Consider the following 57,671-nt stretch of genomic DNA (forward strand, 5'->3'; position numbering starts at 1 on the left):
GTTCATATTTCCATTTGATCGCGCCGTCGTTGTTTAAATCCAACGCAAATACGATATTTGGAAACGGTGTATGAACATACATCGTGCCGTCGATAACCAGAGCGTTACCTTCGTGACCACGTAAAACACCAGTTGAGAAAGACCATGCCATGTTTAAATCTTTAACATTGTCTTTGTTGATTTGAGTTAATTCAGAGTAACGAGTATTTGAATAGTTACCTGCTGGCATAACCCAGTTGTTTTCGTCTTTTTGCATTTCCAATAATTCATCAGCTACAGCCAGACCTGGTACAGCTAATGACATCATTGCGATTGATAAAGTTTTCAGCTTCATAAAGTTTTCCTCTTTATTGCTTTCTAGTTATATACGACACGAAAAATGTTCAGTGTTGAACCTCATGCGTAGGGCAACAATAATCTTGAAGAAAACGTTAGTCAAGCATATTTCCCATATTTTTTATGATATTTTACTTATAACTTTCGGGAATTTTTTCCCGAAAGCATAAGTAAATGAAATTTATATCTTTTTTAGTTAGTTTAGAATTTTAATCCCGTTTTAGTCCTGGTTAAGGATCCAATCAATAGCCAGTTCAATTGCTTCTAATGTGCGCTCACGCCCCATTAATTCCAGTGTCACATCCAGGGAAGGAGATACTGTATTACCTGTGATAGCTACCCTTATTGGCTGGGCTACTTTCCCCATGCCTACTTCATGTACTTCTGCACAGGCTTTTATTTCCGTATGGATAGGTTCGGCAAGCCAATCTATGATTTGTGATAAGCGAGTTTTCATATCTTGCAACAGAGGTAAGCTGGTTTGGTTCAGATTTTTCTTTGCTGCTTTCTCATCATAGCTGCTGACTTTTGTATAAAAGAACATACTGCTATCTGCCATTTCGACAAGTGTTTTAGCACGTTCCTGATAGAGAACAGCAATTTGCTCAAGAGTAGGTCCTGCAGATAGATCAACTGCCCTTTGCTCCATATGCCAGGCAAGATGTTTTGCAATATGTGATGCAGAGCTATTCTTAATATATTGCTGGTTTAACCACAGTAACTTCTCAGTATTAAAACTGGAAGCTGCTCTGTTTACATCTTCAATATCAAAAAACTCGATCATTTCTTGTATCGAAAACACTTCCTGATCGCCATGCGACCAACCTAGTCTTACTAAGTAGTTTAATAATGCTTCTGGAAGATACCCTTGATCGCGATAGCTCATCACGCCTACAGCACCATGGCGTTTTGATAACCTGGCACCATCATCCCCAAGAATCATTGGTACATGAGCAAACTTCGGCGGTTCAGCACCAAGAGCGTTAAAAATATTAATTTGTCTGGGTGAATTATTTAGATGATCATCACCACGAATAACGTGAGTCATCTGCATATCCATATCATCGACAACAACTGTTAAGTTATATGTGGGTGTGCCATCAGGACGAGCAATAATCAAGTCATCCAGCTCAGCATTTTTAAACTCGACATTACCCCGGATCATATCTTTCACTACAACACTACCCGAAGTAGGATTTTTGAATCGTATAACAGGCTCAATACCAGGCTTTGGCTCAGTTAAATGTCTGCAACGACCATCATAACGAGGCTTTTCTTTATTAGCTCGCTGCTTTTCACGCATTTCTTCCAGTTCATCTTTAGAGCAATAGCAATAATAGGCATCACCCTGCTCCATCAATTGCTGGATAATTTCTTTATAACGATCGAAACGTTGGGTTTGATAAAAAGGCCCTTCATCATAATCAAGCCCTAACCATGACATGCCATCAAGAATGGCTTGCACAGATTCAGCCGTTGAACGCTCAAGATCAGTATCTTCTATGCGAAGTACAAATCGACCACCATGTTTACGGGCGTAAAGCCAGGAAAACAAAGCTGTTCTCGCTCCACCAACATGTAGATAACCTGTTGGACTTGGTGCAAAACGGGTACGTATAGTCATGTTAGAAACTCTCAACTGGATAGGTTCAATAAAGGCCGATATTGTACCAGTTGAATGTTTATATATCGCGGTTCAAATCAATGGACGACTATTTTCAGAAGCCGTGACGCATCGTGCGTTATAAATGCTGAAGCATTCTTCAGTTATAGAATTAAAGAAATAAGCTCATACTCATTGCTAATAAAATCCACTATATTAGTAATCACGAATAAACAAAGGAACTTTTCCCACGTATAACTTCTCAAAAATCTTACAATAACAACAACGCTTTATTGGGAGAAAAAAAATGTTCAGTCGATTATCAGCAATAACACTAGTAGGTTTAGCCCTACTTCTGGGTAGTTACTCAATTATGGCCGCAACACCGGAAGAACCTGTATGGCCTGTACTTAAACAGACATATTTCGGAGATAAAACAATACATGATAATGCAAATGATGTATTAGATTTAGAAGCACCAAAACGTGCTGAAGATGCAGCCATTGTTCCAATCACCATTAAATCATTAAAGCCGCAAACAAAAGATAACTACATAGAAAATATATATGTATTTATAGATAACAACCCAATGCCTTACTCAGCAAAGTTTCATCTTTCTCCAAACTTAGGCACTGTAGACTTATCAACCCGAATGCGCGTTGATCAATACACCTATGTACGAGCTATTGCCGAAATGAATGATGGCAGTTTGTATATGGTGTCACGATTCGTGAAAGCATCCGGTGGCTGTAGTGCTCCTGCAGGTAAGGATGCCGCCGCTGCACTAGCGCGCTTAGGTAAAATGCAGCTAAGAATGCGTCAGCCAACCATTGGTGAGCCGGTTCAGGCGCAAATGATCGTCAGCCATCCTAATTATAATGGGCTGCAATTTGATCAAAAGGCACGTAAATATATTCCGGCGCATTATGTCGATAAAATTGATATCACCTATAACGGACAACCATTAATCAGTGTTGATGCAGGTATATCTATCAGCGAAGACCCAAGTCTTCGTTTCACATTCACACCTGAAGAACATGGAAAATTAGAAGCGAAAGTACATGACACTCAGTCAGAAGAATTTGAAATAGAAAAAGACATATAAGCTCTAACCCACAAATAAAAAAGGCCGCATTAGCGGCCTTTTTTATGCTTGAATATTTTATTTATTATGAATACGACATTCTTTATAAGCAGTTTCATTTACTTGTTTGAAAAGTTTTAAACCTTTCTTGATGCTTTTGTCATCTCTGAACTCCGCCCCTTTATCAGCAGGAAGGTTCTTGTACATAAAGCCCGCACTGATATCTTCAAATTCTTTTTCGGAAAAGGCTTCTGCCATTTTATCCGCCACACAAGAACATTTATGAACACCTTCATAAACATTCATTTTAGGATTAGCTTCCATACAATCCATTACATAATGTACACGGGTTACCGTAGAAAAATCATTGGACATTGCCATTGTTGGCAATAATGCCAAACCTGTAGCAAACAACGTAGCAGCTCCAGCAATTTTCATTCATTCTCTCCTATAAAATTATTATTCATCTGTTTGGATGAGTTGTGACTCGACATTATAATATTAAGTTCCACTTATCCTGATTTTGATACAGAATTAGATAGATATACTACAGGAATTCTTCATAATCTTCTGCTATGACAGATAGATGAAAAACGCTTTATTTTCACACAAGACCAACATCAGGTAGAATTTCTCGTTCAATCCAGACACTATTCAATACAGGCGGGAGATAGCCAAATGAAAAAATTGTTATTGCACTTGGATACAGATCCAGTTGCCAGCACCTTCGACCAAGCAGTCGCTTATGATGCCGGCGTCGATAACATTATTGCTCATGGCGGCGCGACACGTGACAATGTCACACCACATGTTCACGGCATGATTTTTACTCGTGGAGGTAAAAACTTAAAAAATAGCGCCATTTTCATTGGTGGCTCAAATGTTCCTGCCAGTGAGCTGGTCGGCAAAGCTGTTAAAAAAGCATTTTTTGGTCCCGTCAGTGTATCGGTAATGCTTGATCCTAATGGATCCAATACCACAGCTGCAGCGATCGCCCGAAAAGTTCTGACAGATTATGATGTCAAAGGGAAAAACGTTGTTATTTTAGGTTCGGGCCCTGTTGGCCAGAGAACCGCGCTTTACATGCTGAAAGAAGGTGCGAAACAAGTCACCTTAACTTGCCGTAGCATGGAAAGAAGTAAAGCGACCGTCAAAGAAATGAAAGAACACTACGGCGTTGATGTTTTACCGGGTGAAACACGCAGTGATGAAGCCGTTAAACGTATATTGGCCGAAGCCAATGTCGTTATTGCTGCCGGACCGGCCGGTGTGTGTGTTGTGCCGGAAATGGCTTTGGAAAATAATACTTCGATTGAAGTCGTTGCTGACGTGAACGCAGTACCTCCTCTAGGTGTAGCAGGCATGGAAGTGATGGACAATGGCGCAGAGAAAAATGGCATGCGTTACTACGGTGCTATAGCCATTGGTAACTTCAAAATGAAAGTCCACCGCGGTGCTATCTCTTCACTTTTCGAAAGTAATGACGCCTTCCTGGATGAAACCACTATTTACGACATTGCCTGCAAGATCGATAACGAACAGTGAAACAACAAACTGCTGAAGCTGAAAGCCTGATGGTAATGTCATCTGTCACCGTTCAGGCTCCAGCAAGGCTTCACCTTGGATTTCTTGATTTAAATGCTGAGATTGGGCGCAAGTTCGGTAGTATCGGACTTGCGATCAATAGTCATCACACTACGATACAAATATCATCTGCTGAAAGTTTCAGTATTGAAGGTGACTGCCTGACAGATGATTTGCAACTGAAAATCAGCCAAATTTGCCAGCGATTTTATGATAGTTTCGGTCACCAAATTCCTTCTGCAAATCGTCGTATCAGTATTCGTTTAAAAACGGTTATCCCAGCACACTCTGGTCTGGGTTCAGGCACACAACTAGCCCTCACGCTAGGTACAGCCCTTGCCAAATTTCATAGTTTATCCATTAACACACCGTCATTAGCTAAAGAGTTAGGCAGAGGTAAACGTTCAGGTATCGGTATTGCTACATTTGATCGTGGTGGCTTTGTGATTGATGGTGGTCTTAAACCAAATCAGACCGTTCCCCCCATACTTACACACATCGATTTCCCCACTGACTGGAAAATCGTATTGGTAATGGATCCTCATCATCAGGGCATTCATGGCGCAGCCGAGTTACAAGCGTTCAAAGAACTTCCCATTTTTCCTCAAGCTAATGCGCGTTTGATCAGCCACATTACCTTAATGCAGTTATTACCTTCTTTAATCGAACAGTCTGCTGACGAATTCGGCAAAGCGATTACTGATATTCAGGGATTGATTGGTGATCATTTTGCTCAAGCACAAGGAGGTCGCTATACCAGCAAACGTGTCGAGGCCTGTTTATTACATGCTCAAAAACTGGGGCATACCGGTATCGCACAAAGCTCTTGGGGACCAACCGGATGTATCTTTGTTGAAAATGGCATACAAGCAAAACAATTAATTCAAGAACTGGAACAGTTTGTCGACAATACTTTTTCTGATGACAACACACCTACTTTTATCCAAACATCTGCAGATAATCGTGGTGCAGTTATTGAATCCACTATGTAAGTGTGGCTATTATCATAACTTCAGCCGTAATTTGATTTTATTATAAGGATTTATTATGTCCAAACGTTCGATTATTCACATGCTCAACCCGATGAAGCACAACAGTCCATTTGACATCAATATGGCGTTAGATGCTGGTTATGATGTACTTATTCCATACTCTCATGTTGAGTTAAGTGAAGTCGCGGGATTAACCCAAGATGCTATATTTTCTCGCGGCCCTTCTGGCGTGAAAAAAACAGGTATGTTCATTGGTGGCCGTGATATCGGATTAGCTATGGACATGCTGGAATCAGCCAAAAAATCAATGGTGCCACCTTTTGAAATTTCAGTATTTGCTGATCCAAGTGGTGCATTTACCACCGCAGCGGCTTTGGTCGCTTGTGTCGAACGTGAGTTAAAAAACAAATTTCAGCAAGAATTAAAAGGGGCTAAAGCCGTTGTATTTGGCGGGACAGGTCCAGTAGGTATTGCAACTGCAGTCATTGCTGCACTTCAAGGTGCTGAAACAGCGATTGTTGATCACTTTTCTATTGATACAGCACTGGAATTTGCTGCAGAAGCTAAAAAACGTTATGACGTTGACTTACGTGGAACAACCGCTGCATCAGATGCTGACAAAGCTCGCCTTTTATCCGATGCCGATATAGTTTTCTGTGCAGCAAAAGCCGGGGTTCAGGTATTGAATGCGTCTGTTTTGCATGATGCGACGAAACTGAAAGTTGCCGGCGATGTAAATGCTGTTTCCCCTCTTGGCATTGAGGGCGTCGAATTAATGGACTTCGGTGCTCCTTTAATTCATGCAACTAATTCACCTGATGCAGTAGGGATTGGAGCCTTAGCTATTGGTGATATCAAATACAAATTACAGCAAGCCTTACTGAGAGAAACCTTAGAATCAGAAAAGCCTGTGTATCTTGATTTCCGTAATGCATTTGAAGGTGCTCGTAAACTGGTATAACTTCATCAAGCTATGCCGCAAGAGCAGTTACCTTTACTCATATTTGCCCAAACTGCTCGATTTATTGCACAGTCCGCGGCTCAACTCGGATATCAGACCTGGGTTGCGGACTGTTTTGCAGATACAGACACACAGCGTGTTTCAGATCGACTGGTTCATTTACCTTCCTTAGACCAACTAACAACAGACTCTTTGCTTTCATCCTTACATTCGCTAAGCCAGCAACAGCCTTGTTGGTTGATTTTTGGAGCGGGCATCGAACGTTTTTATCCCGTTCTGAAACAGTTACCCCCTCATATTCAACCATTAGGTAATAACTTCCAGACATTTGAACTGTTGCGATCAGCCGATCAATTTTTTCCATTACTCGACGAGCTCGGCATTGCTTATCCTGAGACTCACTTCATCAGCCCTGCTGACAAAAATAAAATCTGGCTAAACAAGAACCTGAAAAGTTGTGGTGGCAGCCATATTAAATACGCAAATCATCACCCTGATAACCAGGTCATATTTCAAGAATATATCGAAGGTACATCTGCTTCAGTAAGCTTTATTGCTGATGGATATGCTGCATCAATCCTTGGATTTAATAAACAGATTCACGACAAACAAAGCTTCGTGTTACAACAGCTTATTAATCAGATTGATCTCACACCATCTTCTATACAAAAAGTAGCAACAGCATTGCAGCGACTTATTACCGCAACGGGCTTTAAAGGCTTTGGTAGTCTCGATTTTCTTGTTGATGACGCTGACAATATCTACATTCTTGAATTGAATCCAAGAATATCTGCCTCGGCAGAACTCTATTCCAACTCAGGTGATATTTTACATAGCCATATTCAAGCTTCTATGGGCATCTTGCCAGATGAGCTGGGATATACATACAAACACTCAACAAACACTCGAGCACTGTCTTACCTATTTGCAGATAAACACTATCGTGCTCGTGAAAATACAAACTGGCCAAGCCAGGCTCACGATATCCCCTCTAGCAGTCAGATGATTTATCCAGGTCAACCTATCTGTACATTGATCATCGATGCTAAATCCGAACAAGCTTGCCAGAACATTCGTCATCAACTGGAAACTGAGATAGTGAAAAATTGTCTCTATTCTGCTTGAAAATAGCAGAGACTCTACCCATATTAACCGTGATTCATTAAGACAGGATTGAATGCATGAAACGCATATTACTTTTTCTTGGCACCAATATAGCTGTACTAGCCGTATTAAGCATTACAATGAGACTGCTAGGTATAGATAGCCTATTGGATGAGCAAGGTGTTGGCCTTGATATGAATGCCTTGATTATCTATGCAGCTGTTATTGGCTTTAGTGGCTCGATTATCTCACTACTTATTTCAAAATGGACAGCGAAACATCTGACAGGAGCTCAGGTCATTGAGCAACCTAAAAATGATAGCGAACGTTGGTTGGTCAATACGGTTAAACGTTTAGCTCAACAAGCAAATATTGGTATGCCAGAAGTCGCTGTCTACAACTCTCCGCAACCGAATGCATTTGCTACCGGAGCAAATAAAAATAATGCTCTTGTCGCCGTAAGCACAGGTCTTATGCAATCGATGACCCAAGAGGAAGTGGAAGCTGTGCTGGCGCATGAGGTAAGCCATATTGCTAACGGTGATATGGTGACAATGGCATTAATTCAGGGGGTAGTGAATACCTTCGTTATCGTTTTATCTCGCGTTATTGGTCATATCGTCGATAGAACAGTATTTAAGGTAGAACGTGGCCATGGTCCGGCATTCTGGATTACCTCAATTATTGCAGAACTGGTTCTGGGTATTCTGGCCAGTATCATTGTGATGTGGTTCAGCCGTCAACGAGAATTCCGGGCTGATGCCGGTGCGGCAAGTCTGGTGGGTGCGCCTAAGATGGTGGCAGCACTCCAACGCTTAGCAGGAACATCAACCGAACCTTTACCTGATCAACTTCATGCTATGGGTATCTCTGGAGGCAAAGGTGGCGGTCTGTCAGCGTTATTTATGACACATCCACCATTAGAAGAGCGTATCAACGCCTTACGTGGGAACCGATAATCATTAATAAAAAGCCGGGCTAAGCCCGGCTTTTTTTATATTAAAGCTCATCATCCTCAAAGTTATAGTTCATCTCGGCAGATGGCTCATGAATATAATAACCTTGGGCATAATCCACACCTAAACGCCACAGTAGCGCTAAACTATTAGCATCAGACACAAATTCAGCAATAGAGCGTTTACCCGCCTCTTTGGTCATCTCAATAATCGCTTTAACGGCGGCCTGATTTTCAGCATCATGTGCCATATTTTCAACAAACGTACCGTTGATCTTCAGATAATCCACATTAAAGGCTTTCAGACTATTGGAGAAATCAATACCTGAACCGAAATGCTCTAAGCCAAATTCACAGCCTAAACTCTGTAAGCGTTCAATCACATGACTGACTTGATCAACATTATCGATCGCCATTGTCTCACTGACTTCAAAGATAAGTGCTTGTGCATTCAGTTGCTGAGCTGATAAGGATGCAGACAACCAGTCAACGAAGGCTTCTTCATGCAGACTTTGTTCTGATAACTTGATAAAGAAACGCGTTTTAGGAAAACGTTGACGATGAATGGTTAATGCTTTTAATGCACTTCGAATCACCCACTTATCAACTTCCGTCATCATCTTTAACTGAACGGCATGATGAATAAATTTATCTGCAGCGATAAATTCATCATTAATTTGCAGTCGAAGCAAGACCTCATAAAATTCCTGCTCTTCACCGTGTAAGCTTACGATGGGTTGATAGAACAGGATAAATTTATCTTGCTGCAGTGCAGTTTGCAGTTGCTTATGCCAGGCTTCGCTCGACTGTTGTTCAATTTCACTGGTTTGAGCATGAAAGCGCATCACCCGATTGCCACCGGCATGCTGTGCTTTCATCGCTGCCCTGTCTGCATTTTCTAACACAGCCTCAGCTGTTAGCTGACTTTCATTAATTCGGGCGATACCAATACTACAATGTAAATCAATCTTTTTACCTGCCACATGCGATACATACTCATCAATGGTTCTGCGGAAAGATTCAGCTCGCTCATCAATATAGGTATCATCATGATTAGGGACGATAATCGCAAACACCTGATCACCGTAATGACCAATGATTTCATCTTCAGCAAGCTTATTCTGTAATAAGTCAGACACACTTTTTAGAATGACTTCACTGGTACCCAATCCCACTTTTTCTTTAATTGATAAAAAGTCATCCAGCGTGAGATATAGAAGCTGAGCATCGCCTTCACCTTCAGCTGCTCGACGTACTGTTTTTTCTAACTCATCAATAAAACGGCTTCGGTTGTATAACCCGGTAAGCTGATCATGCTCATCAACAATGGTGACAACGGGAGGAGTCTGCTCATTGAGTACTGTGTCATCACGAATAACAACTTGTGTGCAGTCCTCGCCTTCTACACGGGCATGACTAAACTGAATTTCTGCTTTAAATGTCACACCATTTGCCGTAAGCCCATGTCCCATCAAAGTCACTGGCGGCGCATCTGGCTGTTCCGTAAATTGTCTGAATACGGCTTTAAACTTAGGATGATCATCTGCACTGAATAAATCCAGAATAGGTAATCCGGCAACATCTTCTGATTCCTGATAACCAAACAGATCTAAATAAGCTTGATTCACATAGATATGCATTCCTTCATGCATATAAGCAACGGCATCTCTTGAGCTATCTAAAAGCGTTCTGGAGCGCTTCTCACTTTCTCTCAGAGCCCGTTCATTACGCCTTGCCAGACGTCGTATGAAAAGATTATCAATCTCACGATTAATCACAAATTGCAGGCGCGGTTTATCCTCAAATAACACAATGTCTTTCGCGTTTGTTGTGAAATAGTCCGCTTCATGGGTTTTATCATCGGTAATGATGATACAAGGCAAGTCTTTATCTAAATGTTGAATCAGATTGAGAATATCCATAGGCTGGACATCAGCTACATGTTCACGGCATAAGATCAATTCCCAATTCTGGGCTGATAACAGCTTTTCAATCGCGGCAGGCTTATCTTCCCTTGTCGCCCGGACAGCATGACCTGCACTTCGCAGCACATTGACAATCACGTCTGCATCCGTCAAAGAGCTATCAATAATCAGTACACGTAAAATGCCTTCTGCTCTCGCCACAGTCGCCACCTATTGTTCTTTCTTTTTATCCAGAAGCATCGGTTTCTTCCCTTCCAGTTTGGTCTGTTGTAGTTCCATCCAATCAAACAACTGTTGATTTAACTCGGCTGCAGAAACAGTATCGGTTGCGATTTTTTTACCTATAGTCATTTTTATCACACCGGGATATTTCAAAAAACCATGTTTAGGCCATGATTTTCCCGCATCATGACACACTGGAATAACGGGATAGCCAGTTTCTTTTGCCAGTCTGGCGCCACCAATACCAAAGCGACCAATATAACCTTTTGCTATTCTTGTACCTTCGGGAAAAATAACAACCCAGGCACCAGATGTTAAACGATCTAAGCCTTGCTCTATCACTTGATTCAGCGCTTTTCGTCCTGCTTTACGGTCTATTGCAATAGGGTTTAGAGATGCTAATCCCCAACCAAAAAACGGAATCCAGAATAATTCACGTTTCAACACCCAGACCTGAGGCGGAAAAACAGCCTGTAATGCCAGGGTTTCCCACGAGGATTGATGTTTACATATAATCACTGCGGGCTCATCACCGATATGCTGACGACCTTCAACTTCAAGTTTTACCTGACAAATTTTGTCCAGTAACCAGATATTGGATTTCGCCCACTGACTGACCACGGCATAACGCCATTTAAAGGGTAAAGGCCATAATAGAACGCCTAAACAGGAAAATAATACCGCGGTGACCGAATGTAAAATAAAGAAAATAGTGGAGCGAATATAGATCATTGTAGTTTGTGTTCTAATAGGGCTGTGGCGACACTCGCCAGATCATCATAGACCTCAACACCGTCCGGAATACCTGCAGCCAGAGTTCGCTCACCTTTGCCGGTTTTGACCAATATCGGTCTGGCCTGTGACAACATTGCCGCCTGAATATCACGCAGAGAATCCCCCACTGCAGGCACATTTTCCAGACTCACCCGTAAACGATGCGCCAGGTCCACGAATGAACCATTCTGGGGTTTACGACATTGACAGTCATCTTCCGGACCATGAGGACAAAACATGATCGCCTCAATTTTGCCACCGACCTGGGCCAGCATCCTACGCATCTTGCTATGAATACGATTCAAGGTTTCTACATCAAACAAACCACGCGCGATACCAGATTGATTGGTAACCACCACCACCCGGTATCCCGCATAATTTAATCGAGCAATCGCTTCGAGGCTGCCTTCAATAGGCTCCCACTCTGCCGGATTTTTAATAAAATCATCCGAATCATGATTAATGACGCCATCTCGGTCCAGAATAATCAGCGACATAATTGCTCCTGTTACTCCTGCAAGCAGGAAATATCGGCAACGCCCAGGAATAATGCCCGGGTTTGATTGAGTAAGGCTAAGCGGTTGTTTCTTACGGCCTCGTCATCAGACATTACCATGACTTGCTCAAAAAAAGCATCGATGGTTTCACGCATACCAGCGAGATAATTTAAAATGCCCGCATAATCCGAAGCAGTATAGAGTGGCTTCAAGGCTTGTTGTGCAGCCACAACCTGATCGGCCAGTGCTTTTTCAGCATTCTCAGCTAATAAGCTTTTATCAACAGTTAATCCTTCCTGTTCAGCCTCATTTTTACGCAAAATATTACCAATACGTTTATTACCCGCTGCCAGCGACTCAGCTTGCTCCAGTTTTCTAAACTCAGCAACAGCGTTCAGTCTTTGCATAAAATCAAGCGGTTGCGTTGGCAATACGGCCAGCACTGACTCGTATTCATCAGCTTTAGCCCCTTGGTCGATAACATAACCACGCAGACGATCATAAAAATACTGCACCACCTGAGTTGTCACATCATCTTCAGTCAGAATATCGACAAAGTTATTTGCCGCTTCAGAGATTAAACGAGACAGATCAAGCGATAATTTATTCTCAATAATAATACGCAGTACACCTAAAGCCGCACGTCGTAAGGCAAACGGATCTTTGACACCTGATGGTGGTTGACCAATACCAAACAGTCCCACGATAGTATCCAGCTTTTCAGCCAGACTGACGGCAATACCGGTAGCTGTTTGTGGCAAGTCATCACCAGCAAAACGTGGGCGATATTGCTCATCGAGCGCTTCTGCGACATCGGCATGCTCACCATCCAACTGGGCATAATAACGGCCCATAATGCCTTGCAACTCGGGGAACTCACCGACCATTTCAGTGACAAGATCACATTTTGCTAATAATGCTGCACGTTCAGCTAATTGAGCATCACTCCCCATCTGCTGTGCAATACTGGCAGCTAATGCAGCAACACGTTGAGATTTATCATAAACCGTTCCCAGCTTATTCTGGAATACGATAGTTTTTAACTGCTGCTGGCGATCAGCCAAAGGTGACTTGCGATCGGTGTCCCAGAAAAAGGCGGCATCGCTGAGTCGTGGCAGAATCACACGTTCATTACCGGCAATCACTTGTGCCGGATCCTGACTGGCGATATTACAGATGGTGATGAAATGCGGTAATAAATCACCATTTTTTGCCCGCACCGCGAAATATTTCTGATGACCTTCCATCGATGAAATCAACGCTTCCGCTGGTAGTTCTAGAAAACGCTGATCAAAATTACCTGCTAAAGCTACCGGCCATTCGACTAAACCAGTTACTTCATCAAGCAGCTCAGGATTAATCACAGCATCGCCACCGAGACTGGCGGCCAGTTCATTCACTTGCCCATGAATCGCCTGTTTTCTGGCTTCATAGTCCACCATCACATGACCTTCGGTTTCCAGCTGTGGAGCATAAGTCATCGGTGTGCTGATACGAATAGGCTGAGGATGGTGGAAACGATGGCCGACAGTAAAGCGATCCGCATTTACCCCTAATAAATTGACAGGAACAACTTCATCACCCAGCAACACGACTAACCAATGAACAGGTCTGACAAACTCGCCCGGTAAGTCACCCCAGCGCATACGCTTAGGGATCGGTAAAGCATTTAACGACTGTTGAATGATTTCTGGCAGCAAAGTGGCAGTTTCAGCACCTTTTTGTTCTTGTCTGAAAATCAACCATGCGCCTTTATCGGTCTGCATCGTTTCCAGGTCATCAACTTCAATACCACAGGAACGAGCGAAACCTTGTAATGCTTTGGTTGGATTACCATCTTCATCAAATGCCGCTGTGACAGCAGGTCCACGTCGCTCTACAGTAAGATCATCTTGCTGTGTTTGTAACTTCGAAATCACTAGGGCCAAACGTCTTGGTGTCGCGTAGGCACGAATCGCATCAAAGCTTAATTCGGCACTTTTTAACCCTTGTTCAACACCTTGCTGGAAGGCCTGACTCAGTTTCAGCAATGCTTTTGGCGGTAATTCTTCTGTGCCTAATTCGATAAGCAGATCCTGATACGCCTGACTCATGACTGTACCTCCTTATCTGCAGACTGAACCATTGGAAATCCTAATGATTCACGTCTGTCGTAATAGGCCTGAGCAACGGCTCTGGCTAAGGTACGTACACGGAGGATAAATCGCTGTCTTTCAGTCACGGAAATCGCTTTTCTTGCATCTAATAGATTAAATGTATGTGACGCTTTCAGTACTAACTCATAGGCAGGTAGCGGTAAACCTGCTTCTATCATGCGCTGACTTTCACGTTCACAGGTATCAAATGTGGTGAATAAACTTTCCACATCGGCATGTTCGAAGTTATATGTCGACATTTCGACTTCGTTTTGGTGGAACACATCACCGTAAGTGACTTTCCCCATCGGGCCATCAGCCCAAATCAGGTCATATACGCTGCTAACGCCCTGCAGATACATAGCAATACGTTCCAGACCGTAGGTAATTTCACCGGTGACTGGACGACATTCAAGCCCACCCACCTGTTGGAAATAGGTGAACTGCGTGACTTCCATACCGTTCAACCACACTTCCCAGCCAAGTCCCCATGCGCCTAAAGTAGGTGATTCCCAATTATCTTCGACAAAACGCACATCATGGATAGCGGTATCCAGCCCCAGCATTTCCAGAGAACCTAAATACAGTTCCTGAATATTGATAGGTGACGGTTTTAAAACGACCTGAAACTGATAATAGTGCTGTAAACGATTGGGGTTTTCGCCATAACGGCCATCAGTGGGACGACGTGAAGGCTGAACATAGGCAGCACTCCATGGTTCCGGGCCAATTGCGCGCAAAAATGTCGCTGGATGGAATGTCCCCGCACCAACTTCCATATCATAAGGTTGGAGAAGCACACAGCCCTGCTCAGCCCAGTACTGTTGCAGCCTGAGGATCAGTTCCTGAAAGGTTCTTGGCGTTTCCGCCTTCATCACCGCTGTCTTAGTCATTAGCTCGATTTCACAATCCAAAGTCAAAACATACGGGATTATAGCGAATACAGAGCTGACTGTAGAGGTCGACAACAGATAAATCTGATACTAGAAAGCCTAAGCACACATTTTCCTCGTCACTCCATTGCCACCATTCAGGTACAATTCACCACCTGAGTCAGGCAATCATGAGAGTGACTATGCAACGAACCATTGGCATCGTTATGGATCCGATCAATCGGATTAATACTAAAAAAGACAGCAGTCTTGCGATGATGCTGGCTGCGCAGCAGCGTGACTGGCAGATTTTATATATGGAACAGCAAGACCTTTTTCTATCTGAAGGGAAAGTTTTTGCTGAAATGCGCAGTCTTCGCGTATTTGATGATCCGCAGCACTGGTTTGAACTGGGTGAAAAAGTCACGCGTCCCATCACTGATGTAGACGCGATTCTGATGCGAAAAGATCCGCCATTTGATATGGAATATATCTACAGCACTTATTTGCTGGAACAAGCTCAGGCTAATGGCGTGCTTATCATCAATGATCCGCAAAGCCTGCGTGATGCTAATGAAAAACTGTTCACCGCCTGGTTTCCACAATGCTGTCCTCCTACCTTGGTGACACGCCAGAAACATCTGATAAAAGATTTCCAGCAAACACATGGCGATATTATTCTTAAGCCGCTTGATGGCATGGGTGGCGCGTCGATATTCCGCATCAATCAGGGCGATCCCAATTTCTCAGTCATTGTCGAAACGCTGACAGAACATGGGCGCCGCTCGGTCATGGCGCAAAAGTATTTACCCGCTATCAAAGACGGTGACAAACGTATTCTGCTGATAAATGGTGAGCCTGTATCTTATGCGCTGGCCCGCATTCCCGCGGAAGGTGAAACTCGCGGCAACCTCGCCGCTGGAGGTCGTGCCGAAGGTCGACCGTTGACTGACAGGGATCGTTGGATCTGCGAGCAGGTTGGTCCCAAACTACGCGAAAAAGGCTTAGTTTTTGTCGGACTGGACGTCATTGGTGATTACCTGACCGAGATAAATGTCACCAGCCCGACCTGTATCCGTGAACTTGATCAACAATTTGGCATCAATATTGGTGCCGATCTTATGACAGAAATAGACAAACTTTTATCATGAAACTTATACCCCTTTTATTAATTTTAACGACGTTACTGACAGCCTGTGGCGAACCAGAAGAAGCTGCCCGTCAGGCAAAATTTTATGCTTTCGGTACTGAAATTGATGTCAGCCTTTATGGTGTTGATGCCGAAACCGCCGAGAAAACGGTGAGCGATCTGGAAGATTCCTTCGATACCATTAATGAAACATGGCATGCATGGAAACCCAGCACCTTAACCCGCATCAATAAAGCTATCGCGAATGGCGAACCTGTTGAAATCAAACCACAAGTCGCCGCTGTTATCGAAGAAGCAGCAACCTATGCTAAGGAAAGTCATAATTTATTTAACCCGGCCGCCGGCAAATTATTTGAACTTTGGGGTTACCATCGTGATGACTGGTTTGAGTCACGCCCGCCACCAGCTCAGGATAAAATCGATGCCTGGTTGAAAGCGGATCCCACCATGGAAGATATTCATATCAAAGATAATATTCTGACCAGTGATAATCCGATGGTAAAACTTGGCTTTGGTGGTTTTGCCAAAGGCACAGCGGTTGATGCCGCCATTGACGCCCTGAAAAAACAAGGCGTGAATAATGCCATTATCAATATTGGTGGTGATTTACGTGCCATCGGTAAACACGGCAACCGCCCCTGGGTAATTGGTATCCGTCATCCACGAAAAGAAGGCGCTATGATTGCCTCTGTTGCAGTATCCGGTGATGAAAGCGTATTTACTTCGGGCGACTATGAACGTTACTTTACCTATGAAGGCAAGCGTTATCCTCATATCCTGGATCCAAGAACAGGTTACCCTGCTCGTGAGAATATTTCGGCGACAGTGATTAATCAGCAGGCAGCTCGTGCTGATGCTGCAGCGACAGCGTTAATTGTGGCAGGTAAAGACTGGCCGGAAATAGCTGCCTCAATGGGTATTAAGGAAGTGATGATTATTCGTGCTGATGGGCAAGTGGAAATGAGCCCATCCATAACGAAAAAAATTCATTTTACTGACAAATCCATTAAACCAATTTTACGTGAAATAGGTTCCACAACGACTCCATAGCTATGGTAACCAGCGCATCATCTGATCGACTTATTTTTACTCTGCTGTTTTCAGTCATCCTGCATCTAGTGGTTGTGCTGGGCGTGAGCTTTGATGTGTTTTCTAAACCCACCAATGCACCTGCGAATAACCTTGATATCACCTTGGTGAAACAACAAGACAAAATTAAACCTGAACAGGCAGACTTCTTGGCTCAGGCGAATAATGAAGGTGGGGGTGAGCTTGATACCCCCACACCAGAGCCCACAAAAGAGTTACCTGTACCGATAACCGAAGACGTGCCATCAGCACCACCGCCAGTGCAAAAAACAGAAACGGTCACCGAGACAGAAACCGTCGCCGTACAACCACCGGCACCAGAACCAACACCGCCTGAGCCAAAAGTGGTAAAGCCAAAACCTGACGTAAAAAAACCCAAACTTGAACCCAAGGCAAAGCCCGTTCCTAAACCTGAGAAGCCAGTCAAAAAGCTCACCCAGGAAAAAGCGGAGCGGAAGGTAGAAAAAACGGAGACAGCTGAAACCGCAAGCAAAACTGAAGCAGAACCTGAAGAAGTCGCTAAACCCGAAATTTCTGCCCGTGATTTGATGATGCAGGCCCGAAGTGAAATAAGCGAGCTGCAGGAAAAACTCGACAAAAGCACCAAGGCTTTAAGTGAAAGACCTAAAAAGCGACGTATTTCAGCATCTACCAAAGAGTTTGCCGCCGCCGCTTATATGAAAGCCTGGGAAATGAAAGTCGAGCGAATCGGTAATATGAATTACCCTCAGGAAGCCCGGCAAAAAGGCTTAAGTGGTAGCCTGATGTTGTCTGTAGATATCAATCCCGATGGCAGTGTACCTGCGGGTGGCATCGTCGTATCACGTTCATCAGGGCATAAAGTATTGGATGATGCCGCAGTCAGAATCGTCCGACTGGGTGCGCCTTATGCCGCCATACCTAAAGATGTGTTGAAAAATAACGATATGCTGACGGTGATTCGTACCTGGAAATTTGAAACTGGTCGCGGTTTATCGACAAGATAAAAAAAGCCGGTAACAATTGTTACCGGCTTGAATATTACTGAAATAAATACTGGCGAATTTCTTGTTCGCTTTTATTGATAAAGTTTTTGTTAATGGTCTGACTGATATATTTCTGTGTCACTTCACCCATTTGCTGCTTGAGTGCCCCCAGAAAGCTTGGCGGGGAAATCAACACGAGGTCGTTGACATCACCTGTTCGGCGAGCACATTCCAGACGTTCACTTAAGTCATGAGCAAACATCTGCATTTCCTGTTTTTTTGGTTCAGTTCTAGACTCCATAGCATGACGTCCTCCAGAGCCATAACTATCAAAACCTCGTCCCGGCTCATCAGACACTAAGTCCTGATTATGAGCACGACTGGCAGTGTTGACCATGTCATCAATTTCTTTGAGTGGACTAGTCCGACTCTCAACAGAAAAGATCCGAGCTCGACTGCTCTCGGCGACAACGATCCACTTTTTCTTCATAGTCGATTCTCCTTCTCGCTTGGGAAAACAAGCAACACAGAGCAATAAGCGGGAAATCACCCTGCATCATCAGTAACTTGATAGAAGCAATGGTTCGACTATAACAGACAATATTGCCTTTGTCTGTCACTTAACAATTCTAAACAATTCTTTACTTTTCAATATCTTGTGACAATCTATATCCTAGGCCGGCTTTACTGATATTGCTGTATTCAAGCGGGAGAGCGGCCTTGAGCTGATCCGCTAATTTTTGGCAGATTTTTATATCACCATGCTTTAATTCCAGCTCAATTTCATGGATCGCCGTCTGTTTGTCACCTGCTCTGACTTCTCCCCGGTCATAAGCCAATTCAACCACTGTGTCAGGCTCTAACACCAACAACCAGACATCACGTTCAAACTCTGTTGTGAACACCGGCTCAATAGCGCTCCATACTTGTTCTTGTTCCAGTAATGGCGCAATCGCGGTTTCTGCCAGCCGCTCAAGATCAAATGCCGGAGCAACTAATTCATGCTCCCATTCTTGACGTTCATGCAAGCCAGAACTAGCTTGACCGCTGCATTTCACTGTTTGCAGCCATTGCTCACCTATTTGACGTAATCTCAGCCCTACTCCAAATGTCATTAAGGCTTTGTCCGGCGTATCAAAATAGGTGCTCAGCAAATGCTGTTGATACACATCCTGCTTCAACAACGCTGTAAGCCAGTCCAGATCTAGTAAGTTAAGCGAGTCAGCCTGCGTTACCTGAAGTTTTATTTCTTGTTCTAGGCTCATGAGTTCAATAAAGGTTTTAAATATTTACCGGTGTAAGACGCCGGATGTTCGGCCACCTCTTCTGGTGTGCCAACAGCCAATACTTCACCACCACGAGCACCACCTTCAGGCCCCATATCAATAATCCAATCTGCAGTTTTAATGACATCAAGATTATGTTCAATGACTACAATGGTATTGCCGCGGTCTCTTAAGCTATGCAGGACTTTCAACAGCTGTTCGATATCGAAGAAGTGCAGACCTGTGGTTGGTTCATCCAGCACATATAAGGTCTTACCGGTATCACGCTTGGATAACTCTTTAGCTAATTTGACCCGCTGCGCCTCACCACCCGATAAGGTAGTCGCATTCTGGCCAAGCTTGATGTAAGTCAGGCCAACATCAATCAATGTTTGTAATTTTTTCGCCACAACCGGAATATTTTCAAAAAAGACATTCGCTTCTTCGATAGTCATATCCAGCACTTCGGTAATCGTTTTACCTTTGTAACGAATATCCAGTGTTTCACGGTTATAACGCTGGCCCTTACAAACATCACACGGCACATAAATATCAGGCAAGAAGTGCATTTCGACTTTAATCAGACCATCGCCCTGACAAGCTTCACAACGTCCACCTTTCACATTAAAGCTGAAACGTCCTGGACCATAACCACGTGAACGTGCCTCAGGTGTACCCGCAAATAACTCACGGATCGGTGTAAACAAACCGGTATAGGTAGCCGGATTTGACCGAGGAGTACGACCAATTGGACTTTGATTAATCGCCACCACTTTATCCAGCTGCTCTAAACCAATAATTTCAGAATGTGGTGCGGGTTCTTCAGAATTACCGTTTAAGTTTTTGGCGGTCAGCTTTAATAATGTTTCGTTGATCAGCGTCGATTTCCCAGATCCTGAAACACCGGTGACACAGGTCATCAGACCAATCGGCACATCAATATCGACATTCTTCAGATTATTACCGCAGGCTCCTCTCAAACCAATTACCCGACCAGCATGGGGTTGCTGACGTTTGGCAGGTACATCAATTTTTCTACGGCCCGACAAATACTGCCCAGTCAGTGACTCTTCACTTTTCATGATTTCTTCAGGTGTACCCTGAGCCACAATTTGACCACCATGCACACCTGCACCTGGCCCAATATCAAGCACAAAATCCGCCATGCGAATCGCATCTTCATCATGCTCAACGACAATGACCGTGTTACCTAAGTCACGCAGTCGGGTTAAGGTTTCCAAAAGACGATCATTATCACGCTGATGCAGACCGATTGAAGGTTCATCAAGGATGTACATGACCCCAACCAGACCCGCACCAATCTGGCTGGCAAGACGAATACGCTGCGCTTCACCACCTGACAATGTTTCTGCACTGCGTGCCAGATTCAGATAATCAAGGCCAACATTGACCAGAAAGCTCAGACGCGCCGAAATTTCAGTGACAATTTTTTCTGCAATTTCGCCACGTTTGCCGGGTAAGGTGAGTGTTTCAAAGAAAGTACTCACTTCACCGATAGGCATTGCTGTGACTTCAGGCAAGGTGATTTCATTCACAAATACATTACGCGATGCCAACGTTAATCTGGCCCCATGGCACTCCGGACAAGCACGAATAGAATGGAATTTAGCCAAATCTTCACGAACACTATTTGATTCTGTTTCGTGATAGCGACGTTGCATATTGGGGATAACACCTTCAAACGGGTGTTTACGACTTACGCTCTTACCGCGGTCGCCCATATAGTTGAAGGCGATCGGCGTTTTACCACTACCAAACAGAATAACTTCACGAACATCATCCGATAAGTCCTGAAATGGTGTTTCCAGATCAAATTTATAATGCTCTGCCAGCGATAACATCAGCTGGTAATAATAAGCATTACGGCGATCCCAGCCACGAATGGCACCTGCCGCCAGACTTAATTCCGGATGAGTCACTACACGCACAGGATCAATAAACTGTTTCACACCGAGCCCGTCACAAGTCGGACAAGCGCCAGCAGGATTATTGAACGAGAACATGCGCGGCTCTAATTCGGAAATCGAATATCCACATTCCGGGCAGGCGAAGCGAGCAGAAAATAAAGTCTCGTCAGACTCATCATCCATTGCCACTACTTTCGCTACACCATCAGCCATGGCTAATGCTGTCTCAAATGATTCAGCCAAGCGCTGCTGAATATCCGGACGCACTTTAAAGCGATCCACCACGGCTTCAATCGTGTGTTTTTTGCGCAGTTCTAATTCAGGCGGGTCATCAAGCTCGATGACTTGTCCATTTACACGGGCACGAACGAAGCCTTTTATGCGTAGTTCTTCCAGTACATCACGATGTTCACCTTTACGATCCTGAATCACCGGCGCAATCAGCATCAAGCGTTTACCTTCCGGCATATCGAGCACGGCATCCACCATTTGACTCACGGTTTGCGCCGCCAGCGGTTGATGATGTGTCGGGCAGCGCGGTTCACCCGCGCGAGCAAATAACAGCCTTAAATAGTCATAAATTTCGGTGATGGTGCCGACAGTTGAACGCGGATTATGCGACGTCGATTTTTGTTCAATCGATATCGCCGGAGACAGGCCTTCAATATGATCCACATCCGGCTTTTCCATCATTGATAAGAACTGACGGGCATAGGCTGACAAGGATTCTACATATCGACGCTGCCCTTCTGCGTATAATGTGTCAAAGGCAAGCGAGGATTTTCCCGAACCAGACAAGCCGGTGATAACAATCAGAGCATCTCTCGGCAGGTCCAGATCGATATTTTTAAGATTGTGGGTACGAGCCCCACGAATGCTTATATTTTTCATCCCGGGAGCGCTTATATTTTTCATCAGGATTCCGTAGTAAAATCAAACGGATCAATATACTCTGTCCTACTACCATGACGCAAAAACAAACTATAACAAATTCATTGACCTCACTGGAAAAGCGCAGTATTTCAGGACTTTCATTGATATTTGCCTTGAGAATGCTGGGATTATTCATGATCCTGCCGGTTTTTTCGATCTCGGCACATCAATACACGGGCAGTACACCAATGCTTATTGGTATCGCAATTGGCGCATATGGACTGACGCAGGCGCTACTGCAAATTCCATTTGGCATGTTATCCGACAAAATCGGCCGCAAACGCGTTATCACCATCGGTTTATTGTTATTTACAGCGGGCAGTGTCGTTGCAGCCACTGCACATTCCATAGAAATGGTGATTGTTGGACGTTTATTACAGGGTAGTGGCGCCATTGCCGCCGCCATTATGGCGTTAACCGCAGATCTGACCCGCGATGAACAACGCACCAAAGCAATGGCCAGTATAGGCATTAGTATTGGTATGTCGTTCTCTGTTGCTCTGGCAGCAGGCCCTATTCTCGAACATTGGGTTGGTTTATCCGGTATATTCTGGGTGACAGCGCTGCTAGCCATCGCCGGTATCGGTATTCTGCACTTATGGGTGCCATCCCCTAAACGATTGATGACACATACCGATCTTGGACCGGTTCCTAAGCAATTTGGCAAAGTGTTTGGCAACAAACAAATCATGCGCTTAGTGCTGAGTATTATGTTGTTACATTTATTGCTCACCACCAGCTTTTTCGCTTTACCCCATGCTTTACAGGATGTGGCAGGACTGAATAAAAGCCACCATGCTATGGCTTATATGCCGGTGCTGATTTTAGCCTTTTTCACCATGGTGCCATTCATCATCATCGCTGAAAAAAAACGCAAAATGAAATCCGTTTTCATCGGTGCCATTGCGGTGATAGGGCTGGCTGAACTGGGTTGGGCATTTTTTGCTCACTCATTAACAGCAATTCTGGTCTGTCTTTGGTTGTTTTTTTCCGCGTTTAATATTCTTGAAGCTAGCCTGCCATCGATGATGTCAAAGCTCAGTCCATTGGAAAATAAAGGCACAGCAATGGGGGTTTATTCGAGTGCTCAGTTTGTAGGCGCATTTATTGGTGGCGCCATGGGCGGTACACTTTATGGCATCTTCGGTCTGGAAGGGATTTTTGTCGCCAGCGCCGTATTGGTTGTCATCTGGTTATTACTGGTTTTCCCTATGCAAGCACCGAAGCATTACAGTAGTAAGATCATTCATCTGAGTGATGCCACTATGAATAATTCCGCCGACTTCATTCAACAATTAAAAGCCATTTCTGGTGTCAAAGAAGCAGTCATCGTGCCGGAAGAGCAAGTGGCTTACGTCAAATATTCGCCTGATGAAATTAATATGGAAGAACTGGAAGCTTTTGCTTCTAGCCATTAAGGAGTGCAGAAATAATAATGATCGACGAGATAAAACAGAATCATAGTCAGGTCATTTCACGAACCGCGGCTATTCTCAAAGCGCTACAGTTTTTTCCTGATGGCGTCAGCGTCGATGCTTTAGCCGCACACATTGCTCTGCCTCGTTTAACGGTTCAGCATCTGGTGTCATTATTAGAACAAGAAGCGTTTGTTATTCATACCCATCGAGGTGTCCAATTAGGCCCTGCTTTATTGCAGATGTTACATACCACGCATACTGATTTTGTTAGTGCTGTCCGGCCACACCTAGTTACCTTAGCTAAACATACCAGAGAAACCGTTGATCTCTGTGTTTTCCGAGGTCGACATTCACTCTCTATTGAACACATTAGCAGTGAACAAGAGCTTCGGGTGGTCTCCTCAATTGGAACAGCATTCTCGGTATATACCTCTGCCCATGGCAAAGCCATTCTCGCCACCCTAAGTAATGAAGAAGTCAGAACCATTATCGAAGATAAATGGATACAGCAAACTGAAGCGAGCCATATTTCGTACGACACACTTTTTCAGGATTTAGATCTCATTCGTAAAAACGGCTGGTCCGTGGATATAGAAGAACATACAGAAGGTGTTTGTGCCGTTGGTGTGGTTATTCTTGACCCAGAAACCACTGAACGTTATTCCATTGCTGTATCTCTTCCTACCATTCGTTTTAACAGAAATATGACCGAGGTCACTTCTGCCTTACTGCAATGTAAAGCAGAAATAGAAGAAGTACTTAAACGATAATTTTGTATCGTTTATTCACGCTTTTATGTCAGATCAATACGCGTGTTCGTATTCTATTATGTATTGGGAATGTGCGAGTGAGATGATATTATCCCTGCTCATTAGCAATCCTTTTTCTGCCAGCAATAAAGTTGTTGGTGGCAGAAACGCTTTTAACTATTTTTTTAAAACCGAGACAGTCATTTGACGGATGTTCCGCAGCAACATCAACACAGATTTGACGGTCCCTATTAAACCAAGGAACAAGCCATGTCAGTAAACAAGGTCATTCTGGTCGGACGACTCGGCGCAGAGCCTGAAAGCCGCGCCTTTCCAAACGGTGGTTCAATTTGTAACTTACGAATTGCCACATCAGAAAGCTGGAAAGACAGACAAACCGGTGAACGCCAGGAACGTACCGAATGGCACCGTGTAGTCTTACGTAACAAACTGGGCGAAATTGCTCAGCAGTACCTGCACAAAGGCTCACAGGTTTATATCGAAGGTCGGATTCAAACCCGTAAATGGCAAAACCAGCAAGGACAAGATCAATACACCACGGAAATCGTCGGTAATGAAATGACGATGCTGGATAGCCGTGGTGCAGGCGGTGGTAATCAAGGTGGTGGCAGTAATTACAATGCCGGTGGCGGTGATACCTCGTTTGACCAACGTCCTCAACAACAAATCGGCGGTTACAACGCACCACAACCTGCCTCATCATCTGCAGGCCCTGATTATGGTGGCGGCGGTGATGACTATTACGATGATGATATTCCGTTCTAGGTCTATCTTAAGTAAATATAAAAAAAGCCCTGTAATACAGGGCTTTTTATTATCTTAAGGTCAGATAAACTTACAATAAAGCATCAATATGGCTGGCCACACTGCGGCCTAACGCTGACATTGCGTAGCCACCCTCAAGCGTTGACACTATCCGGCCTTGTGCAAATTTATCAGCTATTTTTTTCACTTCACGGGTCACCCAGGCAAAGTCCTCTTCCACTAAATCCAGATCCGACATATCGTCTTCCCGGTGCCCATCAAACCCGGCAGAAATAAAAATCAGTTCAGGTTGAAACGCTTCCAGCTCCGGTAACCATTGCTCCTCAATCAACCGCCGAAATTGCTCACCACTGGTCCCGGCAGGCAGTCCTATATTAATCATATTGTCGTGTTTACCAGGTTCACCGGTATCAGGATAAAAAGGGTGCTGAAAACTACTGCATAAAAGCACCTGCTCATTGCCTCTGAAAATATCTTCTGTGCCGTTACCATGATGTGCATCAAAGTCGATAATAGCTACTCGCTGCAGACCATATTGGGCTAATGCATGAGCGACACCTACGGCGACATTATTAAAAATACAAAACCCCATCGCCTTATTATGTTCCGCATGATGACCCGGTGGTCTGACACAACAAAAGGCAGTTTTTGCTTCTTGACTCATGACTAAGTCAACCGCTTTAACCACTGCTCCGGCACCGCGCTGTGCCGCTGTTAACGACGCTGATACCATCAAGGTATCGGCATCCAGCCAAACACGTTCATTCTCGTGCAACTTCTGAAAGATATCACTGACATAATCAACATCATGAACACGGCATAATTGCTGTAAGGTAACCATTGGCGCGTCATAAGAATGCATAATCATTTCCAAACCGCTGGCAATGAGGCGATCGTGAATTGCTGCAAGTCTTTCTTCCGTATCCGGATGATATGATGTCGTTTCGTGCAGGGCACAGTCAGCATGAGATATAAACGCGATAGTCATAACGACACCTTCAGCAAACGTAATAAAGTTTTTGTAAGCTAATCGTATCAGGAAAATGGACCAGTGATATGACCACACATTTTTTAGACCGCCTGTTTTCACCCCGTTCAATTGCTGTATTCGGTGCCAGTCAAACGACTGATGCAGTAGGCAGACGCGTTTTCGATAATCTGGTCGATACCGATTTTGCGGGGCCGGTATATGCCGTTAATCCTAAATATGATCGTATCAATGATCATATTTGCTATCCGAATCTGGAAGCCATTAATGAATCTGTCGACTTGGCAGTTATTGCTACACCGGCTCCCACTATAGGAGCCATCATTCATCAATGTGGCCATGCAGGTGTGAAAGCGGCCATCATTATTTCGGCGGGTTTTAGTGAAGGTCAGGGACAAGGGCTAAAACTCGAACACGATGTCGTAAAAGCAGCGCAGCAATACAATATTCAAATTCTGGGACCGAACTGTCTGGGACTAATCCGACCCAGTATTGGCATGAATGCTACCTTTAGTAAAAATACCGCAGCACCTGGACAATTAGCCTTAATTTCACAATCAGGCGCTTTATGTACCGCGATTCTGGATTGGGCGGCTGCCAATGAGGTCGGCTTTTCTGCCATTATTTCTTTAGGCAATGCCGCTGATATCGACTTTGGCGATCTGCTCGACTTTCTTGCGCAAGACCACAAAACCCAAAGCATTTTGCTGTATGTCGAAGGTATTCGCGATGCCCGCCGCTTTATGAGCGGTTTACGTATCGCTTCCCGGATGAAACCTGTCGTGGTGATTAAAGCAGGCCGCCATCAAGCTGGCTCACAAGCCGCTCTTACCCATACCGGTGCAATGATGGGTGCTGATGATGTATTTAACGCCGCTATCCAACGCGCAGGTGTGGTTAGAGCCGATACCATCCAGCAGCTTTTTGCTGCGGCAGAGCTGTTAGCTACTCAATGTCGGGTGCATGGCAGACGTTTAGCGATTGTTACCAATGGCGGTGGTCTTGGGGTGATGGCCACTGACAGAGCCATTGATTTAGGTATTGAACTGGCAACACTATCAGATACCACCATTACCAGCCTTGATAAGGTTTTGCCCCACCACTGGTCACGCAGTAATCCGATTGATGTGCTCGGAGACGCCTCACCAGAACGCTATAAAGCCGCAGTTAATACTTGTTTGCAGGATGAAGGCATTGATGGGGTATTAGTCATGCTGTCACCACAAGCCATGACCGATCCCGATGCCTGTGCGCAAGCGGTCATTGATGCCCGCCAGACAAGCACTAAACCTGTGCTAGCTTGTTGGATGGGTCAACAACTGATTGCCAGTGCAGATCGTTTATTTGCCCGTCATCATGTGCCCTGCTTTTCTGATCCGGAATCTTCAGTAGAAGCCTTTGCCTGTCTGGCCCGTTTTTATGAAAATCAGCAATTATTAATGCAGGTTCCCGGCCCTTTATCATCACACAGTGAACCGGATATTGAGGGGGCGCGACTCATTATTGAAAGTGTGCTGGCTGAAAACCGCCAAGCATTAACCACAGCTGAGTCGAGAGCCCTGTTACATGCCTTTGATATCCCAGTTAGCTTAAGCATTCAATGTCATAGTGCCAATGAAGCTCTGGTCGCTGCAGAAAGTTTTGGATATCCAGTGGCGATGAAAATCAATGATCGCCATATCCAGCACAAAACCGATGTCGGTGGTGTGCGTTTAAATATCAATAATGCGGCAGCGGTTAGATTGGTTTACAAAGAACTGCTGGAGGCTGTGCGTAAAAAAGTACCGGATATTAAGTCATTCAGCGTCAGTATCGAACCCATGTATACGGATCCCTTTGGTAGAGAATGTCTGGTCGGTGCCAATCGTGATCCGGTGTTTGGTACCACCATTGTATTTGGGGCAGGAGGTGTCAAAGTCGAAGTCTTGCAGGATACCGCCATTGCCCTGCCACCTTTAAACACTTTCCTGGCAGATAAGCTGATTAATCAAACCAAAATTGCTGCAATGCTCGGTGAGTTCCGGGATATGCCCGCAGTGAATCGTGACGCCTTAATACAAGTGTTGTTACGGGTGTCAGAGATGGTTTGTGAATTACCCGAAATAGAATCGCTGGATATCAATCCGCTGGTTGTCGATGAACGTGGCGTATTGGCATTAGATGTCAGAATCGTAGTAGCCCATCATGTGAAAACCATTAATCGCTATGATCATATGGCAATTCATCCGTATCCAACGCATCTGACCAAACAGGAGCAGTTAGCCGATGGCACAGATATTATTATCCGACCAATACGACCGGAAGATGCGCTGATTGAACAGGTCTTTTTCCGTAAATTATCTACCGAATCTCGCTACTTCCGCTTTATGCAAGAACTCAACGAACTGTCGCAGGATATGCTGATACGGTTTACGCAACTTGATTACAGTCGTGAGCAGGCCTTGATGGCGGTGACCATGGAAGAAGAGGAAGAAATTGAAGTGGGTGTGGCACGTTACAGCATGAATCCGGACGGCAGCAGCTGTGAATTTGCCTTAGTGGTCGCTGATGAGTGGCAGCATAAAGGTATTGGTACTCGACTAATGAATGCCCTGATTTCCAGTGCCTGCCAGCAAGGGTTCAGCCTGATGGAAGGTGAAATTCTCACCAGTAATCAACCGATGCAACGGCTTGTAGAAAGTTTAGGTTTTACCGTCACGGCCAGCCTGGAAGAGCCCTCAATAAAACTGGCTTCCCTGCATTTATAAACAGCTACAACAAAAATTATCGAAAACCATTGATTGTTATTAACAAGAGTGGGAGCATCAATTAGTAACCACCAAAGAAGGCGTGTGAATGAAAAAAATTCCTTATACCACCGTTCGTCCTATTCGTAGTCTTAACCTGTTATCACAAGAAGAAATCGTTAAACTCAGCTCTCCCAGCGCTGAACTGCATCAACTGTTTCGAGAATGTGCCCTGGCGATTCTCAATACCGATAGTCATGAAGACGATGCCGAAGAAATTCAGCAACTCTATGCAGATTTTGATATCCGCCTAAAGTCACAGCCACGTGGCGTGATGCTGGAAATCTTTAATGCCCCGGCCCAATCCTTTGTTGATGGCACGCTGATTCGCGGTATTCAGGAACATTTATCTTCGGTATTACGTGATATTGTCTACACCGACTTTAAAATTCTGGCAGAAGAAACTAACAGCTCGGCAAAAATCACCGACAAAGTGTTCCGTATCCTGCGTAATGCCAATATGGTCAGACCGAACGTGTCACCTAATCTGGTGGTGTGCTGGGGTGGTCACTCTATTCCCCGCGAAGAATATAACTATGCCAAACATGTTGGTTATGAACTTGGCTTGAGAGGGCTGGATATTATTACCGGCTGCGGTATTGGCGCCATGAAAGGTCCAATGAAAGGTGCTGCCGTCGGTCATGCCAAACAACAAATCACTCATGGTCGTTATATTGGCATCAGTGAACCGGGCATTATTGCTTCAGAATCACCCAATGCCATCGTCAATGAACTGGTTATCATGCCGGATATTGAAAAACGTCTTGAGGCCTTTGTACGTCTGGGTCACGTTATCGTGGTATTTCCCGGTGGCGTTGGCACGGTGGAAGAAATCTTCTATTTACTCAGTATTTTGCTACACCCTGAAAATAAATACGGTATCCCATTAATCTTTGCCGGTCCGGAATCATGCCGAGACTACTTCAACACACTGGATGCATTCCTTAAACAGTGTCTGGGTGAAGACATTAGTCAGTTATACGATATTGTTATCGGTGAACCAGAAACTGTCGGCTATAAAGTCAAACAGGCGATGACGGAAGTTCATGAAAATCGTCGTGAAACCGAAGAAGCGTATTACTACAACTGGCAGTTATATATTGACCCAATGCTTCAGCAGCCATTTATTCCTACTCATGAAAATATGGCGGCCTTACATTTAGATCCATCACTGCCTAAACACCTGCTAGCCAGTCAGATCCGCTCGGCATTTTCGGGCATTGTCGCTGGTAATGTAAAAAGCTTTGGCATCAAAGAAGTGGCGAAACATGGGCCCTATTTGCTCAAAGGCGATCCAGGCATCATGCGGGCGATTGATAATCTCCTCAATATTTTCGTCAAGCAGCAACGGATGAAGCTCGGCCAGGGAGAAGGGGTCTACCAGCCTTGTTATAAATTGGTGGAATAATTTTTACTCGATAACTGAAAGGGATGTCACGTAAACCACTTCACAAGCATGAGCACCGGTGTCGTCTCTGGTCATGGAACTTCTCCATGACCAGCCATCGGCTGCTTTGGCCTGAATTAACTGACCTTCCAACGCAATAATCTGCCCTTTTTTCACTTTCTTTAGTACATTGGCTACCTGACTGTCAGCAGGAATCAAATGCATATTGGCACTTTGGGTTTCAATGTCATGACGGGGAATTGGGAACTGTTCCACACGCCAGTAATACCAACGCCTGGTCTGGGTGATATCAATCTCCGCCAAAACGCTCTCATCCGACATTTTCTGCCAGCCCAGCGCTAAGTCGGTTGGGGATAATTCACTTTCTCTATCAATGTTGTAATCTTCACGACCCAACACTTTTGCTTGTAGTGAAAAATTTGCCAGTGGTGTGATTTGATAATCTTCAAACTCAAACGGTACTGCTTGACTGATCGGTTTTTGTACTGGTGCCTGAGCTACCTTAACACCCGGCCCTAAACTGACTTCTTGGTTATGCTGCCATTGTTTTACAGCAACAACGGCAAGCACAATCAGCAAAAGCCATTTGACTAGCTTCATTGTGGATGTGTGAGATTAAACCGTTTGCCAGCAAGCATAATCAGTAATAACACCGGCAATCCTATCAGGGCCGTCATCAGGAAAAAGTTTTCAAAGCCGATGGATTCGACCATAGAGCCTGAATAGCCACCGAACACTTTGGGGATTAAGGTCATCAATGAGCTGAAAATCGCATACTGTACTGCGGTAAAAGAGATATTGGTCAAACTCGACAAAAAGGCAATAAAGGCTGCATTAGCCAGACCGCCTGAAAGATTATCGGCGGTAATGACAACATACAGCATAGTAATATCGTGACCGCTTTGCACTAGCACCATAAATAACAGATTAGTAATGGCAGATAACACCGCGCCCAGCATCAATATCGGCATCACGCCATAACGCAAAACCAATATACCGCCGTAGAAAGCACCGAAGATGGTCATAAACACACCAAAAGTTTTTACCACAGTGGCAATTTCAGTTTTGGTAAAACCCAGGCTTTGATAAAGCGGATTTGCCACCACCCCAAGCACAATATCTGAAATCCTATACAAGCCAACCAAAGCTAGCAATAACCAGGCTAAAGACCAGCCATAGCGGGTAAAGAAGTCCTGAATAGGCGCAATGTAACTATGAGTGACACTTTGTTTATCGATGAACTTTATTTGTGTCATCAGCATAGCAACCAAAGCTGCAGCAAAACCGGCAAATACCAGCCTGATTAATTCAATAGAAACTGACACCAACTGAGTATTACTGAGAAAAACACCCAGTTTTTGTTTCGCCTGCTCCGTTAAATCTGCTGTCAGTGCAAAGCTACAGATAAAGGCACTCACCGCCAGTAAAAAAGTAATAAAAAATCGCACATGATGACGGCGGTTAATTAATGCTGACTCTTGTTGTTGCTTGGGCTCATCAATGATTAAGGTAGTTAGAATGCCAAACAAAAATAAACTTGCCATGCTCCAGTAGGTTATCTGCCAGGCTCCATAATTATAATGGTCCATGCTGGTGCCAAAATAGCTGGCCAGAAATAAGGCCCCGCCACCCGCCACTAACATGCCAATTCGATAACCAGCAATATAACTGGCCGACATCATCGCTTGTAGTTCAGCATTCGCTGACTCGATACGATATGCATCAGTCACAATATCCAAGGTGGCAGAAGAAAAGCCCAGACAAACAGCTGCAGCGCCCATCCAGACCAGTGAATTTTGAGCAGGGTCCACCATCGCCATAAAAATAATGGAGCCCATCACCATACATTGCGCTAATAATAGCCAGGCACGACGACGGCCAAGTAGACGGGTTAATAGTGGTAAAGGCATCACATCCACCAGCGGTGCCCAAACGAATTTAAATGAGTAACCCAGCGCTGCCCAGCTGAAATAAGTGATTTCACTTTTTGCGATGCCGACTTCGCCAAGCCATAAACTTAATGTAGAAAAAATCAGTAATAACGGCAGACCGGCCATGATGCCAAACACAAGCATTGTCAGCACCCTCGGGTGCATAAATGCTTGTAAACTCTCATGCCATGAACGTAGTCGTGCTATCAAAATCGGTCTCAGATCGCGTTGAATCAGCTAAAGTAACATTGAAGTATATCTGGTTCCACTTTTGTTCATCGGGATGCAGACAGCTAGAAAAAATTGCTGATCTTCATACAGTCAACGATAATGAGAAAATTACGAGAATAGACTTCTGATATCCTTAATACCTCATGGCTAAGCAACGCAAAATAATTCACGTTGATATGGATGCTTTTTTTGCTTCTGTTGAACAACGTGATCATCCAGAATACAAAGGCAAACCGTTAATTGTCGGCGGCCAGCCTAACAGCCGGGGCGTTGTTGCAGCCTGTAGTTATGAAGCCAGAAAGTATGGCATTCATTCGGCTATGCCCTGCTCACGAGCCTATCGCTTATGCTCTCATGCTCTGTTTGTGCCACCACGCTTTGACGCTTATCGTGAAGTTTCCGAGCAAATTCGCGACATTTTCTGGCGTTATGCCTCTGAAGTTGAACCTTTATCACTCGACGAAGCCTACCTGGATGTGACCTATACCGAGGCCTTTAACGGTTCCGCAACATTGATTGCCAAAGCCATCAAACAAGATATCCTGGACGAAACCAACCTAACTGCTTCAGCGGGTGTGTCGTACAATAAATTTCTCGCCAAAATTGCCTCTGATATGGACAAACCTAACGGTCTTTATGTCATCAGACCCGAACAAGGCGAAGCCTTTGTCGCCGAGCTTCCAGTAGGTAAATTTCATGGCGTTGGTCCAGCCACAGAAACCAAAATGCATAATCTCGGTATCCATACCGGTAAGGACTTGCGTGAGAAATCATTAACAGAACTGACTGAGCGTTTTGGCAAAGCAGGTCAGTATTACTACAATATCGCCCGAGCCATCGACGAACGCCCCGTTCGTAGCCAGCGTATCCGTAAATCACTGGGCAAAGAAACTACCTTTGCTGAAGACATCCACTCTATTGCTGAATTAATTGCCAAGCTGCTTGATCTGGGAGAACGCGTCTTTGAGAGCCTGGACAAACAAAATCTGAAAGCACGTACCGTCACCGTCAAAGTCAAATATGCTGATTTCCAACAAGTCACCCGGGCACACAGCGCCGAGCACATCATTAAACTGACTGACTTAAAAAAGATTATTCCATTGTTGCTGGAAAAAACAGAGGCGGGTCATAAACCAGTGAGGCTTGTCGGATTAAGTATGAGTGGCTTTGATTTACCCGTGACAGAAATTATTCAACCACAGTTGGACTTAAGCTTAAATGATGATTTTTAAAAATAAACCGATGATATAGCTTGGTTTGAAGGAAGAACCCTGTATGAACATATTATTAACATTAAGCTTCCCCCCTCAATCCAAACAATATCAATGTTATTAAAAAGCTGACTTAAGACGACTTTTCAGAATTTTATAACGGCTAAATGCACATTTCACAAAGTTACCATCTCTATGTTTAAAGCGTTTTTTCAAAGCTTTTTTAACTTCCCATGTGCCTTTATAACCATTGGGGAATACAACTAAGTCGCCGGCTTTAAATGTGGTTGCAGGTCCACCATCAGCAGGTGTCATCACACATTCACCTTCGACAATTAATGCCACTTCAGTGGTCACGAATGACCAGGGAAATACGGAGACTTCTTTTTCCCATGTTGGCCAATGGGCAACTCCCAATTGTTTTAATTGTGCTTCGCTGGGATTGCTGTCCACGGTAATGTTTTTCATTTGAATTCCTATATGTAAATTTGCCCACAACCCGTTATGTTTCGGCATGAGCTGAGAATTGAAGACCGTGTATTCTGCCTGTCTTTCAGCAATAAACCGAATTTACCGTTCACTTTCGATGTCAGAGCGAGGCATATTTGCCATAATGCCTCTTTGCTTTAATCACTGAATTTATTTATGCAGACTGAAGGACAACCCGCACTGGACGTGCTACAGGACATCTTTGGTTACGATGCCTTTCGACATAATCAACAGGATATCGTTGAGCACCTTATCCATGGTGGTGATGCTCTGGTATTGATGCCGACCGGCGGCGGTAAATCACTTTGTTATCAGATTCCGGCACTTATCCGGCCAGGCACCGGCATTGTGGTTTCACCTTTAATTGCCCTGATGCAGGATCAGGTGATGGCATTAAACGAATTGGGTGTGAAAGCGGCTTTTCTGAATTCAAGTCTTTCAGCAAATGAAGCCCGTACGGTCGAGCAAGAACTTGAAGCTGGACTGATTGATGTATTGTATATCGCCCCAGAACGCTTACTGAACGAGCGTACATTATCGCTGCTGAGCCGTGTCAGTATTTCCTTATTTGCGATAGATGAAGCGCATTGCGTGTCACAGTGGGGACACGACTTTCGCCCTGAATACCAACAACTTCGTTTACTTCATGAACGTTTTCCTAATGTGCCTCGTGTCGCCCTGACGGCCACAGCGGACAAACGCACCCGTCAGGAAATCATTGAACAGCTCAATCTGCAGCAAGCTAATGTCTATCTGAATAGTTTTGACAGACATAATATTTTTTATGCCATTACAGAAGCGACGCAAGCCAAACAACAGCTTTGGCAATTTATTCAGGAACATCACGCCAACGATGCCGGTATTGTTTATTGCCTGTCTCGCAAAAAAGTAGAAGCCATTGCCGAGTGGCTTCAGGAACAAGGTCAGGTTGCCCTGCCTTATCATGCTGGATTATCCAATGAGATCAGGGCTAAACATCAACAGCGCTTTTTACGCGAAGAAGGTGTGATCATTGTCGCCACCATCGCCTTTGGTATGGGTATTGATAAACCTGATGTGCGATTTGTCGCTCACCTGAATTTGCCGAAAAATATTGAAGCTTATTATCAGGAAACCGGCCGCGCGGGACGCGATGGTTTACCGGCCAATGCCTGGATGGCCTATGGCCTGCAGGATGTCATTACCCTGCGACAGTTTATGCAGGACTCTAATGCGCCCGATATGATCAAACGGGTTGAGCAGCATAAATTGGATGCCATGCTCGGCTTATGTGAACTCATCACCTGTCGTCGTCAGGCCATACTGGCCTATTTTGACGAAGAAGCTCCTGAAAAATGCGGCCAATGCGATAACTGCCAAACACCACCAGAAAGCTTTGATGCGACAGAAATGGCGCAAAAAGCCCTATCCTGTGTTTACCGTACCGAGCAACGTTTCGGGGTGAATTATTTAATCGATGTGTTACTTGGCAGTGACGACGAACGTATTAAACACAATCAGCATGATAAGTTAAGCACCTACGGCATTGGCGCTGAACTGAACGCGACTCAATGGCGTGGAATCTTCCGCCAGTTAATCGCCACGGGTTACCTCGATATTGATATTCAACGTTATGGCGCATTACGTCTGACGGAAAAATGTCGGCCCGTATTACGTGGTGAACAGACGTTGTATTTAAGAAAACAATCACCCAAAAAATCCGCGACTAAAGCCAGTAAAAAACAAACAGCCGTTCGTCCTCAAGATCAACGACTCTGGGAAGCGTTACGCCAATTACGCTCTGATATTGCCAAACAACATGGTGTGCCGCCTTATGTTATTTTTCATGATGCGACTTTATTGGAAATGTGTCGTTACCGCCCTGCAGATATGTCTGCGATGCAGCGAATTTCCGGGGTGGGCGAGCAGAAACTCAACCATTACGGTCATGCCTTTTTAGAGGTGATTAAACAACATCCTTTATCTGATTTACTCAATAACGGTCTGAGCGATACCATTAATGACACGCTGTTATTACTCGAAAAAGGACATGGCATAGACAATATTGCCAAGCAGCGTGATTTAAAACTCAGTACGGTTTATAGCCACCTGGCTGAAGGCATCAATGCCGGATTGCTGGATGTTAAAGATGTATTAGATCTGGAAGATGCCGAACTCAATACGATTATGCTTACCATTGAATCTTTAGGAGACGAATCACAGAGCCTGAAAGCGATTTATCAGGCGCTGGATGAAGCTTATGATTATGGTGTGATTCGTTGTGTACTTGCCTCAATGTATTAATAACAGATTATTTTCAGACTTTATCTGACTGCACTTGCTGTAATTGCTTCAATATCGCCTCTGCTTCCTGAGTCAATGAAGCAAACAGTCGTATATCGCCATTACGCTGTGCATGTAATGCCTGTTCACGCTTTCGTGCTAACTGCTTTTTTAACTTTTTCTCTGGATCGGACTTAAAGAATGACCACATACATAACTCTCCGATAGCTTGGATAAGTCAGAGAGTTATGTAGCGATAAAGTTCGTTTTTATTTTGGCAGCTCGTAGTCATAATCAATAATGAGCGGCGCATGATCAGAAAAAGATTCCTCACGATAGATTTCTGTCGCTTTGACCTTGCCTTTCATACCCGGCGTTAAGATATGGTAATCAATACGCCATCCGACATTATTCGCTCTGGCCTGACCGCGGTTTGACCACCAGGTGTATTGGTGTTCTTCCTGTGGTAACTCACGGAAGGCATCGATAAAGCCCATTTCATCAAACAGTTTATCCAACCAGGCACGTTCTTCAGGCAGGAAGCCTGAATTTTTCAGATTGCCTTTCCAGTTACGAATATCTTCATTTTTATGCGCGATATTCCAATCACCACATATCAAGACATCACGGCCTGAGTCTTTCATTTCCTGCATTTTTATTTCGAAAAAGTCCATGCAACGATACTTAACCAGTTGGCGTTCTTCTTTTGCCGATCCTGATGGCATATACAAAGAAATCACGCTTAAATTACCAAAGCGGGCCTCGATATAACGCCCTTCCGCATCGAACTCCTCATTCCCCATGCCAACAATGACTTCATCGGGCTCTGCTTTGCAATACAGCGCGACGCCGCTATAGCCCTTTTTCTCAGCATCATGGTAATAACAGTGATATCCTTGCGGCCTGAAAATATCATCTTCGAGTTGATGAACTTGGGCTTTGGTCTCCTGAATACAGACAACATCTGCATTTTGTTTGGGTAACCAGTCGAAAAAACCTTTACGGGCGGCGGCTCGAATACCGTTCACATTGGCTGTGATTATGCGCATGGGTCATCCTATTGAAAAATAATCACATAATACCATTTACAAATCAGAATAAAATCCGGATAATGTCGGGCTCATCTGTAAATACAGATAGCTAGGTTTAGCTACAGATAAATGAATTTTTAGGAGAAGCACTTTGGCAAATTCGGCACAAGCAAGAAAACGCGCGCGTCAAGCAGAAGTACACCGTCAGCGTAACGCCAGCCAACGTTCAGCGATGCGTACAACGATTAAAGCACTGAGAAAAGCAATCGCAGCTGGTGATAAAGAACAAGCTGTTGCTGCTTTCAAAGTTGCAGCGCCTGCATTAGATCGTATGGCGGGTAAAGGCATTATTCATAAGAATACTGCTGCTCGTGGTAAAAGCCGCTTGAACAACGCTGTTCGCGCAATGTAATTTAAAGTTTCGACTTTATAAAAAAACCGACGTAATGTCGGTTTTTTTATGTCTGTCATTTTTGTTTTGGTATTTATTTAACTGGTTAATACCAGGTTATCGCGATGTATTAATTCGGGCTCGCCAACATAACCCAAGATAGATTCAATTTCACTGCTAGACTTACCTTTAATCAGATGCGCCTCGTCAGCATTATAGTTCGCTAAGCCCCTGGCGACTTCTTTACCATTTACGTCACGACAAATAACGAGTTCGCCACGGGTAAACTTGCCTTCCACATGCGTTACCCCAACAGGTAACAGACTCCGTCCCTGCTCTCTTAACACAGCCACAGCGCCATCATCCAGAACCAACTGCCCTTTAGCAATTAAGTGGCCTACCAGCCATTGTTGTCGGGCTGTAATCGGTTTATTGTCAGGCCACAGTAATGTGCCCACGCCATGGCCTGCAGCCAGATGACGCAGATTGTCAGGGTGTTTACCAGATAAGATAACAGTGTAGGCACCTGAACGTGCTGCACGACGCGCAGCTAATAATTTGGTGGTCATACCGCCACGGCCTAACTCACCTTTACTATCACCAGCCATTTGATCAAGTGCCGCATTACTGGCAGCTGATGCCGCAATCATACGAGCGTTAGGATTGCTTCTGGGATCGGAGTCAAATAAACCATCCTGATCCGTCAGAATAACCAGCACATCGGCTTCAACAAGATTGGCCGTCATCGCAGCTAAGGTATCGTTATCACCAAAGCGAATTTCTTCTGTAGCAATGGTATCGTTCTCATTCACCACCGGCAGAATATCTAATTCTAGTAGCGTTTGTAGCGCACTGCGTGCATTAAGATGACGGCCGCGGTCCGATAAATCAGAGTGAGTGAGTAGAATTTGTGCTGTGTGAATACCGTGCTTACCGCATTCTGTCGCATAAGCATTGACCAATTCCATCTGACCGACACTGGCAGCTGCTTGCAGACGATGAATTTCGTGTGGACGTCTTTTCCAACCCAACTTCTGCATGCCTGCAGCAACAGAGCCAGACGTGACTAATACGACTTCTTTTCCCTGACTTCGTAGCTCGGCAATTTCCGCACTCAACCAACGAATGCGATCCGCATCCAACCCCTCACCAATACGGGTTAATAAAGCACTGCCAATTTTGATAACCCAGCGCTTGGTATTCAATAATTGCTGATGTGGTTCTGTCACTGAGGTTTATTCCTGAGCATCATCCTGTGAACTGTCTGCATTTTCGTCTTTCTCACTGGCACGAACGGCTTCCAGATAATTCATGACTTCATTGACCAGAGCTTCACAGCCTTCACCGGTCTGACCACTAATGTAAAACACTTTACCCTGCCATTGAAGACGATCCAGTACTTCTTGGCATAAATCATCGCGAATATCTTCAGGTACCAGATCCATTTTATTCAGTACTAACCACTGATCCTGGCTTCCTAAAGCTTCGCTGTAGTTTTCCAGTTCACGATTAATAATCTGCACGCTTTCAACCGGATCCTGTTTCACATCAACTGGCGCCATATCGACGAGATGTAAAAGTAAACGTGTACGCGTTAAATGTTTCAGAAACTGAATGCCTAAACCCGCGCCTTCTGCCGCACCTTCAACTAATCCAGGAATATCGGCAATCACAAAACTGCGCACGTCTTTTAAGGTAACAACACCTAAATTTGGATAAAGCGTGGTGAAAGGATAGTTCGCGACTTTGGGTTGAGCAGCAGATACCTGACTGATAAAAGTGGATTTACCAGCGTTAGGTAACCCCAGCAGCCCGACATCGGCTAACAACTTCATTTCAAGTCGTAATGTGCGTTCTTCGCCGGGAGTACCATCACTGGTTTGACGCGGTGCGCGGTTAATACTGGATTTATAACGCGCATTGCCCAAACCATGCCAGCCGCCTTTTGCGACTAATAACTTATCCCCATCATTAGTCAGGTCGCCAATGAGTTCATCGGTATCATCATCCCAGGCTTCTGTACCAATCGGGACTTTGATGACTAGATCTTCTCCACGCGCACCACTACATAGACGACCACGACCATGTTCACCACGCTCAGCTTTAAAATTCCGCTGATAACGAAAATCAATCAGCGTATTGACTTGGGAGTCTGCCAGCAGATAAATATCGCCGCCATCGCCACCATCACCACCATCGGGGCCACCAAAAGGAATGAATTTTTCACGGCGAAAACTCAAACAGCCGTTACCACCGGCCCCGGCACTGATTTTAATTTTCGCTTCATCCACAAATTTCATTGTCGCTTCCCGACCTTAATCTCATGTTCTTTCTGGCTATAAAACTTATATGCCAGAAACAAAAAACCCCGCATCAGCGGGGCTTTGTGCTGTTTGCCCCATACGGGCTAGCAAATATTCTTAGTCAGCAACAACACTGACGAAAGTACGGTTTTGAGGACCTTTGGTCTCAAATAATACTTTACCTTCAGCTGTCGCAAATAAAGTATGGTCTTTACCAATACCTACGTTACGACCTGCATGGTAACGTGTACCACGCTGACGAACTAAAATGTTACCACCAGACACTAATTCACCACCGTAGCGTTTTACACCAAGGCGTTTAGACTCTGAATCACGTCCGTTACGAGTACTACCACCAGCTTTCTTGTGAGCCATTTCTTAAACCTCTTTTCCGATTCTTAGGCTGAGATGCCTGTGATTTCGATTTCAGTATATGCTTGACGATGACCCATCTGTTTTTGATGATGCTTACGGCGTTTGAATTTGACGATTTTCACTTTATCGCCACGGCCGTTAGCTGCCACTTTCGCAGTCACTTTAGCGCCGTCAAGGTAAGGTGCACCGACTTTGATGTCTTCACCTTCGCCAACTAACAGAACTTTATCAAGCTCAACCGTATCACCGGCTTCAGCAGTCAATTTTTCAATGCGGAGCTTTTCGCCCTCTTTCACTCGGTATTGTTTACCGCCAGTCGCGACAATAGCGTACATCGCTGTCTCCAAAGTATAATAGTGTTAATGCGGGTTACCCCACAAAAGACCGGCAATTGTATCTCCTTTCTTCAAGGAGATCAAATTCATATTGAAATATTTGCGCAGTATTCTCGCTCATGAGAAAGTACGCGTTTAAATCACACATTATAGGCAGATTACGGTTCCGTGGATATTCAATCCATCTATTCTTTAATTCAAGATGACATGAAAGCTGTAGACGAGTTGATCCAACAACGCTTACAGTCTGATGTTGCCCTCATTAACCAACTTGGCTTTTACATTATTAACAGCGGTGGTAAGCGGCTGCGCCCAGCGATAGCTATTCTGTCTGCACGCGCATGTGGCTATGAGGGGAGTCAGCATATCAACCTCGCCACCATTATTGAGTTCATTCATACCGCAACGTTATTACACGATGATGTGGTAGATAATTCTGATATGCGCCGGGGTCAGGAAACAGCTAATTCACTTTGGGGTAATGAAGCCAGCGTACTCGTGGGCGATTTCCTCTATACCCGCTCGTTTGAAATGATGGTCGAAATTGAGTCTATGCGCTTAATGCATATTCTTTCTCATACCACCAATATCATTGCTGAAGGCGAGGTACTGCAATTATTAAATTGTCATGATGCTGACACCACCGAAGAACGTTATCTTGAAGTCATACACCATAAAACAGCTAAACTGTTTGAAGCTGCGGGCCAGTTAGGTGCTGTCATTTCAGGCTCTGACAACGCTATTGAAACAGCTATGGCTAGCTATGCCATGCATTTGGGTAGTGCTTTTCAGCTGGTAGACGACTTACTGGATTACAGTCAATCCAGCGAAACTATTGGTAAAAACATCGGTGACGATCTTGCTGAAGGCAAACCCACATTGCCTTTGATCTATGCAATGCAGCACGGTAATGCTGAACAAGCGGCTATTATTCGTGAAGCCATCGAACAGGGCCAGCGAGATAGGATCAATGACATTATTGAGATCATTCAAAATACAGGCGCCATAGATTACACTGCCAAGGCAGCTGAAAAGGAAGTCATGCAAGCGAAACAAGCGCTGGATAGACTTGCTGAAAGTCCATATAAACAGGCTTTGTTATCGTTAGCTGATTTTGCTATTCAGCGAAATTATTAATGATTCGACTCACACTCTGAGGTCATCGAATGATGAAGCATCGCCAGGTTATATGGTTATAGCAGTCATGATATATGCAAAGGATGCGTAAAATGATTTCAGATAAGGACATTCTAAACGCCAGAATTCTCATTGTTGACGACCAGTTAATTAATATTAAATTACTGGAAAAAATGCTGAGACAGGCAGGGTTTACCTCTCTCTATTCCACAAATCTCGGCGCCGAAGTAAAACAGCGCTATTTTGAATACGAAATCGATCTCATCCTGCTAGACATCCGTATGCCGGATATGGATGGTTTTCAGGTAATGGAATCACTGCATACGGCGATACATAATGACTATCTTCCGATACTGGTAATTACCGCTGAACTCACTCAGGAAATACGAAAAAAATCACTCAGCTCCGGTGCAAAAGACTTTATAACCAAACCCTTTGACCAAACAGAAGTTATTCAGCGTATCAGAAATATGCTGGAAGTCCGCTTACTGCATAAGCAAGTAATGACACAAAATGTAACGCTAGAACAACAGGTCAAAATCCGCACTCAACAACTCGAGCAAAGCCGTCTTGAAATTATTAAACGTTTAGGTCGGGCAGCAGAATATAAAGATAATGAAACCGGCAATCACATTCTGAGAATGAGTCATTTTGCTGAAATGTTGGCATTAGCCGCCAGCCTTAATGAGAGTTTTGCTGCTGATATATTAACAGCAGCACCTATGCACGATATTGGAAAAATTGGTATTCCTGATCATATCTTGCTCAAACCAGGAAAATTAAATGCTGACGAATGGGAAGTGATGAAAACTCACGTCAAAATTGGCGCAGATTTATTAGCAGATACCGATGTTCCCTTACTCAAGCTGGCAAGTAATATAGCGCTTACTCATCATGAAAAATGGGACGGCTCTGGTTACCCAAATGGTTTGAAGGGCAAAGATATCCCGATTGAGGGTCGTATTTGTGCGGTATGTGATGTATTTGATGCTTTAACGTCTGAACGTCCATATAAAAAAGCTTGGCCAATCGATAAAGCTGTTGATTACCTGACTGAGCAAAAAGGACATCATTTTGATCCTGAATTAGTGGAGCATTTTTTATCTATCTTAGAAGAAGTACTTCATTACCGTGCACATCACCCTGACACCTTATCTCAAACACAAGATATAGCTTAATTTTGCTTAAATACTTTTTAGTTATTTCAAGGTTCGCTATCCTTAGTCACTATGTCTCAAATATATAAATATCATTTATTTTTCTGTACCCATCAGCGTGATGATGGCAGTGCAAATTGTGGTGAACATGGCTCACAGTCTCTGCGTGATTATGCGAAACAGCGTGTCAAAGAGCTAAAAATAAAAAAAGTCCGTGTCAATAATGCTGGCTGTCTCAGCCGTTGTAAGCTAGGGCCAATGTTAGTTATCTATCCTGAAGGCACCTGGTATCACTATGAAACAGAAGCAGATATTGATGAAATTATTGAGTCACATCTGTTAAACGATACTATTGTGGAACGTCTGGTCAAATGACACCCAATCAATACTGCCGTGACAAAGCAGCCAAAAGTGGTTCAAGTTTTTATTACAGCTTTATGTTCTTGCCGCCACAAAAGCGACAGGCCATCACAGCCTTGTATGCGTTTTGCCGTGAGGTGGATGATGCAGTGGATGAAATTGCTGATCCGCAAGTTGCCGCACAGACCTTAGCCTGGTGGCGCAGTGAAGTTGACAATATTTTTGACCAAGTAGCTACCCATCCGGTCGGTAAAGCCTTGGAAGAAGCACTTCAGCATTTTGAATTACATAAAGAATATTTTCTTGAGATCATTGATGGCATGGAAATGGATCTATTCCAGCATCGATATGAAGGTTTTAAGCATTTAGCTCTATATTGTCACCGTGTTGCCAGTGTGGTCGGATTGCTTGCTGCAGAGATTTTTGGTTATCAGAACCGCCAGACGCTGAAATATGCCGAAAAACTAGGTTTGGCTTTCCAGTTGACCAATATTATTCGTGACGTTCGTGAAGATGCAGAGCGTGGTCGCATCTATCTACCTGCAGAGGATATGGCGCGATTTAATGTCAGCGAACAAGATATTCTAGCACTGAAACAGACAACAGAATTAACGGCACTCCTCGCATTTGAAACCCAACGTGCACGTTCTTTTTATCAAGAAGCTAAAACATTATTACCGACGGAAGATCGTTATTCGCAACGTACAGGCTTAATTATGTCTGCTATCTATGAAGCGACATTAGACGAAATTGAAAAAGATAATTTTCAGGTAATGAAACAGCGTATTTCTCTGACGCCTTTGAAAAAACTCTGGTTAGCCTGGCGCACATCCAGAGCAGAAAAAAAACACCAATAATGACCACGTTGATTATTGGTGGTGGCTGGAGTGGACTTGCTGCTGCCGTACGATTGTTAGAGCAGGGAGAACCAGTTCATCTGGTTGAATCTGCCAAACAATTAGGCGGGCGAGCCCGAAATGTTGTCTGGAACGAACAAACCATAGATAACGGCCAGCATTTATTGATTGGCGCCTACCAACGTACCTTAAAATTGTTGCAGGACTTAGGGGCTGATGAATCCACATTATTTCAACGACTTCCATTAAATCTGACCATCCATCATCCACATTTTAATGATCTAAAACTCGCTGACACCCCGCTTTTACCCTGGCCTTTGTCACTGGCGATAAAGACATGGCAGCTCAATGGTTTTACGCTTTTTATTCAGATATCACGTCTGATATTTAAAGCACGTCCGCAAAAAAAATCAGACGATATCTCGGTGCAGGCATGGTTAAAACAACAGAAACAAAGTCCGAGATTAATTGAGCAGCTATGGGAGCCATTATGTCTTGCTACGTTGAATACGCCCATATCCGAAGCCTCAGCTAATCTTTTTGCTAATGTCTTGTTAGAGACTTTTCAACAACGTGATTATGCTGACTTTCTGATTCCAAAAGTGCCATTAGGCGATATCTTACCTGCCTATGCTGAACGGTATATTCAAGCACAGGGCGGCCAAATTTCCCTGCATACACGAATTAAGTCACTGCTTATCGAAGATAATAAAATAACCGCCGCAATGACCGATAAAGGTCAGACGATTGAAGCAGACAATATCATTATTGCTACCGGACCACACACTAGCCAACAACTGCTGGGAAACTACTGGTTAGGTGAGGAAACAAGCTCTTATCCTATTGTCACGGTGTATCTGCAATGCTCAGCTGACATCAAATTAATATCTCCCATAATAGGCCTCAGTGGCACAACAAGTCAGTGGGTATTTGATAGAGGAGATGGCTTGTTAGCCGTTGTTATTAGTGGACCTGGAACACATCTGAAGCTGACTAATGATCAGCTTATTGTTCATATTTTCGATGAGTTATTGGACACAAATATAGTCCAATCCCCAGAGTTTATTCGCGGTTACGTTATTCGGGAAAAACGAGCGACTTTCAAAAGTTGTGTCAATATCAGCTCACATCGTCCGGCGACCGCGTGCACAGTGAAGGGGCTCTATTTAGCTGGTGATATAATTAGTAACCCTTATCCTGCTACACTAGAAGGCGCAGTGATCAATGGTGAAAAAGCTGCCGAATTGATAATGAAAATCAACACGGTTAGCTAAGCGATTAATCACTTGCTATACTTTATGACTCAATATTTATAACAATAAGGGAATGCTATGCTGAAACAGTTTAAATTACTTTTAATCGCGTTATTTCTGGGTACATTCATCGTTGCTTGTAGTGATGACAACAGTGCTCAGACAGAGTCTAAAGATACATCTGCTGCACCTGCGGAAGTGTCTAGTGACGACACCACTGACACAACAGGTGCTGTTGAAGATGAAACAAGCACTATTGCAGGTATGACTGAAGAAGAAGCTATCGCTAAATGGGGTGAGCCAGATGTCACTCAAACGCATAAAATTGATGCTTTAACCGTTGACCATCTTGAATGGCATAAAAAAGACGGTATCACAGCGGTACAATTCCACAACGGTGTCGCACAATTTAGTCAATTTATCCCTGCAGAATAAATCTTGATGCAAACACATACTGAGGACAGCCAGTTGGCTGATCAAATTATTCTTATCACCGGTGCCGCTCAGGGCATCGGTGCCTCAGTAGCTAAAGCCTGCGCACAGGCAGGTGCTACAGTTATCTTACTCGATAAACAAGTTCCACAGCTTGAAGCTGTCTATGATGAAATCGTTGAACAAACGGGCATCATACCTGCTATCTATCCGCTCGATCTGAAAGGTGCGACAGTAGATAACTACAAGCAACTCGCCCAGACTATTTCAGATAACTTTGGCAAATTAAATGCCTTGATTCACTGTGCTGCCACACTCGGACAATTAGCACCTGTGATGAATCAGGATCCTAAAACATGGGCTGAAACCATACACATCAACCTGACAGCCACTTATTTACTCACCCAGGCCTGTCTCCCTTTATTAAAACAACAAACCAGCCATTTAATTTTCACGACTGATGCCCATAAACATACGGCTTATTGGGGTGCCTATGGGATTAGTAAGGCAGCAATAGAAGCATTTGCCGAACAATTAAAAGATGAACTGGAAGCAGAAGGTAAGGTTATTGTCAGTACAATTGATCCAGGTGAAGTCAGAACCGCACTATATGCTCGTGCTTATCCTGCCCGAAATCCCGAGCATCTGAATCTGCCAGATGATGTTGTACATCACTACATCGGCAAACTTAATATTGAAGCCAATTCTGCAGCCTAGATAATTAGAAACGTCAAAACCCTGACACTAAATATATAACATACTGATTTAAAACATATTTTCACATTTGGCACACTTATCGCAGGTTATATTCATAACTTGAATAAGGAAGTGCTCCGATGGAACACCCATTAATCTCAAATAAACATAAACTGAGCTTGGTTGAAGGCTCTAAACCAGCAATAGATAACACTCAGACAAAAACAGCTGAAGAAATACATCGTCAACTTCCTTATACACTGCAAACCAGCCTTATATTGGAAGACATGCTTCAACTATTTCAGCAGGAAATCAATGCTATCTTCCCTGAGTGCAGCTTTCATTATCAGAATCCCAGTATGAAAGTCGATATTAACTCGGCAGAAAAATCCCACCATCGCTGCCATTATAAGCTTGAAATGAATGGTGATTATCTGGGCGATCTCAGTTTTACGCAAAGCAAAAAGTTTTCTCAAACCGATATTATTTTTATAGAAGATTTACTCAGCCTACTGGTTTACCCTCTGCGCAATTGCCTGCTTTATAAAAAAGCACTGGCCTCTGCACTGCTGGATGACTTAACAAATCTGGGCAATCGCGCAGCTTATGAAAAAAGCTTGAACCGTGAAATTGACAGAGCAAAAAGACACAATACGCCTTTGTCACTCGTGCTTATTGACATTGATAACTTCAAAATTATTAATGATAACTTTGGCCATATGACAGGCGATAGAGCCCTTAAAATTTTGGCAGATATGATTAATCAGAATCTGCGTGGTAGTGATATGGCATTCCGATTTGGTGGTGAAGAGTTTGTTCTTTTATTAACCGATACCAGTATCCACGATGCTCACGTTGCCGCTGAGAGAGTACGTGAATCTGTTGCGCAAATATTATCTCATGACGGAAAAAACAGTTTCGGTTTTACCATCAGCTTAGGTGTTGCCCAACTTGATAAGAATGAGGAAGGCTATCATTTGTTTGAACGGGCTGATATGGCACTGTATGAAGCAAAACACATGGGTAAAAATATTACTGTCTGCGCCAAAAAACCCTAAGATTTAATCGACAACAGACAGTATAAAATTAATGGCCTCTGATACGAGGTCTTCTTTTTGGTGTGGGCTCATCCTGCTCCCGGCTTTGTTCTTTTTTATTAGTACTATATTCTTTTCTCGCCCGTGTTTTTTTAGGGCGTTCCTGCTTAGCAGGCTTATTACGTCCACCTGTAGCCGCGCTGACAGGCTTCATCCCAGCCTGTTCATATAGATAGTCCAAATCAGAGCCTTCCAGCTTTGTCCAGTGGCCCATACGCAGGTTATTGGGAATAATGATAGGTCCATAACGCACCCGCATCAGACGGCTCACCTGCACGCCCTGGCTTTCCCACAAACGACGGACTTCACGGTTACGACCTTCCTGAATAACCACGTGAAACCATTTATTGGCACCTTCACCACCTGATTCCTGGATATCAGCAAACTTCGCTTCACCATCTTCAAGCATGACACCGTCACGTAGAGCCTGCATCATTTCTGATGTCACTTCACCTAATACACGAACGGCATACTCACGATCCATTTCATGAGATGGATGCATTAAACGATTGGCCAGTTCACCATCGGTCGTCAGGATAATTAAGCCGCTGGTATTTAAATCGAGTCGACCCACGCTAACCCAGCGGCCCTGTTCTGGAATTGGCAGAGACTGAAAGATAGTACGACGACCTTCAGGGTCCTTACGCGTGCACACTTCACCAACAGGCTTATTATAGAGAATGACCTGCTTGGCAGGTTCCTGCCACAAACGTTTCGGAGAAAGCGGTTTATTATCGAGCTTTAAACGATCACCTTCACTAATCTGATCGCCCAAACTCGCCAACTCACCATTACGAGTGACACGTCCTTCTTTAATCCAGGTTTCCACCTGTCGACGAGAGCCATAACCAGCTCTTGCTAATACTTTTTGAATACGTTCAGCCATAAAAACGCGTCAGCAACCCTTTTATTTATAGTTTAAACCCATTGATGAACGGACTTCCGCCAAGGTTTCCTGCGCCACTTCACGGGCGGCAGCATTACCATCATCAATAATACGGCGGACATCTTCTGGGTGTTGGCTAAAATCCAACGCCCGTTCACGAATCGGTCTCAGTTCAGCACTAACAGCATCAATCAACGGACCTTTACAATCCAGACAACCAATACTGGCACTGCGACAACCTTCTTGTACCCACTGTTTCTGATCTTCTGAAGCATAAACCTCATGCAACTGCCATACAGGGCAGCGTTCAGGTTCACCAGGATCAGTACGTCGAACACGGTTTGTGTCCGTTGGCATACGTTTAATTTTCTCAGCAAGACTATCATCAGGCTCGCGCAGCGAAATCGTATTGCCATATGACTTGGACATTTTTTGACCATCCAAGCCTGGCATTTTAGATGCCGGTGTTAATAACGCTTTTGGCTCTGGCAAGATCACTTTACCTGCACCTTCCAGATAGCCGAATAAACGTTCCATATCTCCCAGTGCCAGATTTTGTTGATTTTTAAGCAACTCTCTCGCTGTCGCTAAAGCGTCGGCATCACCTTGTTCTTGATATGACTTACGCAAAGAATTGTAGAGCTTTGCGTTTTTCTTACCCATTTTTTTGATCGCGGCTTCGGCTTTTTCTTCAAAGTCCAGCTCACGACCGTAAATATGATTAAAGCGACGAGCGACTTCACGTGTTAACTCCACATGAGCCACCTGATCTTCACCAACAGGTACCTGACCGGCACGATAAATCAAAATATCGGCACTTTGTAATAGGGGATAACCTAAAAAACCATAAGTCGATAAATCTTTTTCTTTTAGTTTTTCTTGTTGATCTTTATATGTAGGCACACGCTCTAACCATGAAAGCGGTGTAATCATCGACAACAGTAAATGTAATTCAGCATGCTCAGGTATTTTAGATTGTAAAAACAGCGATGCCGTCGAAGGTTCGATACCAGCAGCTAGCCAGTCAATCACCATCTCCCAAACACTGCCTTCAATGACACTGCTATCTTCATAGTGTGTCGTCAGCGCATGCCAGTCTGCTACAAAGAAAAAACAGTCAAATTCGTGCTGTAATTTAATCCAGTTTTTTAGAACGCCATGGTAATGACCTAAATGCAATTGTCCTGTTGGACGCATGCCTGAAACAATACGACGGGACTGTATAGCAACCGTATCCAAAATGTTCTCCTGATAAGCCTTAATTAGCTAACTATAAAATACTGAATATTTGCGCTGGTAAATGAAAGACAGACACCAGCAAACCTAGCATAGCACTGACCAACGGCCATAGAATCAAATTTAAAATGCCGAAATAAAGCAGTGCCAGCAAGATAAAGAAACCATAAGGTTCAATCCTGCTGAACTTATACGCCATCGGTCCCGGTAACCAGCTTGATAACACTCGACTGCCGTCCAGAGGTGGAATGGGCAGTAAGTTAAGCATCATTAACATCGTATTAATCAAGACACCAGCAACGCCCATAAACATCATCGGCTGACCAAGCGTAATATCAGCATGAATAAGCATTAATCCCAGCTTGGCAACTATGGCCCAGATAATCGCCATAATAAAATTGGCAGCGGGACCGGCAGCAGCTACCCAAGCCATATCGCGTTTGGGCTGATGCAGATTCTGATAGCTCACCGGTACCGGTTTTGCCCAGCCAAATACAAAGCCACCGAGCAATAACAACAATCCAGGAACAAGCAACGTGCCGATAGGATCGATATGTTTAAATGGGTTAAGGGTGAGTCGACCCAGCATTTGTGCTGTTCTGTCACCTAACTTTAATGCAACCCAGCCATGCGCGACTTCATGCACGGTAATCGCAAACAATACAGGTATCGCCCAGATAATAATTTTCTGGACCAGACTAAACTCAAACACGAAGCATGTCCTGTCCGCCCATATAAGCCCGCAATGCCTCAGGAATCACTACTGAGCCATCCGCTTGTTGGTGATTTTCCATTAACGCTAACAGCGTGCGTCCAACCGCCAGACCTGAACCATTAAGCGTATGCACTAACTCTGGTTTTCCTGTGGCAGGATTACGCCAGCGAGCCTGTAAACGACGTGCCTGAAAATCACCAAAATTACTGCAAGATGAAATTTCTCTATAGGTTTGTTGGCTTGGTAACCAAACTTCAAGATCATAGGTTTTTGTAGAAGAAAAACCTAAATCCCCCGTACACAGATTTACCTTACGATAAGGCAGCTCAAGCATCTGCAATACTTTCTCAGCATGTGCAGTTAGTTCTTCATGCGCTGCAGCAGAGTCTTCCGGGCGGACGATTTGTACAAGTTCTACCTTTTCAAACTGATGCTGACGAATAAGCCCGCGAACATCACGGCCATAAGATCCGGCTTCACTTCGAAAACAAGGTGTATGTGCCACAAACTTCAGCGGTAACGACGCATCTTCAGTAATGGTATCGCGAACAATATTAGTCACTGGTACTTCAGCTGTCGGTATCAGATAAAACTCGCCATCATTCACTTTAAACAGATCTTCTTCAAATTTAGGTAACTGCCCAGTCCCTTTTAAAGAATCTGCATTGACCAGATAAGGCACATACGTTTCAGTATAACCATGCTGTTCACTGTGTAAGTCGAGCATAAACTGTGTAAGCGCACGTTGTAACTTGGCTAAAGGGCCTGACAAGGTTACAAAACGGGCAGCACTGATTTTTGCAGCTGTATCAAAGTCCATGCCTAATGCGGCACCCAGATCGACATGATCTTTTACTTCAAAATCAAATTGACGCGGCTCACCCCAACGTAAAACTTCCTGATTTTCGCTCTCATCCTTACCCGCTGGCACATCAGCTTGAGCAATATTAGGAATACCCATCGCGATCTGTTCTAATTGCGTCAACACATCATTCAAGCGAGATTCAGCCGCTTTATGGCGGTCACCCAAATCCTCGATTTCTTTTAATAATGGTGCAATATCTTCACCAGCCGCTTTGGCTTTACCAATATTTTTCGAACGACTGTTTCTTTCTGTTTGTAATTCCTGAGCGTCCAATTGTGCTTGTTTTCGTTCTTCTTCAAGCTTAGCCAACAGCGCGACGTCTAAATCAAAACCTCGGCGGGCTAATTGCTCAGCGACCTGAGCAGTCTCATTTCTTAATAACTTCGGATCTAACATTCTTTTATTTTCCAGATTGTGCAGTCCAGCTCACTATATGATCCGGTTTAACCATACTTTCCAGCTGTGTAATAATTTCTTCCACTTTTTGTGGAATATCAAAAAACTCAATCACTAAGGGGAGTTCGGGTGATAAATCCAATAATGACGCCTTATGTAATTCATGTTCAGCACCAAAACCAGCAATGCCACGAAACACGGTAAAGCCTTTAATATCTAATGTTTCAAGTAACTTTATAACGCGATTACTGTGATCGCGGCCTTCAGCAAGATAAACACGAACCATAGTCACTTCAAGCCGACTCATAACTGTCTCCCCAGGCTTAGTCCCACCCATGTAGCTGTCAGACAGAGTAAAACGCTAATAATTACATTTAACATGGCTCTACTGACATCTCCTGCTTCCAGCAAAGCAATAGTTTCCATGGAAAACGTCGAAAACGTGGTAAACGCGCCAAGCAAGCCAATTAAAATGGCAGAGCGCCATTCAGCCATCCCCAGCTCTCTCTCAATAAAGATGATAAAAAGAAATCCCATCAGTAAAGAACCGAGCACATTAACAGCCAATGTGCCGTAGGGAAAGTCTCGCCCTAAAACACGATAGACTCCGTTGGAAACCAAAAACCTGAGTACGGCACCCACTGCACCGCCAGCGGCAATAGCAATTATCTGATGCACGAACAATATTCCCTGCCAAAAAACAGGTAGTTTACCGTATTCTGGCGCAATGCTCGCAACTGATTGTTTAATGAGGAAAATAACATTCAATCACGCATCAGTCTGAGTAGCTGAAAATCACTGACAAACAAACTGTTATCGACCCACACTAGTATCTTTCAACCATCTTAGCTAATGAAACGGGCGTAATCTTTCTGGCATGTCCTGCGCTGCCAAACGCCTGATAGCGCGCTTCACAAATCGTTTGCATGGCCTGCGTTGCCGCTTTGAGAAATTTCCTGGGATCAAATTCTGCTTTATTCTGCTCATCGGTCAAAAACTGGCGAATTGCCCCGGTTGAAGCCATTCGCAAATCAGTATCAATATTGACCTTCCGCACACCGTATCGAATGCCCTCAACAATTTCTTCTACAGGTACACCGTAGGTTTGGCCGATATCGCCACCATGTGTATTGATAATTTTCAACCAGTCTTGCGGTACAGAACTCGATCCATGCATGACAAAATGCGTATCAGGTAGCTTTTGTTGCAACGTTTTTAAGTGGCTAATCGCCAACACATCACCCGTCGGTGGTTGTGTGAATTTATAGGCTCCATGGCTGGTGCCTATAGCAACCGCTAAAGCATCGACCTGCGTTAATCTGACAAATTCCACAGCTTCGTCAGGGTCCGTCAATAATTGACTGTGATCTAATGCAGAATCAGCACCATGACCATCTTCTTCCCCCATCATTCCAGTCTCTAATGAGCCCAGACAGCCCAACTCACCCTCGACTGAAACACCGCAAGCATGCGCAATATCTGCGACTGTCTTCGTCACCTTACTGTTATATTCAAAATCAGACGGTGTTTTCATGTCTTCGCGTAATGAGCCATCCATCATTACCGAGGTGAATCCTGACTGTATAGAACGAATACAGATATCCGGGCTGGCACCATGATCCTGATGTAACACCACCGGAATATGCGGATATTCTTCAACAGCCGCGAGAACCATATGCCTTAAAAAGGGTTCACCCGCATATTTTCTGGCACCGGCACTGGCCTGCATTATCACTGGACTATCCACCTTATCTGCTGCCTGCATAATGGCATGTACCTGCTCCATATTACTGACATTAAATGCCGGAACAGCAAAATCATGTTCAGCTGCATAGTCTAATAATTGTCGCAATGTAATCAGGGCCATAAAGCCTCCTGTAAAGAAAAATTGTATTCTGCGTTTAGTCTATTTGTCTGGGTTCAGCCATATCACCGACTTTGACAATTTTCATAGCATTGGTGCTGCCCTGAATTTCAAGATCCCCTTTGGTGATAATGACGATGTCACCGTCAGATACCACACCACATCGGATAAGCTCATCAACCATCTCTTTGTTCATTAAGGCGTGATCATGATGCTCGACATCAAATTTCATCGGGTAAACACCTCGGTATAAAGTCACTTTTCGTGCCGTTTTTTCATGGGGTGTTAATGCAAAGATGGGAATACCCGAACTAATTCTGGACATCCACAAGGTGGTCGCTCCAGAGTCCGTTAGCGCAGCAATCGCTTTGACATCCAAGTGATTGGCAGTATACATGGCGGCCATGGCGATAGCTTCATCCATCCGCTCAAAATGTGAGTCTATCCGATGTCGGGATACCCGTATTTCACGTTCCAGCTCTGCTTGCAGACATACACGGTCAACTGCCGCTATGGTTTTTATCGGATTTTTGCCTATCGCTGTTTCTCCGGATAACATCACAGCATCGGTACCATCTAACACCGCATTGGCCACATCAAATACTTCTGCTCGGGTCGGAATCGGGTTTGTGATCATTGATTCCATCATTTGCGTAGCGGTAATCGTCAGGCAATTCTTTTGTCGTGCCAGGCCAATGATGCGTTTTTGAATAGGTGGTAATGCCGCATCGCCCATCTCCACACCCAAATCACCACGCGCGACCATAATCGCATCGGTAGCTGCAATAATCTCGTCAATCGCTTCTACCGCTTCTGCACGTTCAATTTTTGCCACGATGGCACCATAACCACCAGCATCACGTAATAACTGTCTGGCTTGATGTATATCGTCTGCAGAACGCGGGAATGACACAGCGAGATAGTCCGCCTGCATACTGGCAGCCGTTTTAATATCCTGTTTATCTTTATCGGTGAGGGCTTTTGCGGAAAGGCCGCCACCAAGGCGATTGATGCCTTTGTTATTGGAAAGAACGCCACCGAAGCTGACCGTAGTATGAATTTTATGAGCATCAACGTTATCGACACGCAAAACAATTCTGCCGTCATCCAGCAATAAGGTGTCTTTTGCTTTTACATCTCGCGGGAGCGCTTTGTAATCAATGCCGACTTGCTGCTCGTCTCCATCCTCTCTGCCAAGTTGGGCATCCAGAATGAAACGAGCCCCTTCTTCCAGCACGACCGAGCCTTCTTTAAATCGTGAGATACGAATTTTAGGCCCTTGTAGATCAGCCAAGATACCCACTTGTTTATTTTGCATACGAGCGCGTTCTCTGACGAGCTCTGCAAGCGCGATATGAGTATCAGGCTCACCATGAGAAAAGTTAAGCCTGACCACATTCATTCCGGCTGCGATCATCGCATCCAGCACTTGCGGGCTTTGTGTGGCCGGCCCTAAAGTCGCAACAATTTTTGTTCGTCTTATGGCCGCCACATGAAACTCCTTTATGCTTGTTTGGCGCGTTGCTCCAAGATATCTACAGCAGGTAATTTTTTACCTTCAAGAAACTCCAGAAAGGCACCGCCGCCAGTTGAGATATAAGAAATATCGTCACAAATTCTATATTTGGACACTGCAGCTAATGTATCACCGCCACCAGCAATAGAAAATGCATCAGATTCAGCAATCGCCATGGCGACTTCTTTAGTGCCTTCACCAAACTGGTTAAATTCAAATACACCTACAGGACCATTCCAGACAATCGTACCTGCGTTTTTTAAAATTTCTGTTAAAGCGGCTGCTGATTTTGGACCAATATCAAAAATCATGTCATCGGCAACAATATCGCTGACTTTTTTAGTTTCCGCTTCAGCGTTTTCAGCAAAATGCTTTCCACATACGACATCAACAGGCACTGGAATATCCCCACCACGTGCTTGTGCTTCTGCTCTTAATTTTTTGCAGGTATCAATTAAGTCTTCTTCGTATAAAGAATTGCCGACTTGATACCCCTCAGCGGCAATAAAGGTATTTGCTATTCCGCCACCAACAATAAGTTGATCCACTTTTGTTGATAGAGATTCTAAAACGGTTAATTTGGTGGAAACTTTTGAACCACCGACAATCGCGACTAAAGGTCTTGCTGGATTATCCAGAGCTTTTGATAATGCTTCTAACTCTGCCGCCAATAATGGACCAGCACATGCAATCGGCGCATATTTAGCCACACCATGTGTCGAAGCCTGAGCACGATGGGCGGTACCAAAGGCATCCATTACAAATACATCACACAACTTAGCCATGCGACGAGATAAGGCATCATCATTGGCTTTTTCACCGATGTTGAATCGAACATTCTCACATAGGACCACTTCACCCGCTTCAACCGGAATAAATTCTGGTTCTAACCAGTTTTGTTCAAGCCTCACAGGCTGATCTAACAAGGCTGATAAATAATTCGCCACAGGAGCCAGAGAGTACTGATGTTCGTACTCACCTTCAGTCGGTCTGCCAAGATGCGACATGATCATGACTTTTGCACCTGCTTTTAATGCCTTTTCAATGGTTGGCAGTGAAGCGTGAATCCGGGTGCCATCAGCAACCACACCTTTTTTCAGTGGCACATTAAGATCCTGGCGAATCAGTACACGTTTACCCGCCAAATCCAGATCAGCCATCTTGATTACAGACATGATGATTTTCCTCGTGAATAATTAAATTTGTGATCTCCGTCACAAAGTATAACGTTCAAAAACAGTTTGACCATAAAAAAAGGCTTTCTGAATCCAGAAAGCCTTAAATTTTTTATTGATAAATGAATGAATTAACGACCAACGTACTGCACAAGACGCATCATATTGCAGGTATAGCCATATTCATTGTCATACCATGCAACCACTTTAACAAAGGTCTTATCCAATGCGATGCCAGCCCCCGCGTCAAAGTTAGAAGGAGCCGTGTTGCCACGAAAATCTGTCGATACTACGCTTTCTTCTGTGTAACCCAGTACATCTTTTAATTCCGATGTAGAAGCGGTTTTCATTGCCATACAGATATCGTCGTATGTCGCATCTTTTTCCAGCTCAACAGTCAGATCCACCACAGAAACATCCGATGTCGGCACACGGAAAGCCATCCCCGTTAATTTGCCATTCAAATCTGGTAAGACTTTACCAACAGCTTTAGCCGCGCCAGTAGAAGATGGGATGATATTTTCTAAAATACCACGACCACCACGCCAATCTTTCATTGAAGGGCCATCCACTGTTTTTTGAGTGGCTGTAGCCGCATGAACGGTTGTCATCAAACCACGTTTAATACCAAAACTGTCATGTAAGACTTTAGCGACAGGAGCCAAGGCATTGGTTGTGCATGATGCTGCCGAGACAATGGCTTGACCGTCATAATCTTTATGGTTAACCCCATAAACAAACATCGGTGTGTGATCTTTTGACGGTGCAGACTGCACCACTTTTTTGGCACCGGCATCAATATGTGCCTGGCAACTTTCTTCCGTCAGGAAAAAGCCTGTACATTCAATAACCAAATCAGCACCGACTTCATCCCATTTCAAATCTGCAGGATTGCGTTCTGCTGTAATGCGAATGGTTTTACCATTTACTACCAGATTGCCATCCCTGACTTCCACTTCAC

General features: G+C 44.2%; 57 protein-coding genes (2 of these 57 running past the window's edge). 26 read left to right on the forward strand and 31 right to left on the reverse strand.

Going from position 1 to position 57,671, the window contains the following annotated elements; translation table 11 throughout:
* Both BM232_RS05820 and gltX read right to left on the reverse strand, forming a co-directional pair.
* Nucleotides 1–334: the beginning of a methanol/ethanol family PQQ-dependent dehydrogenase gene (locus tag BM232_RS05820; protein WP_091712274.1), read on the reverse strand. Its footprint begins 1,445 nt before the window's first position; the window shows 334 of its 1,779 coding nt (coding positions 1–334); its start codon is at nucleotides 332–334; its stop codon lies off the left edge, out of view.
* 222 nt (nucleotides 335–556) lie between these two features.
* The gene (gene gltX / locus BM232_RS05825; RefSeq protein WP_091712276.1) at nucleotides 557–1,960 is read right to left on the reverse strand and encodes a glutamate--tRNA ligase; all 1,404 of its coding nucleotides are present in this window, start codon (nucleotides 1,958–1,960) and stop codon (nucleotides 557–559) included.
* Between gltX and BM232_RS15200 the strand changes: the two genes are divergently transcribed.
* Nucleotides 1,959–2,084, forward strand: coding sequence for a hypothetical protein (locus BM232_RS15200; RefSeq protein ID WP_281248270.1), 126 nt, complete (start codon nucleotides 1,959–1,961; stop codon nucleotides 2,082–2,084). The genes gltX and BM232_RS15200 overlap by 2 nt on opposite strands.
* 162 nt (nucleotides 2,085–2,246) lie before the next feature.
* The gene (locus tag BM232_RS05830; RefSeq protein ID WP_091712278.1) at nucleotides 2,247–3,044 is read left to right on the forward strand and encodes a quinoprotein dehydrogenase-associated SoxYZ-like carrier; all 798 of its coding nucleotides are present in this window, start codon (nucleotides 2,247–2,249) and stop codon (nucleotides 3,042–3,044) included.
* Between the two features lie 57 nt (nucleotides 3,045–3,101).
* On the opposite strand, the gene BM232_RS05835 is transcribed toward BM232_RS05830, so the two are convergent.
* A complete protein-coding gene (locus BM232_RS05835) occupies nucleotides 3,102–3,461 on the reverse strand; it encodes a hypothetical protein (RefSeq protein ID WP_091712280.1) in 360 nt (119 codons plus the stop codon).
* Nucleotides 3,462–3,701: 240 nt separating this feature from the next.
* On the opposite strand from BM232_RS05835, the gene BM232_RS05840 reads away from it, so the two are divergent.
* From BM232_RS05840 to htpX, 5 genes are read left to right on the forward strand one after another with little or no spacing between them, the layout of a single operon-like run.
* On the forward strand, nucleotides 3,702–4,568 hold the full coding sequence (locus BM232_RS05840; RefSeq protein WP_091712282.1) for an NAD(P)-dependent methylenetetrahydromethanopterin dehydrogenase: 867 nt from the start codon (nucleotides 3,702–3,704) through the stop codon (nucleotides 4,566–4,568).
* The gene (locus BM232_RS05845; RefSeq protein WP_091712283.1) at nucleotides 4,565–5,599 is read left to right on the forward strand and encodes a beta-ribofuranosylaminobenzene 5'-phosphate synthase family protein; all 1,035 of its coding nucleotides are present in this window, start codon (nucleotides 4,565–4,567) and stop codon (nucleotides 5,597–5,599) included. Before BM232_RS05840 ends, BM232_RS05845 begins: the two co-directional genes overlap by 4 nt.
* Before the next feature lie 55 nt (nucleotides 5,600–5,654).
* Nucleotides 5,655–6,560: an NAD(P)-dependent methylenetetrahydromethanopterin dehydrogenase gene (locus tag BM232_RS05850; RefSeq protein WP_091712284.1), complete on the forward strand. Its 906-nt coding sequence runs from the start codon at nucleotides 5,655–5,657 to the stop codon at nucleotides 6,558–6,560.
* 12 nt (nucleotides 6,561–6,572) lie between these two features.
* The gene (locus BM232_RS05855) at nucleotides 6,573–7,685 is read left to right on the forward strand and encodes an ATP-grasp domain-containing protein (RefSeq protein WP_091712285.1); all 1,113 of its coding nucleotides are present in this window, start codon (nucleotides 6,573–6,575) and stop codon (nucleotides 7,683–7,685) included.
* 56 nt (nucleotides 7,686–7,741) lie between these two features.
* Nucleotides 7,742–8,623, forward strand: coding sequence for a protease HtpX (gene htpX / locus BM232_RS05860; RefSeq protein WP_091712288.1), 882 nt, complete (start codon nucleotides 7,742–7,744; stop codon nucleotides 8,621–8,623).
* Between the two features lie 40 nt (nucleotides 8,624–8,663).
* Here htpX and BM232_RS05865 read toward each other — a convergent pair whose 3' ends face one another.
* From BM232_RS05865 to glyQ, 5 genes are read right to left on the reverse strand one after another with little or no spacing between them, the layout of a single operon-like run.
* Nucleotides 8,664–10,745, reverse strand: a complete 2,082-nt coding sequence (locus tag BM232_RS05865; RefSeq protein WP_091712401.1) for an EAL domain-containing protein — start codon at nucleotides 10,743–10,745, stop codon at nucleotides 8,664–8,666.
* Nucleotides 10,746–10,754: 9 nt separating this feature from the next.
* Nucleotides 10,755–11,498, reverse strand: a complete 744-nt coding sequence (locus BM232_RS05870) for a lysophospholipid acyltransferase family protein (protein ID WP_091712290.1) — start codon at nucleotides 11,496–11,498, stop codon at nucleotides 10,755–10,757.
* Nucleotides 11,495–12,037 (reverse strand): D-glycero-beta-D-manno-heptose 1,7-bisphosphate 7-phosphatase, encoded by a 543-nt coding sequence (gene gmhB, locus BM232_RS05875; protein ID WP_091712293.1) that lies wholly within the window; start codon nucleotides 12,035–12,037, stop codon nucleotides 11,495–11,497. Before gmhB ends, BM232_RS05870 begins: the two co-directional genes overlap by 4 nt.
* An 11-nt stretch (nucleotides 12,038–12,048) precedes the next feature.
* A complete protein-coding gene (gene glyS / locus BM232_RS05880; RefSeq protein WP_091712294.1) occupies nucleotides 12,049–14,130 on the reverse strand; it encodes a glycine--tRNA ligase subunit beta in 2,082 nt (693 codons plus the stop codon).
* Entirely contained in the window at nucleotides 14,127–15,065 is a 939-nt protein-coding gene (gene glyQ, locus BM232_RS05885; protein WP_007144477.1) for a glycine--tRNA ligase subunit alpha, read from the reverse strand. Before glyQ ends, glyS begins: the two co-directional genes overlap by 4 nt.
* Nucleotides 15,066–15,247: 182 nt before the next feature.
* Here glyQ and gshB point away from each other — a divergent pair, with 182 nt between their 5' ends.
* The 3 genes from gshB to BM232_RS05900 are packed head-to-tail and all read left to right on the forward strand — an operon-like array spanning nucleotide 15,248 to nucleotide 18,269.
* Nucleotides 15,248–16,195 (forward strand): glutathione synthase, encoded by a 948-nt coding sequence (gene gshB, locus BM232_RS05890; RefSeq protein WP_091712296.1) that lies wholly within the window; start codon nucleotides 15,248–15,250, stop codon nucleotides 16,193–16,195.
* Complete coding sequence (locus BM232_RS05895; RefSeq protein ID WP_091712298.1) at nucleotides 16,192–17,244, forward strand: FAD:protein FMN transferase; 1,053 nt, start codon at nucleotides 16,192–16,194, stop codon at nucleotides 17,242–17,244. The genes gshB and BM232_RS05895 overlap by 4 nt, the downstream gene beginning before the upstream one ends.
* A gap of 2 nt (nucleotides 17,245–17,246) precedes the next feature.
* Entirely contained in the window at nucleotides 17,247–18,269 is a 1,023-nt protein-coding gene (locus tag BM232_RS05900) for a TonB family protein (protein WP_091712300.1), read from the forward strand.
* A 34-nt stretch (nucleotides 18,270–18,303) separates the two neighbouring features.
* On the opposite strand, the gene BM232_RS05905 is transcribed toward BM232_RS05900, so the two are convergent.
* The 3 genes from BM232_RS05905 to uvrA form a co-directional block, all read right to left on the reverse strand.
* Entirely contained in the window at nucleotides 18,304–18,738 is a 435-nt protein-coding gene (locus BM232_RS05905) for a host attachment protein (protein ID WP_091712302.1), read from the reverse strand.
* Nucleotides 18,739–18,889: 151 nt separating this feature from the next.
* Complete coding sequence (locus BM232_RS05910) at nucleotides 18,890–19,513, reverse strand: CYTH domain-containing protein (RefSeq protein WP_091712305.1); 624 nt, start codon at nucleotides 19,511–19,513, stop codon at nucleotides 18,890–18,892.
* Nucleotides 19,510–22,332 carry an excinuclease ABC subunit UvrA gene (gene uvrA / locus BM232_RS05915; RefSeq protein ID WP_091712403.1) on the reverse strand — a complete coding sequence of 941 codons (2,823 nt, stop codon included), beginning with the start codon at nucleotides 22,330–22,332 and terminating at the stop codon, nucleotides 19,510–19,512. Before uvrA ends, BM232_RS05910 begins: the two co-directional genes overlap by 4 nt.
* Before the next feature lie 74 nt (nucleotides 22,333–22,406).
* On the opposite strand from uvrA, the gene BM232_RS05920 reads away from it, so the two are divergent.
* From BM232_RS05920 to BM232_RS05930, 3 genes are all read left to right on the forward strand, one after another.
* A complete protein-coding gene (locus BM232_RS05920; protein WP_091712308.1) occupies nucleotides 22,407–23,792 on the forward strand; it encodes an MFS transporter in 1,386 nt (461 codons plus the stop codon).
* A 17-nt stretch (nucleotides 23,793–23,809) separates the two neighbouring features.
* A complete protein-coding gene (locus BM232_RS05925; RefSeq protein WP_091712311.1) occupies nucleotides 23,810–24,562 on the forward strand; it encodes an IclR family transcriptional regulator in 753 nt (250 codons plus the stop codon).
* A 249-nt stretch (nucleotides 24,563–24,811) separates the two neighbouring features.
* Nucleotides 24,812–25,327 carry a single-stranded DNA-binding protein gene (locus BM232_RS05930; protein ID WP_091712313.1) on the forward strand — a complete coding sequence of 172 codons (516 nt, stop codon included), beginning with the start codon at nucleotides 24,812–24,814 and terminating at the stop codon, nucleotides 25,325–25,327.
* A 70-nt stretch (nucleotides 25,328–25,397) separates the two neighbouring features.
* On the opposite strand, the gene BM232_RS05935 is transcribed toward BM232_RS05930, so the two are convergent.
* Nucleotides 25,398–26,315, reverse strand: coding sequence for a histone deacetylase family protein (locus BM232_RS05935; protein WP_091712406.1), 918 nt, complete (start codon nucleotides 26,313–26,315; stop codon nucleotides 25,398–25,400).
* Between the two features lie 68 nt (nucleotides 26,316–26,383).
* Here BM232_RS05935 and BM232_RS05940 point away from each other — a divergent pair, with 68 nt between their 5' ends.
* Both BM232_RS05940 and ppnN read left to right on the forward strand, forming a co-directional pair.
* On the forward strand, nucleotides 26,384–29,062 hold the full coding sequence (locus BM232_RS05940; RefSeq protein ID WP_091712316.1) for a bifunctional acetate--CoA ligase family protein/GNAT family N-acetyltransferase: 2,679 nt from the start codon (nucleotides 26,384–26,386) through the stop codon (nucleotides 29,060–29,062).
* Nucleotides 29,063–29,150: 88 nt separating this feature from the next.
* Nucleotides 29,151–30,509 (forward strand): nucleotide 5'-monophosphate nucleosidase PpnN, encoded by a 1,359-nt coding sequence (gene ppnN / locus BM232_RS05945; protein WP_091712319.1) that lies wholly within the window; start codon nucleotides 29,151–29,153, stop codon nucleotides 30,507–30,509.
* A gap of 3 nt (nucleotides 30,510–30,512) precedes the next feature.
* On the opposite strand, the gene BM232_RS05950 is transcribed toward ppnN, so the two are convergent.
* Together BM232_RS05950 and BM232_RS05955 are read right to left on the reverse strand one after the other, a co-directional pair.
* Nucleotides 30,513–31,109: a hypothetical protein gene (locus BM232_RS05950; protein ID WP_091712322.1), complete on the reverse strand. Its 597-nt coding sequence runs from the start codon at nucleotides 31,107–31,109 to the stop codon at nucleotides 30,513–30,515.
* Nucleotides 31,106–32,605, reverse strand: a complete 1,500-nt coding sequence (locus BM232_RS05955; RefSeq protein WP_091712324.1) for an AmpG family muropeptide MFS transporter — start codon at nucleotides 32,603–32,605, stop codon at nucleotides 31,106–31,108. Before BM232_RS05955 ends, BM232_RS05950 begins: the two co-directional genes overlap by 4 nt.
* A gap of 209 nt (nucleotides 32,606–32,814) precedes the next feature.
* Here BM232_RS05955 and dinB point away from each other — a divergent pair, with 209 nt between their 5' ends.
* Entirely contained in the window at nucleotides 32,815–33,903 is a 1,089-nt protein-coding gene (dinB, locus tag BM232_RS05960; RefSeq protein WP_091712327.1) for a DNA polymerase IV, read from the forward strand.
* A gap of 99 nt (nucleotides 33,904–34,002) precedes the next feature.
* On the opposite strand, the gene BM232_RS05965 is transcribed toward dinB, so the two are convergent.
* Complete coding sequence (locus tag BM232_RS05965) at nucleotides 34,003–34,350, reverse strand: cupin domain-containing protein (RefSeq protein ID WP_091712329.1); 348 nt, start codon at nucleotides 34,348–34,350, stop codon at nucleotides 34,003–34,005.
* A gap of 177 nt (nucleotides 34,351–34,527) precedes the next feature.
* Here BM232_RS05965 and recQ point away from each other — a divergent pair, with 177 nt between their 5' ends.
* Complete coding sequence (gene recQ / locus BM232_RS05970; protein ID WP_091712332.1) at nucleotides 34,528–36,654, forward strand: DNA helicase RecQ; 2,127 nt, start codon at nucleotides 34,528–34,530, stop codon at nucleotides 36,652–36,654.
* Between the two features lie 13 nt (nucleotides 36,655–36,667).
* Here the strand turns inward: recQ and BM232_RS14770 are convergent, their stop codons facing one another.
* Both BM232_RS14770 and BM232_RS05975 read right to left on the reverse strand, forming a co-directional pair.
* On the reverse strand, nucleotides 36,668–36,844 hold the full coding sequence (locus tag BM232_RS14770) for a DUF6435 family protein (RefSeq protein ID WP_143092265.1): 177 nt from the start codon (nucleotides 36,842–36,844) through the stop codon (nucleotides 36,668–36,670).
* Nucleotides 36,845–36,902: 58 nt separating this feature from the next.
* Nucleotides 36,903–37,682 carry an exodeoxyribonuclease III gene (locus BM232_RS05975; RefSeq protein ID WP_091712334.1) on the reverse strand — a complete coding sequence of 260 codons (780 nt, stop codon included), beginning with the start codon at nucleotides 37,680–37,682 and terminating at the stop codon, nucleotides 36,903–36,905.
* A 133-nt stretch (nucleotides 37,683–37,815) separates the two neighbouring features.
* Between BM232_RS05975 and rpsT the strand changes: the two genes are divergently transcribed.
* Nucleotides 37,816–38,076 carry a 30S ribosomal protein S20 gene (gene rpsT, locus BM232_RS05980; RefSeq protein ID WP_091712336.1) on the forward strand — a complete coding sequence of 87 codons (261 nt, stop codon included), beginning with the start codon at nucleotides 37,816–37,818 and terminating at the stop codon, nucleotides 38,074–38,076.
* A 77-nt stretch (nucleotides 38,077–38,153) separates the two neighbouring features.
* Here the strand turns inward: rpsT and proB are convergent, their stop codons facing one another.
* From proB to rplU, 4 genes are all read right to left on the reverse strand, one after another.
* Nucleotides 38,154–39,284, reverse strand: coding sequence for a glutamate 5-kinase (gene proB / locus BM232_RS05985; RefSeq protein ID WP_091712338.1), 1,131 nt, complete (start codon nucleotides 39,282–39,284; stop codon nucleotides 38,154–38,156).
* A gap of 6 nt (nucleotides 39,285–39,290) precedes the next feature.
* Entirely contained in the window at nucleotides 39,291–40,355 is a 1,065-nt protein-coding gene (gene cgtA, locus BM232_RS05990; protein ID WP_091712340.1) for an Obg family GTPase CgtA, read from the reverse strand.
* A gap of 120 nt (nucleotides 40,356–40,475) precedes the next feature.
* Nucleotides 40,476–40,733, reverse strand: a complete 258-nt coding sequence (rpmA, locus tag BM232_RS05995) for a 50S ribosomal protein L27 (protein WP_007144453.1) — start codon at nucleotides 40,731–40,733, stop codon at nucleotides 40,476–40,478.
* A 23-nt stretch (nucleotides 40,734–40,756) separates the two neighbouring features.
* Nucleotides 40,757–41,068: a 50S ribosomal protein L21 gene (gene rplU, locus BM232_RS06000; RefSeq protein WP_007144452.1), complete on the reverse strand. Its 312-nt coding sequence runs from the start codon at nucleotides 41,066–41,068 to the stop codon at nucleotides 40,757–40,759.
* Nucleotides 41,069–41,236: 168 nt separating this feature from the next.
* On the opposite strand from rplU, the gene ispB reads away from it, so the two are divergent.
* The 8 genes from ispB to BM232_RS06040 all read left to right on the forward strand — a co-directional run bounded on the left by ispB (nucleotide 41,237) and on the right by BM232_RS06040 (nucleotide 48,018).
* Nucleotides 41,237–42,205 (forward strand): octaprenyl diphosphate synthase, encoded by a 969-nt coding sequence (gene ispB, locus BM232_RS06005; protein ID WP_091712342.1) that lies wholly within the window; start codon nucleotides 41,237–41,239, stop codon nucleotides 42,203–42,205.
* A 92-nt stretch (nucleotides 42,206–42,297) separates the two neighbouring features.
* Entirely contained in the window at nucleotides 42,298–43,383 is a 1,086-nt protein-coding gene (locus BM232_RS06010) for an HD domain-containing phosphohydrolase (protein WP_091712344.1), read from the forward strand.
* A gap of 51 nt (nucleotides 43,384–43,434) precedes the next feature.
* Nucleotides 43,435–43,737, forward strand: a complete 303-nt coding sequence (locus BM232_RS06015) for a (2Fe-2S) ferredoxin domain-containing protein (protein ID WP_091712346.1) — start codon at nucleotides 43,435–43,437, stop codon at nucleotides 43,735–43,737.
* On the forward strand, nucleotides 43,734–44,579 hold the full coding sequence (gene hpnD, locus BM232_RS06020) for a presqualene diphosphate synthase HpnD (RefSeq protein WP_091712348.1): 846 nt from the start codon (nucleotides 43,734–43,736) through the stop codon (nucleotides 44,577–44,579). The genes BM232_RS06015 and hpnD overlap by 4 nt, the downstream gene beginning before the upstream one ends.
* The gene (hpnE, locus tag BM232_RS06025; RefSeq protein ID WP_091712351.1) at nucleotides 44,579–45,853 is read left to right on the forward strand and encodes a hydroxysqualene dehydroxylase HpnE; all 1,275 of its coding nucleotides are present in this window, start codon (nucleotides 44,579–44,581) and stop codon (nucleotides 45,851–45,853) included. Before hpnD ends, hpnE begins: the two co-directional genes overlap by 1 nt.
* 57 nt (nucleotides 45,854–45,910) lie before the next feature.
* A complete protein-coding gene (locus BM232_RS06030) occupies nucleotides 45,911–46,267 on the forward strand; it encodes a hypothetical protein (RefSeq protein ID WP_091712353.1) in 357 nt (118 codons plus the stop codon).
* Nucleotides 46,268–46,300: 33 nt separating this feature from the next.
* Nucleotides 46,301–46,981 (forward strand): SDR family NAD(P)-dependent oxidoreductase, encoded by a 681-nt coding sequence (locus tag BM232_RS06035; RefSeq protein WP_091712408.1) that lies wholly within the window; start codon nucleotides 46,301–46,303, stop codon nucleotides 46,979–46,981.
* A gap of 119 nt (nucleotides 46,982–47,100) precedes the next feature.
* A complete protein-coding gene (locus BM232_RS06040) occupies nucleotides 47,101–48,018 on the forward strand; it encodes a GGDEF domain-containing protein (RefSeq protein WP_091712355.1) in 918 nt (305 codons plus the stop codon).
* A gap of 28 nt (nucleotides 48,019–48,046) precedes the next feature.
* Here BM232_RS06040 and rluB read toward each other — a convergent pair whose 3' ends face one another.
* From rluB to gap, 10 genes are all read right to left on the reverse strand, one after another.
* On the reverse strand, nucleotides 48,047–48,943 hold the full coding sequence (gene rluB, locus BM232_RS06045; protein ID WP_091712358.1) for a 23S rRNA pseudouridine(2605) synthase RluB: 897 nt from the start codon (nucleotides 48,941–48,943) through the stop codon (nucleotides 48,047–48,049).
* A 21-nt stretch (nucleotides 48,944–48,964) separates the two neighbouring features.
* Nucleotides 48,965–50,182 carry a tryptophan--tRNA ligase gene (locus tag BM232_RS06050; RefSeq protein WP_091712361.1) on the reverse strand — a complete coding sequence of 406 codons (1,218 nt, stop codon included), beginning with the start codon at nucleotides 50,180–50,182 and terminating at the stop codon, nucleotides 48,965–48,967.
* Nucleotides 50,183–50,213: 31 nt separating this feature from the next.
* The gene (locus tag BM232_RS06055; protein ID WP_091712364.1) at nucleotides 50,214–50,891 is read right to left on the reverse strand and encodes a site-2 protease family protein; all 678 of its coding nucleotides are present in this window, start codon (nucleotides 50,889–50,891) and stop codon (nucleotides 50,214–50,216) included.
* The gene (gene serS, locus BM232_RS06060; RefSeq protein WP_091712366.1) at nucleotides 50,884–52,155 is read right to left on the reverse strand and encodes a serine--tRNA ligase; all 1,272 of its coding nucleotides are present in this window, start codon (nucleotides 52,153–52,155) and stop codon (nucleotides 50,884–50,886) included. Before serS ends, BM232_RS06055 begins: the two co-directional genes overlap by 8 nt.
* 4 nt (nucleotides 52,156–52,159) lie before the next feature.
* Nucleotides 52,160–52,462: a DUF190 domain-containing protein gene (locus BM232_RS06065; protein WP_091712368.1), complete on the reverse strand. Its 303-nt coding sequence runs from the start codon at nucleotides 52,460–52,462 to the stop codon at nucleotides 52,160–52,162.
* A complete protein-coding gene (crcB, locus tag BM232_RS06070) occupies nucleotides 52,459–52,833 on the reverse strand; it encodes a fluoride efflux transporter CrcB (RefSeq protein WP_091712410.1) in 375 nt (124 codons plus the stop codon). Before crcB ends, BM232_RS06065 begins: the two co-directional genes overlap by 4 nt.
* Before the next feature lie 148 nt (nucleotides 52,834–52,981).
* The gene (gene fba, locus BM232_RS06075) at nucleotides 52,982–54,022 is read right to left on the reverse strand and encodes a class II fructose-bisphosphate aldolase (RefSeq protein WP_091712370.1); all 1,041 of its coding nucleotides are present in this window, start codon (nucleotides 54,020–54,022) and stop codon (nucleotides 52,982–52,984) included.
* 34 nt (nucleotides 54,023–54,056) lie between these two features.
* Entirely contained in the window at nucleotides 54,057–55,511 is a 1,455-nt protein-coding gene (pyk, locus tag BM232_RS06080) for a pyruvate kinase (RefSeq protein ID WP_177207263.1), read from the reverse strand.
* 11 nt (nucleotides 55,512–55,522) lie between these two features.
* Nucleotides 55,523–56,710, reverse strand: coding sequence for a phosphoglycerate kinase (locus BM232_RS06085; RefSeq protein ID WP_091712372.1), 1,188 nt, complete (start codon nucleotides 56,708–56,710; stop codon nucleotides 55,523–55,525).
* Nucleotides 56,711–56,841: 131 nt separating this feature from the next.
* On the reverse strand, nucleotides 56,842–57,671 hold the 3' portion of the coding sequence (gene gap, locus BM232_RS06090; protein WP_091712374.1) for a type I glyceraldehyde-3-phosphate dehydrogenase. It continues 169 nt past the right edge of the window; the window shows 830 of its 999 coding nt (coding positions 170–999); its start codon lies off the right edge, out of view; the stop codon is at nucleotides 56,842–56,844.

Origin of the sequence: Methylophaga sulfidovorans (assembly GCF_900114205.1) — a bacterium.
GTDB lineage: Bacteria > Pseudomonadota > Gammaproteobacteria > Nitrosococcales > Methylophagaceae > Methylophaga > Methylophaga sulfidovorans.

What these genes read in the sequence shown, in the direction of transcription:
- htpX (WP_091712288.1), top strand. Translation starts at nt 7,742, where the DNA reads ATGAAACGCATATTACTTTTTCTTGGCACCAATATAGCTGTACTAGCC.
- BM232_RS05830 (WP_091712278.1), top strand. Translation starts at nt 2,247, where the DNA reads ATGTTCAGTCGATTATCAGCAATAACACTAGTAGGTTTAGCCCTACTT.
- BM232_RS05905 (WP_091712302.1), bottom strand. Translation starts at nt 18,738, where the DNA reads ATGAAGAAAAAGTGGATCGTTGTCGCCGAGAGCAGTCGAGCTCGGATC.
- gltX (WP_091712276.1), bottom strand. Translation starts at nt 1,960, where the DNA reads ATGACTATACGTACCCGTTTTGCACCAAGTCCAACAGGTTATCTACAT.
- BM232_RS06015 (WP_091712346.1), top strand. Translation starts at nt 43,435, where the DNA reads ATGTCTCAAATATATAAATATCATTTATTTTTCTGTACCCATCAGCGT.
- BM232_RS14770 (WP_143092265.1), bottom strand. Translation starts at nt 36,844, where the DNA reads ATGTGGTCATTCTTTAAGTCCGATCCAGAGAAAAAGTTAAAAAAGCAG.
- ppnN (WP_091712319.1), top strand. Translation starts at nt 29,151, where the DNA reads ATGAAAAAAATTCCTTATACCACCGTTCGTCCTATTCGTAGTCTTAAC.
- BM232_RS05895 (WP_091712298.1), top strand. Translation starts at nt 16,192, where the DNA reads ATGAAACTTATACCCCTTTTATTAATTTTAACGACGTTACTGACAGCC.
- BM232_RS05925 (WP_091712311.1), top strand. Translation starts at nt 23,810, where the DNA reads ATGATCGACGAGATAAAACAGAATCATAGTCAGGTCATTTCACGAACC.
- BM232_RS06010 (WP_091712344.1), top strand. Translation starts at nt 42,298, where the DNA reads ATGATTTCAGATAAGGACATTCTAAACGCCAGAATTCTCATTGTTGAC.
- uvrA (WP_091712403.1), bottom strand. Translation starts at nt 22,332, where the DNA reads ATGAAAAATATAAGCATTCGTGGGGCTCGTACCCACAATCTTAAAAAT.
- BM232_RS15200 (WP_281248270.1), top strand. Translation starts at nt 1,959, where the DNA reads ATGTTAGAAACTCTCAACTGGATAGGTTCAATAAAGGCCGATATTGTA.
- BM232_RS06065 (WP_091712368.1), bottom strand. Translation starts at nt 52,462, where the DNA reads ATGAGTCGGCTTGAAGTGACTATGGTTCGTGTTTATCTTGCTGAAGGC.
- recQ (WP_091712332.1), top strand. Translation starts at nt 34,528, where the DNA reads ATGCAGACTGAAGGACAACCCGCACTGGACGTGCTACAGGACATCTTT.
- rluB (WP_091712358.1), bottom strand. Translation starts at nt 48,943, where the DNA reads ATGGCTGAACGTATTCAAAAAGTATTAGCAAGAGCTGGTTATGGCTCT.
- BM232_RS05900 (WP_091712300.1), top strand. Translation starts at nt 17,247, where the DNA reads ATGGTAACCAGCGCATCATCTGATCGACTTATTTTTACTCTGCTGTTT.
- BM232_RS06040 (WP_091712355.1), top strand. Translation starts at nt 47,101, where the DNA reads ATGGAACACCCATTAATCTCAAATAAACATAAACTGAGCTTGGTTGAA.
- BM232_RS05855 (WP_091712285.1), top strand. Translation starts at nt 6,573, where the DNA reads ATGCCGCAAGAGCAGTTACCTTTACTCATATTTGCCCAAACTGCTCGA.
- serS (WP_091712366.1), bottom strand. Translation starts at nt 52,155, where the DNA reads ATGTTAGATCCGAAGTTATTAAGAAATGAGACTGCTCAGGTCGCTGAG.
- BM232_RS05975 (WP_091712334.1), bottom strand. Translation starts at nt 37,682, where the DNA reads ATGCGCATAATCACAGCCAATGTGAACGGTATTCGAGCCGCCGCCCGT.
- cgtA (WP_091712340.1), bottom strand. Translation starts at nt 40,355, where the DNA reads ATGAAATTTGTGGATGAAGCGAAAATTAAAATCAGTGCCGGGGCCGGT.
- BM232_RS05850 (WP_091712284.1), top strand. Translation starts at nt 5,655, where the DNA reads ATGTCCAAACGTTCGATTATTCACATGCTCAACCCGATGAAGCACAAC.
- hpnD (WP_091712348.1), top strand. Translation starts at nt 43,734, where the DNA reads ATGACACCCAATCAATACTGCCGTGACAAAGCAGCCAAAAGTGGTTCA.
- BM232_RS05940 (WP_091712316.1), top strand. Translation starts at nt 26,384, where the DNA reads ATGACCACACATTTTTTAGACCGCCTGTTTTCACCCCGTTCAATTGCT.
- BM232_RS05840 (WP_091712282.1), top strand. Translation starts at nt 3,702, where the DNA reads ATGAAAAAATTGTTATTGCACTTGGATACAGATCCAGTTGCCAGCACC.
- BM232_RS05955 (WP_091712324.1), bottom strand. Translation starts at nt 32,605, where the DNA reads ATGCACCCGAGGGTGCTGACAATGCTTGTGTTTGGCATCATGGCCGGT.
- rpmA (WP_007144453.1), bottom strand. Translation starts at nt 40,733, where the DNA reads ATGGCTCACAAGAAAGCTGGTGGTAGTACTCGTAACGGACGTGATTCA.
- BM232_RS06085 (WP_091712372.1), bottom strand. Translation starts at nt 56,710, where the DNA reads ATGTCTGTAATCAAGATGGCTGATCTGGATTTGGCGGGTAAACGTGTA.
- glyS (WP_091712294.1), bottom strand. Translation starts at nt 14,130, where the DNA reads ATGAGTCAGGCGTATCAGGATCTGCTTATCGAATTAGGCACAGAAGAA.
- glyQ (WP_007144477.1), bottom strand. Translation starts at nt 15,065, where the DNA reads ATGACTAAGACAGCGGTGATGAAGGCGGAAACGCCAAGAACCTTTCAG.
- BM232_RS05910 (WP_091712305.1), bottom strand. Translation starts at nt 19,513, where the DNA reads ATGAGCCTAGAACAAGAAATAAAACTTCAGGTAACGCAGGCTGACTCG.
- rplU (WP_007144452.1), bottom strand. Translation starts at nt 41,068, where the DNA reads ATGTACGCTATTGTCGCGACTGGCGGTAAACAATACCGAGTGAAAGAG.
- hpnE (WP_091712351.1), top strand. Translation starts at nt 44,579, where the DNA reads ATGACCACGTTGATTATTGGTGGTGGCTGGAGTGGACTTGCTGCTGCC.
- BM232_RS05965 (WP_091712329.1), bottom strand. Translation starts at nt 34,350, where the DNA reads ATGAAAAACATTACCGTGGACAGCAATCCCAGCGAAGCACAATTAAAA.
- gshB (WP_091712296.1), top strand. Translation starts at nt 15,248, where the DNA reads ATGCAACGAACCATTGGCATCGTTATGGATCCGATCAATCGGATTAAT.
- BM232_RS05920 (WP_091712308.1), top strand. Translation starts at nt 22,407, where the DNA reads ATGACGCAAAAACAAACTATAACAAATTCATTGACCTCACTGGAAAAG.
- dinB (WP_091712327.1), top strand. Translation starts at nt 32,815, where the DNA reads ATGGCTAAGCAACGCAAAATAATTCACGTTGATATGGATGCTTTTTTT.
- BM232_RS05950 (WP_091712322.1), bottom strand. Translation starts at nt 31,109, where the DNA reads ATGAAGCTAGTCAAATGGCTTTTGCTGATTGTGCTTGCCGTTGTTGCT.
- BM232_RS05870 (WP_091712290.1), bottom strand. Translation starts at nt 11,498, where the DNA reads ATGATCTATATTCGCTCCACTATTTTCTTTATTTTACATTCGGTCACC.
- BM232_RS05935 (WP_091712406.1), bottom strand. Translation starts at nt 26,315, where the DNA reads ATGACTATCGCGTTTATATCTCATGCTGACTGTGCCCTGCACGAAACG.
- BM232_RS06030 (WP_091712353.1), top strand. Translation starts at nt 45,911, where the DNA reads ATGCTGAAACAGTTTAAATTACTTTTAATCGCGTTATTTCTGGGTACA.
- BM232_RS05930 (WP_091712313.1), top strand. Translation starts at nt 24,812, where the DNA reads ATGTCAGTAAACAAGGTCATTCTGGTCGGACGACTCGGCGCAGAGCCT.
- BM232_RS05835 (WP_091712280.1), bottom strand. Translation starts at nt 3,461, where the DNA reads ATGAAAATTGCTGGAGCTGCTACGTTGTTTGCTACAGGTTTGGCATTA.
- gmhB (WP_091712293.1), bottom strand. Translation starts at nt 12,037, where the DNA reads ATGTCGCTGATTATTCTGGACCGAGATGGCGTCATTAATCATGATTCG.
- fba (WP_091712370.1), bottom strand. Translation starts at nt 54,022, where the DNA reads ATGGCCCTGATTACATTGCGACAATTATTAGACTATGCAGCTGAACAT.